Source organism: Tardiphaga sp. (genome assembly GCF_028290495.1).
GTDB lineage: Bacteria > Pseudomonadota > Alphaproteobacteria > Rhizobiales > Xanthobacteraceae > Tardiphaga.
This window is the reverse complement of the sequence record NZ_JAQGJT010000023.1, coordinates 1-56,713: the sequence shown is the minus strand read 5'-3', so window position 1 is coordinate 56,713 and position 56,713 is coordinate 1. Positions and strand designations below refer to the sequence as shown.

Annotated in this window: 54 protein-coding genes, 1 tRNA gene and 2 pseudogenes (1 of these 57 cut by a window edge); 22 read left to right on the top strand and 35 right to left on the bottom strand. The window is 63.1% G+C overall.

All coding sequences use genetic code 11. The annotated features are described in order from the left end of the window. Both JWQ24_RS04010 and JWQ24_RS04005 read left to right on the top strand, forming a co-directional pair. Positions 1-166, top strand: partial view of a chloride channel protein gene (locus JWQ24_RS04010; protein WP_299804655.1) — the final stretch only. Its footprint begins 1,589 nt before the window's first position; only the last 166 of its 1,755 coding nucleotides appear in the window; its start codon lies off the left edge, out of view; it ends in the stop codon at positions 164-166. Between the two features lie 88 nt (positions 167-254). Then, complete coding sequence (locus JWQ24_RS04005; protein WP_299804653.1) at positions 255-1,001, top strand: SDR family oxidoreductase; 747 nt, start codon at positions 255-257, stop codon at positions 999-1,001. Between the two features lie 3 nt (positions 1,002-1,004). Here JWQ24_RS04005 and JWQ24_RS04000 read toward each other — a convergent pair whose 3' ends face one another. Beyond that, positions 1,005-4,463, bottom strand: coding sequence for a YhaN family protein (locus JWQ24_RS04000; protein WP_299804650.1), 3,459 nt, complete (start codon positions 4,461-4,463; stop codon positions 1,005-1,007). Then, positions 4,460-5,695, bottom strand: a complete 1,236-nt coding sequence (locus JWQ24_RS03995; RefSeq protein WP_299804648.1) for a DNA repair exonuclease — start codon at positions 5,693-5,695, stop codon at positions 4,460-4,462. Before JWQ24_RS03995 ends, JWQ24_RS04000 begins: the two co-directional genes overlap by 4 nt. Positions 5,696-5,910: 215 nt before the next feature. On the opposite strand from JWQ24_RS03995, the gene JWQ24_RS03990 reads away from it, so the two are divergent. The 3 genes from JWQ24_RS03990 (at position 5,911) to JWQ24_RS03980 (ending at position 8,372) form a co-directional block, all read left to right on the top strand. Then, a complete protein-coding gene (locus tag JWQ24_RS03990; protein WP_299804645.1) occupies positions 5,911-6,381 on the top strand; it encodes a hypothetical protein in 471 nt (156 codons plus the stop codon). 298 nt (positions 6,382-6,679) lie between these two features. Continuing rightward, positions 6,680-7,210 (top strand): hypothetical protein, encoded by a 531-nt coding sequence (locus tag JWQ24_RS03985; protein ID WP_299804643.1) that lies wholly within the window; start codon positions 6,680-6,682, stop codon positions 7,208-7,210. A gap of 838 nt (positions 7,211-8,048) precedes the next feature. After that, positions 8,049-8,372, top strand: a complete 324-nt coding sequence (locus tag JWQ24_RS03980) for a hypothetical protein (protein ID WP_299804641.1) — start codon at positions 8,049-8,051, stop codon at positions 8,370-8,372. 155 nt (positions 8,373-8,527) lie between these two features. Here JWQ24_RS03980 and rpoH read toward each other — a convergent pair whose 3' ends face one another. Beyond that, positions 8,528-9,427, bottom strand: a complete 900-nt coding sequence (rpoH, locus tag JWQ24_RS03975) for an RNA polymerase sigma factor RpoH (RefSeq protein ID WP_299804638.1) — start codon at positions 9,425-9,427, stop codon at positions 8,528-8,530. Between the two features lie 215 nt (positions 9,428-9,642). Continuing rightward, a complete protein-coding gene (locus tag JWQ24_RS03970; protein ID WP_299804635.1) occupies positions 9,643-10,671 on the bottom strand; it encodes an RluA family pseudouridine synthase in 1,029 nt (342 codons plus the stop codon). Between JWQ24_RS03970 and JWQ24_RS03965 the strand changes: the two genes are divergently transcribed. The 3 genes from JWQ24_RS03965 (at position 10,670) to JWQ24_RS03955 (ending at position 11,577) form a co-directional block, all read left to right on the top strand. Next, on the top strand, positions 10,670-11,005 hold the full coding sequence (locus JWQ24_RS03965) for a hypothetical protein (RefSeq protein ID WP_299804633.1): 336 nt from the start codon (positions 10,670-10,672) through the stop codon (positions 11,003-11,005). The two genes, JWQ24_RS03970 and JWQ24_RS03965, sit on opposite strands and share 2 nt — an antisense overlap. Before the next feature lie 101 nt (positions 11,006-11,106). Next, positions 11,107-11,181 (top strand) — tRNA-Glu (locus tag JWQ24_RS03960). Between the two features lie 93 nt (positions 11,182-11,274). Beyond that, on the top strand, positions 11,275-11,577 hold the full coding sequence (locus tag JWQ24_RS03955; RefSeq protein WP_299804631.1) for a hypothetical protein: 303 nt from the start codon (positions 11,275-11,277) through the stop codon (positions 11,575-11,577). Positions 11,578-11,685: 108 nt separating this feature from the next. On the opposite strand, the pseudogene JWQ24_RS28540 reads toward JWQ24_RS03955, so the two are convergent. The 15 genes and pseudogenes from JWQ24_RS28540 to JWQ24_RS03885 all read right to left on the bottom strand — a co-directional run. Further along, positions 11,686-11,817: pseudogene (locus JWQ24_RS28540) on the bottom strand (recombinase zinc beta ribbon domain-containing protein); the annotation flags it as partial. A gap of 568 nt (positions 11,818-12,385) precedes the next feature. Further along, positions 12,386-13,408, bottom strand: a pseudogene (locus JWQ24_RS28535) (CHC2 zinc finger domain-containing protein); the annotation flags it as partial. Positions 13,409-14,189: 781 nt separating this feature from the next. Then, positions 14,190-15,611 (bottom strand): MFS transporter, encoded by a 1,422-nt coding sequence (locus JWQ24_RS03945; protein ID WP_299804625.1) that lies wholly within the window; start codon positions 15,609-15,611, stop codon positions 14,190-14,192. Positions 15,612-15,713: 102 nt separating this feature from the next. Next, positions 15,714-16,415, bottom strand: a complete 702-nt coding sequence (locus JWQ24_RS03940) for an ABC transporter ATP-binding protein (RefSeq protein ID WP_299804622.1) — start codon at positions 16,413-16,415, stop codon at positions 15,714-15,716. Positions 16,416-16,418: 3 nt separating this feature from the next. Further along, a complete protein-coding gene (locus tag JWQ24_RS03935; protein ID WP_299804620.1) occupies positions 16,419-17,180 on the bottom strand; it encodes an ABC transporter ATP-binding protein in 762 nt (253 codons plus the stop codon). Continuing rightward, entirely contained in the window at positions 17,177-18,163 is a 987-nt protein-coding gene (locus JWQ24_RS03930; RefSeq protein WP_299804669.1) for a branched-chain amino acid ABC transporter permease, read from the bottom strand. Before JWQ24_RS03930 ends, JWQ24_RS03935 begins: the two co-directional genes overlap by 4 nt. 13 nt (positions 18,164-18,176) lie before the next feature. Further along, positions 18,177-19,061 (bottom strand): branched-chain amino acid ABC transporter permease, encoded by an 885-nt coding sequence (locus JWQ24_RS03925; RefSeq protein WP_299804617.1) that lies wholly within the window; start codon positions 19,059-19,061, stop codon positions 18,177-18,179. A gap of 52 nt (positions 19,062-19,113) precedes the next feature. Next, a complete protein-coding gene (locus JWQ24_RS03920) occupies positions 19,114-20,367 on the bottom strand; it encodes an ABC transporter substrate-binding protein (protein WP_299804613.1) in 1,254 nt (417 codons plus the stop codon). 61 nt (positions 20,368-20,428) lie between these two features. Further along, entirely contained in the window at positions 20,429-22,822 is a 2,394-nt protein-coding gene (locus JWQ24_RS03915; RefSeq protein WP_299804610.1) for a xanthine dehydrogenase family protein molybdopterin-binding subunit, read from the bottom strand. Continuing rightward, positions 22,819-23,304 carry a (2Fe-2S)-binding protein gene (locus JWQ24_RS03910; RefSeq protein ID WP_299804607.1) on the bottom strand — a complete coding sequence of 162 codons (486 nt, stop codon included), beginning with the start codon at positions 23,302-23,304 and terminating at the stop codon, positions 22,819-22,821. The genes JWQ24_RS03915 and JWQ24_RS03910 overlap by 4 nt, the downstream gene beginning before the upstream one ends. After that, on the bottom strand, positions 23,301-24,182 hold the full coding sequence (locus JWQ24_RS03905; protein WP_299804605.1) for a xanthine dehydrogenase family protein subunit M: 882 nt from the start codon (positions 24,180-24,182) through the stop codon (positions 23,301-23,303). The genes JWQ24_RS03910 and JWQ24_RS03905 overlap by 4 nt, the downstream gene beginning before the upstream one ends. A gap of 198 nt (positions 24,183-24,380) precedes the next feature. Then, on the bottom strand, positions 24,381-25,073 hold the full coding sequence (locus tag JWQ24_RS03900; protein ID WP_299804602.1) for a TetR/AcrR family transcriptional regulator: 693 nt from the start codon (positions 25,071-25,073) through the stop codon (positions 24,381-24,383). A 14-nt stretch (positions 25,074-25,087) separates the two neighbouring features. After that, positions 25,088-25,624 (bottom strand): flavin reductase family protein, encoded by a 537-nt coding sequence (locus JWQ24_RS03895; protein WP_299804600.1) that lies wholly within the window; start codon positions 25,622-25,624, stop codon positions 25,088-25,090. A 10-nt stretch (positions 25,625-25,634) separates the two neighbouring features. Next, positions 25,635-26,861, bottom strand: coding sequence for an acyl-CoA dehydrogenase family protein (locus tag JWQ24_RS03890; RefSeq protein WP_299804598.1), 1,227 nt, complete (start codon positions 26,859-26,861; stop codon positions 25,635-25,637). Positions 26,862-26,880: 19 nt separating this feature from the next. Further along, complete coding sequence (locus JWQ24_RS03885) at positions 26,881-27,390, bottom strand: VOC family protein (protein ID WP_299804595.1); 510 nt, start codon at positions 27,388-27,390, stop codon at positions 26,881-26,883. A gap of 219 nt (positions 27,391-27,609) precedes the next feature. Between JWQ24_RS03885 and JWQ24_RS03880 the strand changes: the two genes are divergently transcribed. After that, positions 27,610-28,443 (top strand): alpha/beta fold hydrolase, encoded by an 834-nt coding sequence (locus tag JWQ24_RS03880; RefSeq protein WP_299804593.1) that lies wholly within the window; start codon positions 27,610-27,612, stop codon positions 28,441-28,443. A 10-nt stretch (positions 28,444-28,453) separates the two neighbouring features. On the opposite strand, the gene JWQ24_RS03875 is transcribed toward JWQ24_RS03880, so the two are convergent. The 3 genes from JWQ24_RS03875 to JWQ24_RS03865 all read right to left on the bottom strand — a co-directional run bounded on the left by JWQ24_RS03875 (position 28,454) and on the right by JWQ24_RS03865 (position 31,023). Beyond that, the gene (locus JWQ24_RS03875) at positions 28,454-29,227 is read right to left on the bottom strand and encodes an SDR family oxidoreductase (protein ID WP_299804590.1); all 774 of its coding nucleotides are present in this window, start codon (positions 29,225-29,227) and stop codon (positions 28,454-28,456) included. After that, positions 29,224-30,531 carry a histidinol dehydrogenase gene (hisD, locus tag JWQ24_RS03870; protein ID WP_299804588.1) on the bottom strand — a complete coding sequence of 436 codons (1,308 nt, stop codon included), beginning with the start codon at positions 30,529-30,531 and terminating at the stop codon, positions 29,224-29,226. Before hisD ends, JWQ24_RS03875 begins: the two co-directional genes overlap by 4 nt. Before the next feature lie 72 nt (positions 30,532-30,603). Continuing rightward, positions 30,604-31,023, bottom strand: a complete 420-nt coding sequence (locus JWQ24_RS03865; protein ID WP_299804585.1) for a heme-binding protein — start codon at positions 31,021-31,023, stop codon at positions 30,604-30,606. Between the two features lie 158 nt (positions 31,024-31,181). On the opposite strand from JWQ24_RS03865, the gene JWQ24_RS03860 reads away from it, so the two are divergent. After that, complete coding sequence (locus JWQ24_RS03860; RefSeq protein WP_299804582.1) at positions 31,182-32,057, top strand: NAD(P)-dependent oxidoreductase; 876 nt, start codon at positions 31,182-31,184, stop codon at positions 32,055-32,057. 5 nt (positions 32,058-32,062) lie between these two features. Here the strand turns inward: JWQ24_RS03860 and JWQ24_RS03855 are convergent, their stop codons facing one another. Next, entirely contained in the window at positions 32,063-32,998 is a 936-nt protein-coding gene (locus JWQ24_RS03855) for a LysR family transcriptional regulator (RefSeq protein WP_299804580.1), read from the bottom strand. A 91-nt stretch (positions 32,999-33,089) separates the two neighbouring features. Between JWQ24_RS03855 and JWQ24_RS03850 the strand changes: the two genes are divergently transcribed. From JWQ24_RS03850 to JWQ24_RS03800, 11 genes are all read left to right on the top strand, one after another. Beyond that, a complete protein-coding gene (locus tag JWQ24_RS03850; protein WP_299804577.1) occupies positions 33,090-34,196 on the top strand; it encodes an LLM class flavin-dependent oxidoreductase in 1,107 nt (368 codons plus the stop codon). After that, positions 34,196-35,083: a polysaccharide deacetylase family protein gene (locus JWQ24_RS03845; RefSeq protein ID WP_299804575.1), complete on the top strand. Its 888-nt coding sequence runs from the start codon at positions 34,196-34,198 to the stop codon at positions 35,081-35,083. The genes JWQ24_RS03850 and JWQ24_RS03845 overlap by 1 nt, the downstream gene beginning before the upstream one ends. A 346-nt stretch (positions 35,084-35,429) precedes the next feature. After that, complete coding sequence (locus JWQ24_RS03840) at positions 35,430-36,296, top strand: branched-chain amino acid ABC transporter permease (protein WP_299804573.1); 867 nt, start codon at positions 35,430-35,432, stop codon at positions 36,294-36,296. Then, a complete protein-coding gene (locus JWQ24_RS03835) occupies positions 36,293-37,228 on the top strand; it encodes a branched-chain amino acid ABC transporter permease (protein WP_299804571.1) in 936 nt (311 codons plus the stop codon). Before JWQ24_RS03840 ends, JWQ24_RS03835 begins: the two co-directional genes overlap by 4 nt. After that, positions 37,225-37,974: an ABC transporter ATP-binding protein gene (locus tag JWQ24_RS03830; RefSeq protein ID WP_299804569.1), complete on the top strand. Its 750-nt coding sequence runs from the start codon at positions 37,225-37,227 to the stop codon at positions 37,972-37,974. The genes JWQ24_RS03835 and JWQ24_RS03830 overlap by 4 nt, the downstream gene beginning before the upstream one ends. Beyond that, positions 37,964-38,689, top strand: coding sequence for an ABC transporter ATP-binding protein (locus JWQ24_RS03825; protein WP_299804566.1), 726 nt, complete (start codon positions 37,964-37,966; stop codon positions 38,687-38,689). Before JWQ24_RS03830 ends, JWQ24_RS03825 begins: the two co-directional genes overlap by 11 nt. Beyond that, positions 38,643-39,203 carry a (2Fe-2S)-binding protein gene (locus JWQ24_RS03820; RefSeq protein WP_299804564.1) on the top strand — a complete coding sequence of 187 codons (561 nt, stop codon included), beginning with the start codon at positions 38,643-38,645 and terminating at the stop codon, positions 39,201-39,203. Before JWQ24_RS03825 ends, JWQ24_RS03820 begins: the two co-directional genes overlap by 47 nt. Next, positions 39,200-41,299, top strand: a complete 2,100-nt coding sequence (locus JWQ24_RS03815) for a molybdopterin cofactor-binding domain-containing protein (protein ID WP_299804562.1) — start codon at positions 39,200-39,202, stop codon at positions 41,297-41,299. Before JWQ24_RS03820 ends, JWQ24_RS03815 begins: the two co-directional genes overlap by 4 nt. Before the next feature lie 16 nt (positions 41,300-41,315). Continuing rightward, positions 41,316-42,209: an NAD(P)-dependent oxidoreductase gene (locus JWQ24_RS03810; protein ID WP_299804558.1), complete on the top strand. Its 894-nt coding sequence runs from the start codon at positions 41,316-41,318 to the stop codon at positions 42,207-42,209. A 25-nt stretch (positions 42,210-42,234) separates the two neighbouring features. After that, a complete protein-coding gene (locus tag JWQ24_RS03805) occupies positions 42,235-43,227 on the top strand; it encodes a Gfo/Idh/MocA family oxidoreductase (protein ID WP_299804556.1) in 993 nt (330 codons plus the stop codon). A gap of 31 nt (positions 43,228-43,258) precedes the next feature. Further along, positions 43,259-44,326 carry an amidohydrolase family protein gene (locus tag JWQ24_RS03800; RefSeq protein WP_299804550.1) on the top strand — a complete coding sequence of 356 codons (1,068 nt, stop codon included), beginning with the start codon at positions 43,259-43,261 and terminating at the stop codon, positions 44,324-44,326. A gap of 29 nt (positions 44,327-44,355) precedes the next feature. Here JWQ24_RS03800 and JWQ24_RS03795 read toward each other — a convergent pair whose 3' ends face one another. From JWQ24_RS03795 to JWQ24_RS03760, 8 genes are all read right to left on the bottom strand, one after another. Further along, positions 44,356-45,087 (bottom strand): TetR/AcrR family transcriptional regulator, encoded by a 732-nt coding sequence (locus JWQ24_RS03795; protein ID WP_299804547.1) that lies wholly within the window; start codon positions 45,085-45,087, stop codon positions 44,356-44,358. 364 nt (positions 45,088-45,451) lie between these two features. Continuing rightward, positions 45,452-46,408: a cyclase family protein gene (locus JWQ24_RS03790; protein ID WP_299804544.1), complete on the bottom strand. Its 957-nt coding sequence runs from the start codon at positions 46,406-46,408 to the stop codon at positions 45,452-45,454. Positions 46,409-46,439: 31 nt separating this feature from the next. Continuing rightward, positions 46,440-47,174, bottom strand: a complete 735-nt coding sequence (locus JWQ24_RS03785; protein WP_299804541.1) for an ABC transporter ATP-binding protein — start codon at positions 47,172-47,174, stop codon at positions 46,440-46,442. Then, positions 47,164-47,889 (bottom strand): ABC transporter ATP-binding protein, encoded by a 726-nt coding sequence (locus tag JWQ24_RS03780; protein ID WP_299804538.1) that lies wholly within the window; start codon positions 47,887-47,889, stop codon positions 47,164-47,166. Before JWQ24_RS03780 ends, JWQ24_RS03785 begins: the two co-directional genes overlap by 11 nt. Next, positions 47,886-48,878: a branched-chain amino acid ABC transporter permease gene (locus tag JWQ24_RS03775; protein WP_299804535.1), complete on the bottom strand. Its 993-nt coding sequence runs from the start codon at positions 48,876-48,878 to the stop codon at positions 47,886-47,888. The genes JWQ24_RS03780 and JWQ24_RS03775 overlap by 4 nt, the downstream gene beginning before the upstream one ends. Further along, positions 48,875-49,750: a branched-chain amino acid ABC transporter permease gene (locus tag JWQ24_RS03770; RefSeq protein WP_299804532.1), complete on the bottom strand. Its 876-nt coding sequence runs from the start codon at positions 49,748-49,750 to the stop codon at positions 48,875-48,877. The genes JWQ24_RS03775 and JWQ24_RS03770 overlap by 4 nt, the downstream gene beginning before the upstream one ends. 25 nt (positions 49,751-49,775) lie before the next feature. Then, entirely contained in the window at positions 49,776-51,035 is a 1,260-nt protein-coding gene (locus JWQ24_RS03765; protein WP_299804530.1) for an amino acid ABC transporter substrate-binding protein, read from the bottom strand. 130 nt (positions 51,036-51,165) lie between these two features. After that, entirely contained in the window at positions 51,166-52,098 is a 933-nt protein-coding gene (locus tag JWQ24_RS03760; RefSeq protein ID WP_299804528.1) for a 3-keto-5-aminohexanoate cleavage protein, read from the bottom strand. Positions 52,099-52,328: 230 nt separating this feature from the next. Here JWQ24_RS03760 and JWQ24_RS03755 point away from each other — a divergent pair, with 230 nt between their 5' ends. After that, entirely contained in the window at positions 52,329-52,538 is a 210-nt protein-coding gene (locus JWQ24_RS03755) for a hypothetical protein (RefSeq protein ID WP_299804525.1), read from the top strand. Positions 52,539-52,672: 134 nt separating this feature from the next. On the opposite strand, the gene JWQ24_RS03750 is transcribed toward JWQ24_RS03755, so the two are convergent. The 4 genes from JWQ24_RS03750 to JWQ24_RS03735 all read right to left on the bottom strand — a co-directional run. After that, complete coding sequence (locus JWQ24_RS03750; protein WP_299804521.1) at positions 52,673-53,917, bottom strand: ABC transporter substrate-binding protein; 1,245 nt, start codon at positions 53,915-53,917, stop codon at positions 52,673-52,675. 47 nt (positions 53,918-53,964) lie between these two features. Further along, positions 53,965-55,701 (bottom strand): CocE/NonD family hydrolase, encoded by a 1,737-nt coding sequence (locus JWQ24_RS03745; RefSeq protein ID WP_299804519.1) that lies wholly within the window; start codon positions 55,699-55,701, stop codon positions 53,965-53,967. 292 nt (positions 55,702-55,993) lie between these two features. After that, complete coding sequence (locus JWQ24_RS03740) at positions 55,994-56,317, bottom strand: hypothetical protein (protein WP_299804516.1); 324 nt, start codon at positions 56,315-56,317, stop codon at positions 55,994-55,996. A 199-nt stretch (positions 56,318-56,516) separates the two neighbouring features. Further along, positions 56,517-56,713, bottom strand: a 197-nt coding sequence (locus JWQ24_RS03735) for a hypothetical protein (RefSeq protein ID WP_299804513.1), incomplete at its 5' end; no start/stop codon positions are given.

Here is a 56,713-nt window from a genome sequence, read left to right as displayed (position 1 = left end):
GAACGTGCAGGAAGCCGTCGCCGCCTTCGACCGCGCCGAGGCCGAGTCGCTCGCGGTGCTCGACACGCTGGACCGCGGTCGCGTAATCGGCGTGCTCACCGAAGCGCACGTGTTGCGGCGATATGCTGAAGAATTCGAAAAGCGTCGACGCGACTTTATCGGCTGAAATCTGTTGGACGCCGGGGCTGGCGCCCGCGCGCCGGATGATCGAAACTCCGCCGCATTAGTTCAAGCATTCACCGGGAAGAGATACCATGAACCATCACACGAAGAAGATCGCCTGGGTCACCGGCGGCGGCACCGGCATCGGCCGCGCCGGGGCGGAAGCGCTGCTGGCCGACGGCTGGACCGTGATCATCTCCGGCCGCCGCGCCGAGGTGCTGAAGGGCGTCGTGGATGAACTGGGCGCCGGCGGCAGACCGGTCGAAGCGATGGCGCTCGACGTCAGCAACGCCGACGACGTCAACAAGGTGGCGCAGGCGATCCTTGCCAAATACGGCCGCATCGACCTGCTGGTCAACAGCGCCGGCCTCAACCTGCCGAAGCGCAGCTGGGAAGATGTGACGCAGGACGGCTGGGACCAGATCGTCGATATCAACCTCAACGGCGTGATGTACTGCATGCGCGCGGTGCTGCCGGCGATGCGCGCGCAGCAGGACGGCTGCATCATCAATGTCGCGTCCTGGGCCGGACGCATCGTCTCGAAGATGACGGGGCCGGCTTACACCGCGACCAAACATGCGGTGCTGGCGCTGACGCACTCCTTCAATATGGACGAATGCGTCAACGGCTTGCGCGCCTGCTGCCTGTCGCCGGGCGAAGTCGCCACGCCCATCATGAAGAACCGCCCGGTGCCGCCGAGCGACGAAGTGATGGCCCGGATGCTGCAGCCCGACGATCTCGGCCGCACCATTGCCTTCATCGCGAGCATGCCGCCGCATGTCTGCATCAACGAGGTGCTGATCAGCCCGACCTGGAATCGCTCGTTCCTACCGGGCTGAACGTCAAAGCTTCATCACATCCACGTCGTGACCCTCGATGGCCACGGCGAGATCGGCGACGTGCTGGTGATGCGTAAACACGATGACCTGCCGCTGCCGGCCGGCAGCGGCCAGCAGATTCAGCGTCGCCTTCGTGCGTCCCTCATCAAAACTGGTCAGCAGATCGTCGCCGATGAAGGGGAGCGGCTGGTGGATGCGCCGCTCCAGCAGCGCCAGCCGCAGCGCCAGGAACAACTGGTCGCGCGAGCCTTCGCTAAGACCGGCGATGCCGACGCGTTCGCCATCGGCACGCACCGCCACCAGCACCGGGCGGTCGTCATCGCCATAATCGACGCCGAGCCCCTGGAAGGCATCGCCGCTGGCCAGCGCAAACAACCCGCTGGCCTGGTCGATCAGGGGATCCTGCACCATCGTGCGATGCCGTTCGATCGCCAGCGACGCCAGCCGCGCCGCAGCAACGCGCAGCAGCCAGCGTTCGGCGACGGAGACCAGTTCGACGCCCGCCTCGGCGCGCTCGGCGGCGGCGGCTGCCGCATCGCGGCCTTTGACCAGCGTTTCAAAATCGCGCTGCTTCTGATGCAATTCGGCAGAGGTACGCTTGAAATCCTCCAGCAACTCATTCTGCCGGACGGTTTCGCGTTCGATCTCGCCTTGTAGCGCATCGAGGTCGAGGCCCTGCTGTTCGGCGCGCAGCATCTTTTCGTCATGGCCATCGGCAATCTCGGGCAGCTCACGCTGCAGGCCCGAGCGTTCGCCTTCCAGCGCGTGTCGCTGCGCCAACCGCGCAAGGGCTTCAGAGAGCGCCGCCAGATCGGCCGCGCCAAACACCAAACGGGCCTCCTGCAGCGCAATCCCGACCGTCTGACGTCGAAGCGCGGCGCCCTGGCGCTGCTGGGCGCGCCGGGCGATGGCTTCGCGCAGCCGAACGCAGGCATCCGCCGCGCGCCTGGTCTCGGCGAGCCGTTCCGTCAGACGCGCCAGCGACTCCTGCGCGGAATGGCCCCTCACATCCGGCGCCAGCCGCTCCACCACATCCGTGACATCGCGATCGAAAGCGATGAGATCGGCCTCGATGGTTTCGACGCTGCGGCCCTCGCGCTCGAAGCCAAGCTTCGGCACCGCGACCAGTTGCCAGACCGCAAGGGCCGCTTCGGCTTCGGCCGGCGACGCGTCCGCGCGCAGCCCGATCGGTCGAAGCGCCGATGGCCAGAGTTCGGTGAGTTCGGCCAGAACGCGGGCCGCCTGATCGAGCGCGGCCTGCGTCTCGACGAGATCGCGTTCGGCGCGCTGGCGAGCCACGGCGCGAGCGCGCACATCGGTCCAGGCCTTCTGCAATTCACCGTGCCGGCTGCGCGCCTCGCGATAAAGAATGTCTGCCGGCAGCGAACGATCCGGCGTGCGGCCCATCGCCTCGAGCAGCGAGATCACCGCGGTCCTGCCTGCCTCCTGCCCGGCCGCCAGCGCATCGAGTTCGGCCTGCTGCTCGTCGAGCCTGGCGACGCGGCCGATCAACTGATCGACCCGCTCGCGCCAGCGCAACATCTCGGCCGGGCTGCGCGGTGCGATGCCGGAGGATCGCCAGATCGCCTGCCAGGCGGTGTCGGCCTCGGTGCGGCACTCTTGCAGACCCGCGATCGCCGCGGTCACGCGGTCATGTTCGCGGCGGCCGTGGTCGAGCCGTTCCTGGGTCGCCTCGCGGCGCGCGGCGCGTTCGGTGTCGGTGAGCAGGCGATCGGTGATCGCATCGATCGCCTGCGACGCGCGTTCGACATCGCCGAGGCGGTTGCGCCGCGTATCGGCGTCGCCGTCCAGCGCGGCGCGCAGCGACTGCAGTTGAGCGTTGCGCTCGATGCGCACGTCGTTCAGGTCGGCGCGCGTCGAGACCGCGCCATCGCCGGACAACCGCAGCAATTCGGTCTCCGCCGTCTCCATCGCGGCGCTGGCGGCAGCGAGCGCATCATGCAGCTTGCGCGCCTCGGCATCGATGCGCTCCATCGCCTGGCCATGCGCGGCGATGACCGCGGGCTCCGGCAGTGGCAGCGCGGACAGCCCGGCCATGTCGCCGGCTTGCGGATCGAGCGCGGTCGCCAGCGCAGAAAGATTCTTCTTCTCGGACGCCAGCGTCGCCGTCTCGCGACGCAGCCGGTCGGCGTGGGTCGGAAGTTCCGACAGGGCTTCGAGCCGCTGCCGTGCTGCCTCGGGATCGGTCACGGCATGCGGCGCCTCGTCCTCGGCGGCGAGGCTTTCGATGTCGTGCAGCACCCGCGCGCGCTTGGCTGCCGCTTCGGCCTTCGCCTGCTCCGCGCGACGGCTGCGCTCGATCAGATCCTTGACCATCGCCAGCGCCGGATCGCTCGCCAGTTGCTTCAATAGTTCGACATGCGACGGCAGGCCGAGGCGATGCGCGGCGGCATCGAGCTGTTCCTGCGCGGAGCGGCGCGCCTCGCGACGGCGCGGCAGATCCTCCATCGCCTTGCGCACGGCGCCGAGCCGCTCGCGCAGCGCGTCGATCACGGGGGCTGCCGACAGCAGGTCTTCATCGACCGACATCGCCGCCATCGCCCCGGTATCCGCGGCGTCGGCGCGATCCAGCGCATTCCATTCATCGGTGAGGGCGGCGTCGGCGGCCAACGCCTCGCGCCACGGCAGCGTCGCCTGCGCGGAGACCTCCGGCAGATCGGCCAGACCCACCAGTTCCTGCGCGAGGCTATCCAGCCGCGCCAGTTTGGAGCGCACGCGCAAGGTGCGCTGCCAGCGCGCGAGGTTGCTGCCGGCGGCGGCGTGGTCGGCGTTCAGCGCATCCAGCCGCGTGCGCGCTTCCGCCACCGCTTTCTTGACATCCTCCAGCGCTTCGGGCGACACCACCGCCTCGCGCAGCGCGCGTTCGGCGGCGTCGTGGCGATCGGCCGCGATATAAAACGGCTTGCTGGCGGACTTGCGCGAGGTGAACAGATCATCGGCCTCGTTCTTGAGCCGATCGCGAATCCGCGACAGCACCGTCATCCCGGCCGAGCCCGCCGCCAGCGTCTCGGCGAGGCTGCCGCCGGCCTTGAGCAATTCGTTGCCGCCGACGCGCAGCGCCTCTGCGGTCAGGCCGAACTCGCGGTTGAAAATGTCGCGCGTGATGCCCGCGAGATACGGCTCCAGCGCATGGTCCGGCAGCGGCTGGTCGGCGGCATCCACCAGCGTGTTCTTGTTGCCCTTGCGGCGGCGCACCTCGATCTGCCGGCCATCGGCATGGCGCAGCGCGCCGCCGATGCGCAGCGTCTTGCTGTCGTGCCTGAAGTCGTAATCGGTGCGCGCGCCGAAGCCGAACAGCAGGTCGCCGATTGCCGACAGCGCCGAAGTCTTGCCGGCCTCGTTGGCGCCGAGCACGACATGCAGCGACGCGTCCGGACGGAACGACAGCATGCGGTCGGTGAATTTGCCGTAGCGCTCCAGCGAAAGCGTTTCGATTCTCACGACGCCATCTCTCCCGCGAGATAATCGCGTGCATCGTCCGCCAGACGCTTCAGCCTGTCGGGATCATCCGACAATTCCTTGCGCAGATCATGCGGCAGCTTGTCGATGATGCTCTTCATCGTCTCGGCCAGCGCCTCGGCAAAGGCCGGATCGGCGGCCGCGGCAGCCAGCAGATCATCGACGTCGAGGCTGTCGGCCGGCGACAATTCCGCGGCGGCGCGCTGTGGCGCCGAGGTCGTCAGTTTCAGTTGCTCGACCCAGCAATCCTCGGCGATACGAAAGCCGGCCGCGCGCGCCTCGTCCTGCAGAATCTCGCGGCGCGCCACCAGATGGCTGTGCAGCGGTGTCGTGCCAGACAGCGTGACGCGCACCGCCAGCGGGCGGCCGTCGCTGCGGCCGTGCAAGGCTTCCAGCGCGGCGCCGATCCCGGCGATCACATCGGTTTCGTTTTCCGCGCCGGAGACATCCACCGTCTCGTGCGCCCAGCGCGCGCCGTCGAACACCAGCGGCTCCACCGCGATGATGCGGCCATCCTCGACGGTGACGCGCATCGCGCCCTTGGCGCCGGTCTCGCGCACGCTGCGGCCCTGCAGGTTGCCGGGATAGACCACCCAGGGATCCTCGCTGAGGATCTTCGCATCGTGCACGTGGCCGAGCGCCCAGTAGTCGTAGCCGAACAGCCGCAGGTCCGCGAGGCTGCACGGCGCGTAGCTCTGATGGTCCTTTGAACCTTCCAGCGAAGTGTGCAGCACGCCGATGTTGAGCCAGCCGTCGCGGCGCGCAGGATAGCTCTCGACGAAATCGTCCGGCACCAGCCGGTTCGGAAAGCTGCGGCCGTGCAGCGCCACGCGATGGTCAGGGAGATCAAAGGTCTCGGCCTTGCGCGACGAAAAGATCCGCACCGACTCCGGATAGGTCAGCGAGCGCGACATGCCGCTTTCGGAATCGTGGTTGCCCTTGACCATGATGGCGGGAATGCCGGCGCGGTGCAGCGCGCCGATGGCGCGGACGAAAAACAGCCCGGTGGTGACGTCGCGCCAGTCGCCGTCAAAAATGTCGCCGGCGACGATCAGGAACGCAGCCTGGCTACGGATCGTCTCCGCGATCAGCGCCTCGACCGCGCGGCGGCCGGCCTGCGCGAAACGCTCGGCGACCGCTTTGTCCTTGAGGCCGAGGCCGGCCAGCGGACTGTCGATGTGCAGATCGGCGGCGTGAATGAAGCTGAAGCGCATGGGGGCCGGCGTTTCCATCGATGGCGGGGTGCGCGGTCGATAGCCGAATTCGCCGCCGCCGATCAATCGGGAACCGACTCCGCCGGTGATGTCAAGCGAGCCGCGCGGCAACGGCTGATCGTGCAGGACGGGCGCGCCGCCGTGACACCGCTGGCGCCGCCCGGTAAGGTCATGCCAACAGAGCGCGGCGGTCCGCGCTCGCTGCGGAGCGGCCCATGACATCCCTTTTTTCAACGATCAACCGTCTGGCGCTGGTCGCGATGTCGGCAACGATGCTGCTGGGCGCCGGCGAGCTTGTCGCGCGCGACGCGCCGAGCGCGCCGTTCCTGCAGAAGAACGACTTCTATCTGAAATCCGCCGGCTTCAAGATCAAGTTCGCCACTGACGCCGCGGGCCAGATGGCGCTTCGCAAGCTGCCGTCGCATCGCTTCGTGATTCACAAGACGCCGAACGGGCCGCTTTATCTGTATGCCGATCCCGTCACCTGCGTCTGCACCTTCGTCGGCACGCGCGACGCCTTCCTGTCGTATCGCGACATCCTCAACCAGCCGCTGCCGCAGGCCGATGACGTCGCGCCGGACTACAAGACCCAGTCCGCTGCGCTTTTGTCCGATGATCCGCTGGTGTCGGACAGCGTCGACTGGGAGCCCGACAGCCTGTCGGCCGCGTTCCGGGATTATTATTGAGAACTACGTCTCGCGCACGAAGCGCGAGAGCTCGCTTTCTTTTGGAAGCGGGATTCCTGGTGATGCGTCCCGCTTCCCTCGCCCCGCATATCGCTGAGCCCATGCGGTTACTCGCCAGCGTGTAGGGCGCGCCAAGCGGAGCGAGTCCATCTCGCAGCAACTTTAAAGATGAAGTCAGTCGGCGGGCACGGCGCAAGACGCCTTTGCCCAGCCTACGCTTGCTACGCGACGCGGGATTCGTGAAGATGCATCCCACATATCGCTACGCTCATGCGGGCGACTTACTGGAGGTTTTGTTATGCCGGACGCCCCCATTGAAGAGCCGGATATTAGCAAAGAACACTTTGAAGCAGTAGGTCGGGCCACGAACGCATGGGCGACGTTCGAATTCTATATAGACCGCCTGATTTGGTGGGTGGCGAACGTTGCCGAGCCGATCGGGGCCTGCATCACCGCCCAATATATTGGGCCGGCACCAAGATTCAGAGCATTGGCAGCCTTGGTTAAACTCCAAGGGGGGAGTGCCGAACTAGTCACCTCAATAAACAAACTCTCCGCTGCAGCTCAAGGCGTAGCTGCAGAACGAAATAGATGGGCTCATGACCCCATGTTCGTTGATGTGGAAAGCGGGGAAGTCTTTCGCCACCAAGTTACCGCAGATCGCACTTTGATCATTGAACTAAAGCCCGCTGCAGCCAGCGACATTGCAAGCTTGGAAAAGAAGATTTGGACCACAGTCAACGAGTTTAAAACATTAGCCGATAATATCCGGCGTGAGCTTTCGCCATCGCGCAGTAGACCAGTTCAATCACCTCCCACAGGGACATAGAATCAGTCTCAGCGATTTTATCCACCCGATGGCTTGAAATAGTGATTGGGCGCGCCGCCTTCATGCCTAACCGTGTAGGGCGTGCCAAGCGGAGCGAGACCACCTTGCGGCAACTTTAAAGATGTAGTCAGTCGATGGGAACGGCGCAAAGCGCCATCGGCTACCCTACGTTTGCCAAATTGCATCGTCCTTGCGAGGAGCCGTTGCGACGAAGCAATCCAGCCTTTGCTTGTAGCTCTGGATTGCTTCGTTCAGGACAACGTTGGCAAAGCCAACTTTGTCCTGAACTCGCCATGACGGCCGGGAAGTACCAGATCCAACACATAAGAAAATAATCACACCCCACTTGACGTCGTCCGCCTTCACGGACTATATTCCCCCCACCTCATTCCACGGAGGGGCGTTTCCCGGGACGCCTGGAAGTGCGGGGTGAGGCGGTGGCGCCTGCGGGCGTGGGGCAGACGTTGTCCTGCGCGCTCGGGAGGCCCTGGGTACGCCGTCCGGGCTCACTACGGAGCTCTGCCGCTTCGCGGCTGCACGCGGCGCAGGTGAACGGCGGGAAACCGCCGGGATCGGGTGGACCGATGGTCTGCCGCCTGCGCCCGGAAGCACGGCAACCGGGGACATAAATCGCCACGATGGGGCGTCGAAAGGCGTTTCCGCGGCCGCTGCGCTCCGGCGATCCGGAACGCATGTCGCGGCCCTGCTACCAAAGCGCGCCTTTCGGCGCCCCGTCCCCTCTCTTTCCGGGAGGCAACAGCAAAAATAATCAACACCGCACCGCAGCCCATCGCAGGCCACGGATAGCCGTGCCGCGATCCCAGCACAGGAGGCGCACATGACGGCACGACGCAAGAACAGGAACCAGACCCGCCCGCCTTCGCCAGATCCCGACGAAGCGGTGACGTGGCGCCCCGGCAAGAACATCCTGGAAGTTCTGATGCACCGGATGGCGCGGCGCCAAAACCTGTATCGCACCTGCGATCATGCGGTCTGCCAGCGGGCGAAGAACTGCGTGCATCCCGACATCGCCTGCATGGAAAAAGCCCGGCAGCAGCGGCCGCCGATGACGCAGGAGGAGCACGCCCGCAGCGCGGCGAAACTGCGCCGCATGATCGCCGAACGGCTGCAGCAACTCGGCGACGAGGAGCCGGACGAATGAGCGGGCCGCGGCGAAGCCATACGAACCTGTCGCCGCCACGTGATGCGCCGCAGGCGCACGCGGAGCGGGGACGGCTGCGACGTATCCTGATCGGCATCACGCAACAAAAAAGCCGGCGTTGCCGCCGGCTTTCGTGTTCGTATCTGTGGCGCCGCTCAGTAGGCGGCTTCCATCGCGGCCTGCTCCTGGCGGGCGATGGTGCCCTTGACCGCGGTCTGCACCTTTTCGAAGGCACGAACCTCGATCTGGCGGACGCGCTCGCGGGAGACGCCGAACTCGGTGGCGAGGTCTTCCAGCGTCATCGGATCATCCGCGAGGCGACGCGCCTCGAAGATGCGCTTTTCGCGCGGGTTGAGCACGCCGATCGCGCCGGTCAGCGCCTGACGGCGATGATCGAGTTCTTCGTGTTCGGCCAGCACCGCTTCCTGCGTCGGCGCATGGTCGACCAGCCAGTCCTGCCATTCGCCGGCTTCGCCGTCGTCCCGGATCGGCGCGTTGAGCGACGCGTCGCCGCCGAGGCGGCGATTCATGTCGACCACGTCCTGCTCGGTGACGCCGAGGCGCTTGGCGATGATCTTGACCTGATCCGGGCGCATATCGCCCTCGTCCAGCGCCGAGATCTTGCTCTTCGCCTTGCGCAGGTTGAAGAACAGCTTCTTCTGGTTCGCGGTGGTACCCATCTTCACGAGCGACCACGAACGCAGAATGTACTCTTGAATCGACGCCTTGATCCACCACATGGCGTAGGTGGCGAGACGGAAGCCCTTCTCGGGCTCGAACCGCTTCACCGCCTGCATGAGGCCGACGTTGCCTTCCGAGACGACCTCGGAGATCGGCAGGCCGTAGCCGCGATAGCCCATCGCGATCTTGGCGACGAGACGCAGATGGCTTGTCACGAGATGATGCGCCGCTTCGCGGTCGTCATGCTCGCGCCAGGACTTGGCGTACATATATTCTTGCTGGGGTTCCAGCATCGGGAACTTGCGGATTTCCGACAAGTACCGGGACAGACCGGATTCTCCGTTGAGAACCGGCAGCGTAGCTGTACGGGCCATGGTAGCACCCTCCAGTCGTTCAAGCCCCCGATAGCGGCGGGCCAGGCAGCGAGCGCGTAGATAAAGCCGCTCAGGCTGCGATGTTCCGCGTTGGATGTTCAACGCAGGTGCAACATACACCCAACTACAAGCGTATTGAAAGTGAATTCCCTGTCACGTCCGCGTGTGGGAGCTATAAGCAATTGGAATAGCTCAATTTTATATATGCATCTGCGTCATTCCGTCACCGCCAGGGCCGCGCGCAGGCGGGCGAGATCAGGCGGAAGGTCGGAAATCCATTCGAGAATCTCGCCGGTGCGTGGATGTTCGAGGGTCAGCATGTATGCGTGCAGCGCCTGGCGGTCGAGTTCGGCCAGCACTTTCTGGCTGACCGGGCCCAGCGCATTGCTCTTGGTCTTGAAATGCGGGCCATAGACGCTGTCGCCCATCAAGGGGTGCTGGACATGCGCCAGATGCACGCGAATCTGGTGGGTGCGGCCAGTCTCCAGCTGGCAGGCCAGCAAAGAGGCCACCGGCTTGCCGTGGCGATCATTGAAGGTCTGCTGCACCTCCCAATGCGTCACCGCCTCGCGGCCGGTGTCGCGCACCGCCATCTTCTCGCGGGCATGCGGATGCCGGTCGATCGGTGCATCCACCGTGCCGCGCTGGCGGTTCGGCACGCCCCAGGCGAACGCCATGTAGCCGCGGCGCATGTCGTTGGTGCGGCCGTGGTCGGCGAACTGCGCGCTCAGCGACTGGTGGGCGTGGTCGTTCTTGGCGACCACCATCAGCCCGGTGGTGTCCTTGTCGAGCCGGTGCACGATGCCCGGCCGCTTGACGCCGCCAATGCCCGACAAAGTCGCGCCGCAATGGGCGATCAGCGCATTGACCAGCGTGCCGGTCTCATGGCCGGCGGCGGGATGCACGACGAGGCCCTTCGGCTTGTTGATGACGATGATGTCCTCGTCCTCGAACACGATATCGAGCGCGATGTCCTCGCCTTCCGGCTCGGCGGCGATCGCCGGCGGCACGTCGATTGTGATCGTATCGCCCGCGGCGACATGATAAGCGGGGTCGCGAATGGCATTGGCGCCGATCTTGACCTGTCCGGCCAGAATCAGCGCCTTCAGCCGCGACCGCGACAGCGCCGGGCTGCGCACCGCCAGCACGCGGTCGAGCCGCACCGAGCCCTCATCGCCCTGCACCGTGACGTCCAGCGTGACGTCGTTGGTGGCCGATATGCCTTGATCAGAAGAGTTTTGCATGACTGAACCTGTTGCGCCCGATCCGAACCCTGAACAGACCGCAGCCATGGTGGCGAAGGTCCGGCGGATGATGCTGATTGCCGGCCTGACGACCGCTCTGGGCATCGGGGCGCTGCTCGTCGTGATCGGCTACCGCCTTTTCAAGTCCGAGGGAAGCGTTGTCACCACCGCGACCACGACAACGCTGCCGAAAGGCGCCAAAATCATCGGGACCGCGGTTGCCGGCGACCGTCTGGTGCTGACGCTGGAGGTCGCGGGCGCCACCGAGATTCGCACCTATGACGCCAAGACCCTGAAGCCGACCGGCACGCTAAAATTCGCGCAGGAGCCGTAGCGGGCCAGACGCCTCCGTTGGCGTTGCGGAAAACTTCCCCAACAAACCTCGTTTTGGCATCTTGCAGCCGCCGCCAATCGCGGCTATTGGATTGCCTCAATGCTCCCTTCGTCTAGCGGTTAGGACGTTGCCCTCTCACGGCGAAAACAGCGGTTCGATTCCGCTAGGGAGCACCACTTGCGTTCAAAACTGCGAACACCTGCCGCAGTGACGCTTTTCCCCGCGATAACCTGTTCCAGCGTCGCGCTATCCCCGATAATCCGAATATTGTGGTCGTCCACGACGATCCGGTCGATGACCGCGCGAAGGTAAGATTTGCGGAACGGAATCTCGCCATTGGCGATTTTGTCGCGCATAGCTTGGCCAAATTGCGCAATCGTTTCGAGGGAAATTTCGGCTGGAGGAGCTGCTCGAGCCTGAATCCGGTCAAGTGCGGTCTGCGCTCGCTCCCGGTCCAGCTTGAGGCTAGCGATTCGGTCGGTCAAAATATCGTCCAGTTCAGCAATACCCTCCTCGACCATCCGATAGAGCCGCTTCAACTTATCGGCGGCGTCCACAACTTCTCGCTGTAGAGACCCTACCCGACGGTCGATCTCGACAGCTTTTTCAGCTCGACGGGCAAAGGCTGCCGACAGGATGGCGGTCATACGCTCAGTCGTGAACAGACGCTCTGACAGGTGTTCGACGACAAGGTTGTCGAGAGTGTCCATGCGCACAGACCGGCCTTTGCAAGCGGTCTTGCCCTTCCGGAAGCAAGTCGAGCAGGAATAATACTTGTGGACCTTGCCGGAACGAGAGGTTCCGGTGCGCATCGTCATGGCACCACCACACGAAGCGCAGGTGGCAAGTCCAGTCAGCAACACCGGGCCAGTGACGATCCGCGGCGCGGTCACACGCGGATTCTCGGGCCAGGATCATCGCGTGCAACAGCGCCGCGTCCGCCGATCGTTCCTCGGCACCGAACGGCTCCGGCAAGTTGCGCGCTACGTCATCGGACGAGGTGCGCTCCAGCTCTTGGGAAAGGCGACCATAGGTCCGGGTGAGCAGCCCCGATTCCGACCGCGCGCCCAGAGTCGTTTCGTCGGGAACGAGATTCTGCCAGATCGCAGGCCAATCCAGTTTTTGCAGACGCCGGGCAAGGCGGTTCTGGAAAATGATTGAGCCGCCAGCGTCGAGCGCCTCCACCGCGCCGGCCACGCCGACGAACGCGTGGTTGAGGCTGACCGCGGCCAGCGCGTCCAGGGCCGGCACCAGCGCATCGACGATGGTCTGTCGGGCCGTAAGAGGGGCGAGGTCGGCGAGGAGTTCATCGGGATCAATCTTGGTTCGATCGTCCCCCTCCTTTATGTCCACACCAACGACGTCGACCAGGAACGACGCTTCTAGCCCTTTGTGAAGGAGACGGGGAAGAGCGTCGGCCATACCTCGGCGTCCGGCTTTGTCGGCATCGAAAAAGAGGTGGACCCTGAGAGCTCGCCCTGCCGCAAGCGCCAGTTCAGCAAGCTCGCTGATCGCCTCGACCTGCTTGTCGCTGATCGATGCGCCAAACAACGCCACGGCGGGCAGACCAAGACTTTCCAGCCGCAGGGCGTCAAATACGCCCTCGACTAGGAACAGGTCAAACCGGTCGGCGGCACCATCAAGGGCGGCCAGCTCCCTGGCCGCGTCGATACGTCGCCGGACCTCGTCGCCCCGGTAGAGGAGGTCGGACTTCTTAAAGCCCTTAGTGAAGAGATATTTCGGACCGTCGCCAACGACCCGTCGCGCCATATACCCAGCGGTCCTAGCGCGAAGATTTGCGATCGGGATAAGCACCGACTCGCCGCGCACAAACGGGGTCAGGGATACCGAGCGCATGGAAGGCGACAGACCACTGTCCCCGGCATAGCCCAGTCCCGCAGCAACTGCTTCATCCAGCGCCGCCCGGTCCTGGCCGAGGCTGGCGAGGAAGGCCTCCGCGGACCCCATGACGATGCCGGCGGATCTCAACGTTTCCAGCTCGAACTTTCGCGCTTGTGCGAAAAGTTTCATGCCCGCGAGGTCATTAGTCTCGCGCCAAAAGGCTTGAGCCCGTTGGCGGATATCTTGGCGCGGCGCCTTGCTCCGCGATCCGCGCTGGCGAAGGCTTAGGTCATAGACGCTCGCCAGCCAGTCAAGCGCGCCTGCGAAATCGACGTTCTGACGCTGCTTGACGAGTTCGATCGTGTCGCCGTGTTCGTGGCAAGTGAAGCAATGGTAATGAGGGTCTTTTCCTTGATAGAGATGCAGGGAAGGCTGAGTGTCGTTGTGGAACGGACAAATAGCCAGGCGAGGCGAACGCCGCCCCGGCGCGAGCTGCAGTCCCAGTTTCTCCGCAATATCGACGATGTCGAGTTGCGAGATTTCGTCCTTCCAGTCGGCCATGCTTCTTCAGCCTCATCCCCTAGGGAGGCGAAATGCGCCGCTGGGACCTGATACTGTCTAGCCTATGGTGCGTCACGGTGCCAAGGCACAGGTGCGCTCGTGTCGGCGGGAACCGTCAGCAAAGGAGCTATGTCCAGATTCGACCGGTCATTATGGTCCGCGCCTGGTCGATGTTTCGAGACCTATTCTAACCCGTTTATCCCTTCCACCGGCATCGGCCAGCGTTGCTTCAACGACTGTCTGCGCCGCGCATGGGTAGAGGACAAGGGAAGTCATGCGCGCTGTGGCGATCCCGGCGTCGGTTAAGGCGGCGCGAATTGCAGTCAGGACAACCCTACGAGCGAAGAGCAAAGGCCCGTGCCGTTGCTCCAGCTTGCGCCAAGGCCTCTCAAGCTCGACCCTGTACGGCTCTCGCCATTTTCACGACTGATTACGCGGAGATCGTGTGTGCTTCAATGCGGGCGTAAATGATCCCCGGGAAGTTCAAAAACCAGACTTTACAAATTGCTCGGATGGCCTGTCGTTAGGGTGCCGCCACAGGGGGGCGACGCTCTAATTCCCCCTACCCCACCCCGCTGCCTTGGACAGACCGGCGTGGGCGATCGAAGCCACAGCAGGCGGTGTTGCGATTTAAGCGAGACGGTCGGAAGGCGGAGAGGCATTATAGATTTATATAGTTATTTCAATGACGTATGAGTTCGCAGTTTTGTTCTGAATGGCGCACCAATCTTCTCAAAGATTGATGCGTTAACGCTCACCTCACATCAAATTTCCGCCCGGTTTACGCTTTTTGTAGCGGCATGCCTTTGCGCAGCGCCAGCGCGACGCTCGCCAGCGCAGCCATCAGGCAAACCTCGACGCCCAGCGCCGCCAGCGCGGCATAGAGATAGTTGCCCGCCTCCAGATGCAGAACCTGGGTAAGGACGGCGCCGAACACCGCCGGCCCGAGCCCGAAAGACGCCTGCTGCACCGTCGACAGCATCGCGCTTCCCGCGCCCGCCTGCCCCGGAGGAACCTCGGACAGGCTGATGCGAAAGAAGCTCCCGACCATGAAGGCCTGACCGAAGCCGACCAGAAAGGTCGCGGGGATCTGATTCCACACGGTGGGCGCCGGCCAGACCGAGTACAGCGTGAGCATCAGCGCGATCAGCCCGGTCATCTGCACCGCGCAGCCGAACAGCAGAACCGTGGTGCGCTCGAATCGCGCGAAGGCGCGCGCCGTCAGCAGCGAGCCGATGAAGAAGGCGGTGCCGACGGCGATGAACGCATTGCCCGACTGCAACGCGGAAAAACCGGCGCCGATCTGCAGCGTCAGCGCCATCGCAAACATGTAGCCGCTGAAACTGCCGAAGAAGATCGCCATCATACCGAGGCCATAGCGCACGCTGCGCAACCGGAGCAGCGAGGGCGGCAACAGCGGTGCGGCGTGGCGCGCTTCCTGCCAGAGTTCGACGCGCCACAGCAGCCACAGCAACAGCGGCACCATGAGCAGGATCACCGTGCCCTGCCACGGCCAGCGCAGCAGCGGGCCGAGCGACAGCGGCAGCAGCAGGCAGAGCACGACGAGCGCCAGCATCAAGGTCCCCGGCCAGTCGATCCGTGCCGGATTGGGCGACGTTGTCTCGGGCATGAATTTCCGCATGCCCAACAGCACGGCCGCGCAGATCGGCAGATTGACCAGGAACACGTTGCGCCACGCCAGCCCGCCGATATCCGCCGAGACCAGAAATCCGCCGAACACCTGCCCGACCACGAAGGCCAGGCCGTTGACGGAGGCATACAGGCCGATCGCCCGTGAATGCGCGTGACCGCGCAAGGTGACGTGGATCGTCGCCAGGATCTGCGGCACCACCAGCGCCGCACCGACACCCTGCACCGCGCGCGCCACCAGCAGCAGCGGCACCGTGGTCGCCATTCCGCACAGCAAGGAAGCAACGGCGAACAGCGCGACGCCCCAGCCGAACAGCCGGCGCCGGCCATAATTGTCCCCGAGCCTCCCCCCCATCGCCAGGCACAGCGCGAACGCCACCCCATAGACGGCGACGATCAACACCAGTTGCGTCTCGCTGGCGCCGAGCGAATGGGCGATCGAGTCCATCGCCACGTTGACGATCGAGAAATCGACCATCGGCAACAACTGGCCGGCGAGCAGCAAGTAAAGACCACCCCGACTCAAGGGCTTTGCATCGGGGATGGACGTCATTCAGGGTGCCATTCTGGAAAGACAAAACGGCGACTTATGTCGCACGCAACATGCAGTAGATGTTTAGTCTAACACTCGCAGAAGGCCTCGAACAAATGCCGATCACACAGAGCAGTACCGCTCCTTGATCTCATCATCGGCCAGCAGCGCGGTGGCGCTGGCATGGTGCACGACCTCGCCCTGGTCGAGCACATAGGCCCGGTCGGCGATTGCCAGCGCCAGTTCGACGTTCTGCTCGACCAGCAGGATGGTCGTGCCTTCCGACTTCATCTTGCGGAACAGCTCGAACATCTCGTCGACCAGCACCGGCATGATGCCTTCCGAGGGCTCGTCCAGCATGATCAGGTCCGGCTTGGCGATCATAGCGCGCGCGATCGCCAGCATCTGCTGTTCGCCGCCGGACATAGTGACGGCCTCCTGGTCGAGCCGTTCCGCCAGCCGCGGAAAGATTTCCGCGATTTCTTCAATCAGCTGCACCTCTTTGGTCTTGGCCGGCGACGCAACCAGGCCGAGCCGCAAATTCTCGCGCACAGTCAGGCCCTGCACGATGCGGCGCTCTTCCGGCACATAAGCGAGGCCCAGCGCGAAGCGCGTATGCGCGGGTTCGCTCAGGATCTCCCTGCCCTTGAACTCGGTCGAGCCGGAGGTCTTGACCAGCCCCATGATCGACTTCAGCGTCGTTGTCTTGCCGGCGCCATTGCGGCCGATCAGGCAGACGATCTCACCCTTGTTCACCTCGAGCGCGATGTCCTGCAACACGTGGCTGGCGCCGTACCAGGCGTTGAGCTTTGTAACCTTCAGCATCGTCTAGTGCTCCCGCTGGCCAAGATAGACGCGCTTGACCTGATCATTCTGACGGACCTCGGTCGGCGTGCCCTGCGCCAGCAATTCTCCGTGATGCAGCACCAGAATGCGGTCGCTGATCCCCATCACCAGTTTCATCTTGTGCTCGACCAGGATCACCGTGCGCTCGCGCGCCAGCTTGACGATCAGGTCCATCATCACCCGCGTCTCTTCCGGGCTCATGCCGGCGGTCGGCTCATCCAGCAGCAGCAATCGCGGGTTGCTGGCCAGCGCCATGCCGATTTCCAGCGCGCGCTGCTCGCCATGCGCCAATTCCTTGGCGACGCGGTCGCGGCGGTTGCCTAGCCCGACCAGCGCCAGCAACTCGTCGGCTTTTTCCGAAAGCCCCGGCAATGTGGCGCGCGGCTTCCACATGTTGTAGCGCGACACGAAGGCCTGCAGACCGACGCGGACGTTCTCGCGCGTGGTCAGTTGCGGAAACACATTGGTGATCTGGAACGACTTGGCGATGCCCATATGGGCGAATTCGTGCTGCGCGACCTTGCTGACATCGCGCCCCTCGAACTCGACCTTGCCGCTGGTCGGCTGCAACGCGCCGGACAGCAGGTTGAAATAGGTACTCTTGCCGGCGCCGTTCGGACCGATGATCGAGGTGATCGCGCCGGTGGAGAATTCCGCGGTGATGTTGTTCAGCGCCCTGAACTTGCCGAACACCTTGCTGGCGCCTTCGGTGCGCATGATGACCTGGGAGGGAGCAGCGGTCATGGCTTGATCCACTTCAGAATCGTTCCCCAGATGCCCGCCGGGAAGAACAATACGCAGACGACGAACACCGCGCCGACAATCAGCTGCCAGTGCACGGTCCACAGCGAGACGAGGTTTTCCAGCAACAGGAATACCGCGGCGCCGACGAACGGGCCGAAGAAAGTACCCATACCGCCAAGCAGCGACATCATCACCACCATGCCGGAGGTCTCGATGTGCAGGATTTCGATCGGCACGATCGACAGGTGCATCGCCATCAGCGCTCCGGCGAGGCCGCAGAATGCGCCGGACAGAATGAAGGTGACCAGCCGCGTCAGCGTTACGTTATAGCCGGATGCGCGGGCGCGGGCCTCGTTCTCGCGGACCGCCTCGATCACCGCGCCGAACGGCGAGGCCAGTATCCGCGACAGCACATAGAGCGCCGCGATGACGAAGGCGGCGACGACGTAATAGCGCGTCATCGGATTGATGAAATCGAACTTGAAGCCGAAGATGTCGATGACGCGGACATTGATGCCGCGCAGCCCGTTCTCGCCGCCGGTCCAGTGCTCCGCCTGATAGAACAGGTAGAACACGCATTGCGACAGCGCCATCGTCACCATCGCGAAGTAGATGCCGCGGGTGCGGATCGCCAGCGCGCCGATGCCGGCGGCCATCACCGCGCCGCCAAGGATGCCCATGCCGATCGCGGCATACCACGGCATGCCGAGATGCACGATGGCGATGCCGCACAAATAGGCACCGGTGCCGAACAGCGCCGCATGGCCGAACGACAACAGCCCGAGATAGCCGAACAGAAGGTTGAAGCCGAGCGCGTAGAGGCCATAGATCAGAATATTTACCGCGAGCGCGGTGAACGGCATGATCAGCGGGAACACGAGCACGAACAGGCTGGCGAGCAGCGCACGGTGGCGCTTGGCGGTCTCGAACCAGTTGCGCGGTTCGACGCTGGTCTGCGCCAGCGTCTGCGACATTTCATTCATGGACATATCGACCTTAGCTCATGAGTCCGGCACGGCCGAAAAAGCCCTGCGGACGGATCAGCAACACAACGGCCATCAAGGCGAAGATCGAGACCTTCGCCATTTCCGGCGCGAACAACGACGTCATGCTGACGACGACACCAACCAACAGGCCCGCGATCACCGCACCGCCGATCGACCCCATGCCGCCGACTACCGTGACGACAAACGCTTCCGCCAGAATGTTGGCGCCCATTTCCGGAATCACGCCCTGCAACGGGGCGGCCAGCAATCCGGCAAGGCCCGCGATCGCGGTGCCGATGCCGAACACATACAGCCAGACGCGGCCGACATCGACGCCGAGCACGCGGACGATCTGCGGATCTCGCGCGCCGGCACGGATGATGAGGCCGAAGCTGGTCTTTTCCAGAAACAGCCACAGCGCCAGCAGCACCGCGACGGCGGCGCCGATCACGAACAGCCGGTACAGCGGGAAATAGCCGACGCCGATATTGACCGCGCCCTGCAGCAGGTCCGGCGTGTCGAACGGATAGCCGCTCTTGCCGAAGGCGATGCGGATTAGTTCGACCATGATGTAACTGAGGCCAAAGGTCAGCAGCAGCGGGTAATCGATGCCGCGCCCATACAGCGGCCGGATCAGGAAGCGTTCGACGATCATGCCGCTGACGCCGACGATCAGGGGCACCGCCACCAGGCAGAGCCAGAAATTGCCGCCCAGAGACAGCAGGAACAGGCCAACATAGGCGCCGATCATGTAGAACGCGCCATGCGCGAAATTCACCACGGTCAGCATGCCGAAGATCAGCGACAGGCCGATGGCAAACAGCACGTAGATCGCGCCGAGCGCCAGCCCCGTGAAAAGCTGCAACGCGATAAGATCGAAACTCAGGCCGGCCATTCTGTTCCTCCAAAAGCGATGCGCGCCCGCTGCGGGCGCGCATCCGTCTGCATCAAGCCTTGTGACCGAGCGCCGCGCAGCTGCGCAGGTTGGCGTCGTTCGGCGCTTCGGTCTCGACCACGTTGAACACGTCGGCGTCGCCCTTCTGCGGGTTGGCCTTCGACTCGATGATCAGCACCGACTGCACCGACTGGTGATCGCAGCCGCGATAGTATTGCGGCCCCTTGTAGTAGTCGTATTTCAGCGCCTCGATGGCCGCGATCACCTTGTCGGCCTCCAGGCTGCCTGCGGCCTTGGCGCCCATTAGCAGCGTCTTGACGCCGCCATAGCCGAGCGCGCCGTAATCCGATGGCACCTTGCCGGCATGCATCTTGCGGAAGCGATCGTTGAACGCCTTGGCCGAAGCGATTTTGTCCTCGATACCCCAATAATAGGACGTCCCGCCGATCACGCCTTCGAAGGCCTGCGGCCCGGCGGCGATACGGCCGGTGTAGAGCATGATCGGGACGATGATCTTCATCGACTTCTTCATGCCGAAATCAGTCGCCTGCTTCAGCGCGATCTGCTGGTCGCGGCCGAAATTGCTGATGCACAGGATGTCAGGCTTCAGAGCCTGGATGCGCGGCAGCAGCGCCGAGAAGTCGGTTGTGCCAAGCGGATGGCGGATATCGACAAGCGTCTCGACGCCGAATGCCTTGCCGGCCTCCTGGAAGCCGCGAACCATTTCATGGCCGTAGGCATAGTCGGCGGTGAGGAATGCGACCTTCTTGCCGAACTTCGGGAACGCATAGCGGCCGACCGCGCCGGCGGTCATGTGCGGATTCAGCGCCTCGTGGAAGGTGAATTTGCTGAAGTCGGAGACTTCGTTGATGGTATCCGACTGGCTGATCGAGTTGAAGATGATGCCGCGTTCCCTGGTGACGTTGTTCACCGCGAGCTGCACGGCGGCCGACAGGCTGCCGACGATGAAGTTGACCTTCTCCTTCTCGATCAGCTCCAGCGTGCGCGTCGCGGCTTCGCCGGGGTTGAGCTTGTCGTCGCGCACCAGAAGCTCGGCCTTGCGGCCGTTGAGGCCGCCGCCTTCGTTGAATTCAGCGATCGCCACTTCGGCGGCGCGGACCTGGTCCTGCGCTTCGGTGCCATAGGGGCCGGTGAGCGGCACGGGGAAGCCGACCTTGATGGTGGCTTCCTGCGCTTGAAGCAGGTTGATGCGGAACGGCGAGACCGCCAGAACAGCCCCGGCGCCCACGGTCGTCAGCAGGCGGCGGCGCGTAACCAGTCCGGAAGTCGGTGTCTTCTTGGTCATGTGTGTCTCCCTCTGTGTTTTTAAGTGCTGTCGTTTTCGATCAGCTTGGTCGTCGTCTTGGTCAGGCCACTCCCAGCGCCGTGAGAATGAGCCGCGGCGTCAGTGGAATTTCGGTGATGCTTACGTCAAACGGCGAAAGCGCATCGTTCACGGCATTGGCGACGCACGCGGACGCACCGGCCGTACCGGCTTCCCCCGCGCCCTTGGCGCCCAACTCGGTCTCCAGCGTCGGCGACACCACATGACCGATATCGATATCCGGCATCTCGCCGGACATCGGCACCAGATAGTCCGCCATGTTGGCATTGGTGAGCTGGCCGCGCTCGTCATAGATCAAATGTTCGTAGAGTGCGGCGCCCAGCCCCTGCACGACGCCGCCGCGGATTTGCTCGTCGACCAGCTGCGGGTTGATCAGCGTGCCGCAGTCCTCGACCACCCAGTGCCTGAGCAGCGTGATGAAGCCGGTGTTCGGATCGACCTCCAGCCACGATGCCTGCACGCCGTTGGTGAAGGCGAAGGGATAGTCGCGCGGCACAAAGTGACGGGTCGCCATCAGCTCGGCCTGGAAGCCCGGCGGCAGCGTGTCCGGTCGGAAATACACGATCCGCGCCAGCTCATGCAGCTCGATGCGCGGCTGGCCGCCGGCCATATCGACCACTGCATTGTCGACGATGTCGAGATCGCCGGGTTTGGCCTGCAGGATGGCGGCTGCGACATCGAGGATGTTCTTGCGCAACGCCTTGGCGGATTGCAACGCCGCCTCGCCGCCGATGCCGGCGCCGCGCGATGCCCAGGTGCCGCCGCCATAGGGCGTGTTGTCGGTATCGCCGAGAATGACACGGACACGGTTCATCGACACGCCGAGCACGCTGCCGACGATCTGCGCCGTCAGCGATTCCGAACCCTGGCCCTGTTCGGTGAGGCTGGTCTGGCAGATCACCGCGCCGGTGGCGTCGAGCCGCACCGTGACGCCGTCCTGCGACGAGATGCGCGCGCCGCCGACGCCGTAGAACGCCGCGGCCGGATTGGTGACCTCGATGAAGCTGGCGATGCCGATGCCGCGATAGATGCCCTTCTTGCGCAGTTCGGCTTGCTCGGCGCGCAGCGCGTCGTAATCCATCATCGCGAACAATTTGTCGATCGAGGCCTGATGCGACAGCGCCTCGAACTTCATGCCCGACGGCGAGGCACAGGGATAGGCGTCGTCGGCGATCAGGTTCTTGCGGCGGATCGCCACCGGGTCCATGCCGATGCGGCGCGCGGCGAGATCAACCAGCCCCTCGGTGACCGAACAGGCGATCGGATGGCCGACCGCGCGATACTGGCAGGTGACGTTCTTGTTCTGGAACACGACCCGGGCGCGCGCGCGATAGTTCGGCGCGGTGTAAGGGCCGCCGACCAGATTGACGACCTGATTGGCCTCGATCGCGCTGGTGCGCGGATACATCGAATACGGTCCAATGCCGGTAAGATCGTCGATCTCGAAGCCGGTGATGGTACCGTCGTTGTTGACGCCGATACGGCCCTTGCAGATGTGGTCGCGGGCATGGATGTCGGTGTTGAAGCTCTCAACGCGGTCGGCGACGAATTTGACGGGGCGACGCAGCAACTTCGACAGCGCGTAGGTCGCCATCTCGTCGGCGTAAATATGCACCTTGATGCCGAACGAGCCGCCGACATCCTTGCAGACGACGCGCACCTGCGCCTCTTCGAGACCGAGGTGCTTGGCGGCGATATTCTGCACCATGTGCGGCGCCTGGGTGCCCTGATAGATCGTCAGGCGGGCTTCACCGGGATTCCAGTCGGCCAGCACAGCGCGCGGCTCCAGCGTCACGCCTGTGTGGCGGCCGAACACGAATTCGGCCTCGACGACTTCGTCGGACTCGGCAAAGGCCTTATCGATCGCACCGGCATCGAGATTGCGCTCGAAGGCGAGATTGTCGCCGAGCACGGGATGGATAACAGGCGTCTCGGCATCCAACGCGGTGCGCATGCTGGTGACCGGCGTCAGTTCTTCGTAGTCCACCGACATCTGCTCGGCGGCGTCTTCGGCGAGCGCCCGGCTGGTCGCAACGATGGCGGCGACGGCTTCGCCCTGCCAGCACGCGCGATCGACGGCGATGGCGTGTTGCGGTGCCGACTTCAAGCCCTTGAGATGGGTGAGCACGCCGACCCACGGTGTAATCACCTCAGCCAGTTCGGGGCCCGTGACGACAGCAATCACGCCCGGCATCGCCTTGGCCGCGGTCACATCTATGTTGACGATCTTCGCATGCGCATAGGGCGAGCGCAGGAACACGACATGCGCCATCCGCGGCAGAGTCATGTCGCTGACATACTGCCCCCTGCCCTGCATCAGCCGGTCGAGGTTAGGCCGCGGCACGGTCTTGCCGATGTAGGAATTCGGGCGATCCAACACCGACAACCCGCGGTTCTGGTCGAGACCGTCGCTCATGATGCGCCTCCGTTGCGCGCAAGCGCGGTCGCGGCGACCGCATCGACGATGGCGTGATAGCCGGTGCAGCGGCAGTAATTGCCGGACAGATGTTCGCGGATCTGTTCGCGATCGGGCGCTGGCTCGTGCCGCAACAGGTCCTGCGCGGTCATCAGCATGCCCGGCGTACAGTAGCCGCATTGCAGCGCGTTGCGATGACGGAACGCGGCCTGCAGATCGACGACCTCGCCGCTGTCGGACAAACCTTCGATGGTCTCGACCGCCATGCCCTGGGTCTGCACCGCCAGCACCAGGCAGGAACGGACGATCTCGCCATCAACACGTACCGTGCAGGCGCCGCAGACGCCGTGCTCGCAGCCGACATGGGTTCCGGTGAGGCCCAGTTGCTCGCGCAGGAAATCGGCAAGGTTCTGCCGCGGCAAAACCTGCGCCTCGACGCGCTCGCCGTTGACCGTCAGGTCGATCGCTACGGGACCGGTCATGCCGACCTCCTGATCTCAAGGTCGGGCCTGCGCAACAGCGTCGCGACGCATAGCGACAGAAGTTGCCGCGCCATGTGACGACGCATCGCGGCGGAAGCTTGCTGGTCTTCCTCAGGCTCAAGCTCGGCATCCAGCGCAGCCTGCGCTGCCACCAGCATGGAGGACGTCACCGGTCCGCCAACCAACTCACGGGCGCAGGACGCCAGCAGCGGTCTGTCGCCAACGGCGAAGAAACCGAGCCGCAGATCCGCGAAACCATCACCCTCCAGCACGGCCGATGCCGCCAGTCCAACGATCGCGTAGTCGCCTTTGCGGCGGCAGTATTCGTGGAAGAAGTGCGCATTGTTGGATTGCGCCACCGGCAACTCGACAGCGACCAGCATTTCGTCGGCGGCCAGCGCGGTCTCGTAGATGCCGGTGAAGAACTCCGCAGCCGGAATGCGGCGCTGGCGTTGCGCGTCCTGGGCCACGATCACCGCGTCGAGCGCTACCATGCAGGCCGGCATTTCCGATGCTGGATCGGCGTGGGCCAGGTTGCCGCCGATGGTGCCCTTGTTGCGAATGGCGGGGTGCGCGACATGCGCCATCGCCTCGGTGAGCAACGGCGCGTGGACGGCTATCTCCGGCGAGCGCAGAATATCGACATGTCGGGTGAGCGCACCGATCCGAACCACACCGTCGGCGATCGTGATGCCACGCAACTCATCAAGCCCGCCGATATCGATCAGCCATTCCGGAGCCGACAGCCGCAGATTGAGGGCCGGCAACAGGCTTTGACCACCCGACAGCAACTTCGCCGCCTCGCCGTGTTCGGCAAGCAGCACAAGCGCATCCAGGACAGTCGACGGTTTGATGTAGCTGAAAGCCGAAGCTTTCATTAGGTAGCCTCCCGTGGTCCACTTGGCGGGACCTGACGGTATTAAAGAGCGGACCACCTGAAAGGTCAAGTTTATTTATCGATCGATTATTTCGCAATCGAAAGTTGCCTGCGGCGGCGAGGCCTCACGGAAGGCATGCGGCGACATGCCGCGACGCACAAAACGCCAGCTGCGAACGCGGCAAAATGGCGCGCGACGTCAGTCCCGGGCCATGTCGTTATCAGCGCGCTTGTCGGTTTCCTTGGCGGCCGCGAAGATCTTGGCGACGCCCGCCAGATAGACGTCCAGAGCTGAGGAGATCATGTCCTCCTTGCTCTCGAGCACCGGCGATTCGTAGATGTACTTGCGGACGCCGTAATAGAAGATGCCGCCGTGGAATACCCAGGCCATCTCCATCTCGGACGCCGTCGGCTTGGCGCGCGTCGATAGCCCGGCCTCGACGCGGCACTCCCTAATGATGCGGGTCAGGATCTTGTCGCCGACCACGCCGACATAGGAACGGTTGATGTCGAGCCCCTTGAGGCCGGAAAACAGATAGATCCGCAGCCACGTCCGGGTGAAGATGGCATCGGTATAGGTGTTGTAGAAATACTGCAGCCGTTCGCGAACCGGCTTTGATCTGTCGGACAGCCGCTTCTCCCAGTCGGTCTCGAGCGGTTCGAGATAGACGGTACGGTAGACTTCCTTGATCAGGTCGTCCTTACTGGGAAAATAGCGGTACAGTAGCGGCTGGGTAACGCCGAGCCGGCGCGCCAGCTCGCGCGTGCCGCCGTCAAAGCCCTCATCGGCAAAGAATTCGGTGGCCTTTCGGATGAAGTCCTTGCGGCGGTCATCGGGCGACAGCCGCTTTCGCTTTTCCCTCGCGGCAGGCGGGGTGGTCTTCTTGGCCATGCAGCACGCTCGATCTAGCTTTCGGCGACGAATTTTCCGAAGCCGCCCTGCGCGAACAGCAGGGGTTCGCCCCCGTTGTAGCTATAGGCCTCCACCGCACCAAGAAAAATCACATGGTCGCCACCATAATAGCGGTCGGCGCTGCGACATTGGAACGTGGCGACGGTGTCGGCCAAAATCGGCGCATCGCCAAGGCCCGCGGTCCAGGACACCCCGGCGAACTTGTCCTTCGACGGTGTCGCGAATTGCCTGGCAAGCGCGCGCTGCGACGCACCCAACACGTTGACTACGAAGTGGCTCGCATTCTGGAAATTCGCCATGCTGGGAGAATGCGACACCAGGCTCCACAGAATCAGCGGCGGATTGAGCGATACCGACGCGAACGAATTGCAGGTCAGCCCGACCGGACCGCCGTTCTCGCTGGCCACCGTGATCACCGTCACGCCGGTCGCATAGTTCCCCAACGCCTTGCGAAAATCGCGGGGATCAAGCACCGAGTTGTCGCGCGCATATTCATTCTCGGGATTGTTTGGATGTGACGCTGTTGTCATCCCGCATTTCCTACAAGGTCAGGTTTTCCGAGGGCAGATCGAGCGCGACACGGCCGTAATTGGTGCCGGCGGCGTCGAAGCTGAAGGCGATGTGAGCGGCGATCGCGTGCGCATCCCTGAACTGGCGTTGCAACGCGCCTGACGTAAAGAGGCCGCGGGCGCCGCTGGCGGCAAACAGCAGCGACACCGCTTCGGTGCACAGATTGACCGAGTACGCGCCGTCGCGGCGATACCTGGTTTTCTCCGCCATCTCCGGAATGTAGCCGCGCCGCGCGTCCTCCATCGCATCGATGCAGGTCCGGCGCATGATCAGCCGCGCGGCGTCGATCTTGGCCGAGGCCTCCGCAACCTTGATCTGCGTGGTCTGGAGATCGCTCAGCTTGGCGCGGTTGTAGGTCGAAGCACGATGCCGCGCGATGCCTACATAGTCGTCGAGGCAAGCCTGCGCATTGCCGAGCGCGGCCCCCGACAGCACGAAAGCGAACAACGCGAACACCGGCAACGCGTACAGCGCGTTGGGATTGTCGATGCTGCCCGGCGACGGCCCACCCCCGATATCCTGTACGGCCAGCGTCATGTGGTCGGGGACAAAGACATCCTTGACCTCGACATCATTCGATCCCGTGCCCTTGAGGCCGGACGAACTCCAGGTGTCGATGACCGTGTATTCCTCCTGCGGCAGCAGGAACACGCGATACTCCAGGCCGTCAGCCTCATCCTCCGACGAAACGATCCCGGCCAGCATGTTCCACGTGCTGGGATCCACGCCCGACGAAAACGGCCAGCGCCCCGAGAGCCGGTAGCCGCCCGCGACCTTTTTGGCGCGCCCTGCGGGAAACACGAACGATGACGCGATCAGCGCGTCCGGCGCTTTCGTCCACACCGCGTCCTGCGCACGCCGGCTGAACATGCCGAGCATCCAGTGATGACTGGCGAGGTTGACCACGTTCCACGCCACCGACGCGTCGGCCTGCGCGAGAATGTCCGCAAAGTCGACCAGTGCGACGTAGTCAAGTTCCGACCCGCCGACACGCTTCGGCTGCAGAATACGAAACAGGCCGGCGTCGTGCAGGTCCTGTTCGGTTTCCGGCGGCAAGCGACGCATCTCCTCGGTGGTCGCAGCCCGCTCCCGCAATTTCGGCAGCAGATCGCAGGCACGGCGCACCATCTCAGCATAGGCATCGCCGTGGCCGGCCGAACGGCTCCGGGAATCAAGCTTGTGAACGCGGCTCGTCATGGTGACCTCCTGCGCGGGATTAATGCGACGCGATCTTGCTGGCGATGTCCGGCTTCATGTATGGGCGGTCGAGATATAACGACGCCTTCAGGCCTTCGGTATCCTGCGTCGCGAATTCCGACAGCAGCTTCATTTCCGGAATGCGCGAACGATCGAGGGTGGTGACGTCCGGCCAGTCGATCTCGACCAGATTGCCGGAGGGATCGCGCAGATACATCTGCACGCAGCCGTCCGGCAGTTCATTCACCGAGTTGCGGAACGTTGACGAGTCCAGCGCGCCAATCTTCTTGGCGGCCTCGTAAGCCGCCTGGAAATCATCCACGTCGAGCGCGAAGTGCTGATAGGTCGGAATGCTGTCTTCGAGTTCGAACAGATGCAGCTGCAGATCGCCGCAGCGCAGATAACGCGTCTTGAAGCCGAAATTGTAGGTCGGGATGACCTCCATCCCCAGCACCTCGACATAAAACCGCGTCGATTCATCGAGATCGCGCGAGCCGATCGACAAATGATTGAAGCCTGTGACTTTCATTTTTCGCCTCCCATGAATTTATCGATCGATAAATAAATTATGTTGCGGGCGAGCGCAAGTTATTTTCGCGGAAAAATCGCGACAGCGCTTGTCCTTGCTATCTTGCATTGCAATATGATGGGCCCGTCATGGCATTTCGCAACTGGCGCGCGCGTTGCCTTGCTTAGTCGATCGTGCGATCAGGCCTCTAGGTCACCCGTATCGCACCGGAGACATTTCGTGCATCTGGAACTCATATCCATCACCACCGACGCCGAACCGCTCGACGGCATTTTCTACACACCGACATCCTGCGAAACCAAAGCCGCCGCTTTGCTGTTTCACGGCAACTGCCACAATTTCTACACCGGACCGTCGCGGTTCCTGCCGCAGGTGCTGGCGGCGCAGGGCATCGCCTGCCTCGCCTTCAACCGCCGCGGCCACGACATGGTGACCTCGCTGCATGGTCGCACGATCGGCGGCGGCTCGTTCCAGCTCGCGCGCGAGGCAATCGCCGACAACCGCGCGGCGTCGGACTGGCTGACGGCGCACGGCCATCTCAACCCTATCGTGATCGGCCACAGCAACGGCGGCATGCTCGCCGCGCAGCATTGCGCCGACGACTACGGCCAGCCGCGCGCGCTGGTACTGATGTCGGCGCATGTCGGCGGCACCGAGAACGTGCCGCAGATGAGCAAGGCCGGCATGTTCGCGAGGGATAGCCTGACGGAGCTGATGGCGCAGGCCGAAGTGATGGTCGCGCGCGGCGCCGGGCGCGAGTTGATGTTGCTGCCGGACTGGTGGTGGGTGATCAGCGCCGAAAGCTTTCTCGACCGCGCGCGCCATACGCCGAGCACCGTCGGCAATGCCCCGAAAGTGAAATGCCCGTCGCTGTATCTGCGCGGCGACCAGGAGGCCCCGGAGTCCTATCCCGTCGAAGCCTTCGCTAGAGCGGCCGGCGCGCCGTGCGAAGCCCGGATCATTCCGAACTGCGATCATTTTTACACCGGCCACGAGGACGACGTCGCGCAGCAGATCATGAGCTGGATCGTGCAGACCTGCAAGCTCGGCTGACCGGCCGGACTTAGTCGGCGGTCCAGCCGCCGTCGATCACCAGCGACGATCCCGTCATCAGCGATGAGGCGTCGCTGGCGAGGAATACCAGCGCGCCCATCAGGTCCTCCACCTGGCCGAGCCGACCAAGCTTGATCTTCGACAACACGCTGTCGCGGAACGTAGCGTTTTCGAAGAACGGCTTGGTCATCGGCGTCTCGATGAAGGTCGGGCACAGCGTGTTGCTGCGAATGCCGTACGGCGCGAGGTCGATGGCCATCGACTTGGAAAAACCCTCCATCGCCCATTTCGACGCGCAATAGAGCGAACGGTCGGCGCCGCCGACCTGCCCCATCTGCGACGACATATGGATGATCGAGCCGGCGGTGCCGGCCGCACGCATCTTCCGCGCCACCGCCTGCGCTGCGAAGTAGGCGGCGCGAACGTTCAAATTCATCACGAGGTCGAAGTCCACGACCGGAACGTCAACGAAGTTGTTCGGCCGATTGGTCCCGGCATTGTTGACCAGAATGCTGTACGGCTCCGCGGCATCGATCGCTGCGGCAAACGCCGTGAGATCCGTAACGTCGAGCGCGAGGCTTTGCGCCTGGTAGCCACGCTCACGTAATGCAGCGGCGGCATCGTCTACCTCCGCGGACGTCCGTGCGCACAGCGTGACATCAGCGCCGTGCTCAGCCAGAGCGGCGGCGGCGGCCAGACCGATGCCGCGCCCGGCGCCGGTCACCAGCGCCCGTCGACCATCGAGCCGGAACGACGGCGTGGATGGCAGCGTGACCTGGCTCATTCCGCAGCGCCGCCATAGGGAATGTTGCGGCCGCCGTAGCGGCGAACGCGGACATTGGCCTGTTCGGCGTGGCCGACAAAGCCTTCCAGCAGGCAGAGCCGCGAACAATAGGCGCCGATCATCGCCGACGCCTCATCGGTCAGTACCTTCTGGTAAGTAACGGTCTTCATGAATTTTCCGACCCAGAGGCCGCCGGTGTAGCGCGCCGCCTTGGCGGTCGGCAGCGTGTGGTTGGTGCCGATCACCTTGTCGCCGAAGGCGACGTTGGTGCGCGGCCCGAGGAACAGCGCGCCGTAGTTTGTCATGTTCTTCAAGAAGTAGTCGGGATCGCGTGTCATCACCTGCACGTGCTCGGAGGCGATGCCGTCGGCAACCTCTACCATTTCCTCTTCGGAAGCGCAGACGATCACTTCGCCGTAATCCTCCCACGCCTTGCGGGCGACGGCGGCGGTCGGCAGGATCTGCAGCAGACGCTCGATCTCAGCCATCGTGTCCCTGGCCAGCTTTGTCGAATTTGTCAGCAGGATCGCCGGCGAGTTTGGACCATGCTCGGCCTGCCCCAGCAGATCGGTCGCGCAGATCTCGCCATCGACGGTGTCGTCGGCAATTACCAGCGTTTCGGTCGGGCCGGCGAACAGGTCGATGCCGACGCGACCGAACAACTGGCGCTTGGCTTCGGCGACATACGCGTTGCCGGGACCGACCAGCATATCGACCGCGGCCATCGACTGCGTCCCGATCGCCATCGCGCCGACGGCCTGAATGCCGCCGAGACAGTAGATCTCGTCGGCGCCGGCCAGATGCTGGGCAGCGACGATCGCAGGCGCGGGCTTGCCCTGGTAGGGCGGCGCGCAGGTGACGATGCGGTCAACGCCGGCGACCTTGGCGGTGATCACCGACATATGCGCCGAGGCCAGCAGCGGATACTTGCCGCCGGGGACGTAGCAGCCGACCGAATTGACCGGAATGTGTTTGTGACCGAGCACGATGCCTGGCAGTGTTTCGACCTCGACATCCTTCATCGAGTTGCGCTGGTGCTCGGCGAAATTCCGCACCTGCGTCTGCGCGAACTTGATGTCATCGAGATTGCGCTGCGACAATTGCGACAGGCAATCCCTGATCTCGGCATCGGTCAGCCGGTAGTCGGCGCGATCCCACTTGTCGAACTTCACCGAGAGTTCGCGAACCGCGACGTCTCCGCGCCGTTCGATATCCGCCAGCATCGCCTCGACGGCGACGCGGACATCATGATCATCTTCGGCGCGCAGCGTCGCATCGCGACCGCGCTTGAGGTACTGCGCCATAGGTGGCCTCCCTGAAATTTTTAATTATCGCGCGATAATTACCATGCGAATGGACCGTCGACAAGAGTCCCCTCAGCTGGCTTGCGCCGCGCTGATGCCGGCGAATGCGCAGACTTCATCATTGTCCGACGTATCGCCGGAAATGCCGACCGCGCCGATCACATGATTGTCCGCGTTGCGAATGAGCACGCCGCCGGCGACCGGAACCATGCGCCCGCCGCTGGCCGCAGCCAGCGCACCGAAGAACACCGGCATTTTCTGCGAACGCTCGCCGAGCTCGCGAGAGTCAAAGCCCATGCCGAGCGCGCCGTAGGCCTTGCCGCTGGCGATTTCGACGCGGAAGATTCCGGAATGATCCTCGCGCTTCAGCGCAACGAGATGGCCACCGGCATCGAGCACCGCAACGGTGAGCGGAGCGAGTTTCAGCTCCCTGCCCTTTTTCAGCGCGGCGTCGATCAGGGTTTCCGCATAGTAGAGCGTCAGGAAGGTCATGTAATATCCTTGGCTGAAGGCTTCGAGATCAACGGCGGCGCGCGTGCAGCGCGGTAAACGAGACCATTGCGGCAACCGGAGAAATCTGTTTATCGAATGATTATTAAGTTTTCAAGCGCACGCGATACGCGTCGTCCTCTGGCGGGAGCTGAATCAAAATGAGCAAGATCGTCGGTATGATCGGCTTGGGTATCATGGGTGGCGCGATTGCCCCGAACCTGATCGAACGCGGCTGGACCGTGGTCGGATATGACGTCGATGCCGCGCGCACCAGTGCGCTCGCCGCTTTGGGCGTCATCATCGCGGGCAGCATCACGGAGGTCGTCAAGGCCGCCGAGCTGGTGATGACCAGCCTGCCCAGCCCGGCCGCCGCCTTTGCCGTCGCTGAGGAAATCAGCCGCTCCGGCCAGAGCCCGCGCATTGTCGTGGAGTTGAGCACGCTGACGATCGCCGACAAGCTGCGTTTCCGCGACATCCTCGCCGGCGCGCAACATATCGCATTGGATTGCCCGCTGAGCGGCACCGGCGCGCAGGCCGCGGTGCGCGATCTCATCGTTTATGCCAGCGGCGACAGCGCCGCGATTGCGAAGTGCACCGCGCTGTTTGCGGATTTCAGCAAGCAGAACGCCGATCTCGGCGTCTACGGCAACGGCAGCCGCATGAAGTTCGTCGCCAACCACCTCGTCGCCATTCACAATGTCGCGACCGCCGAGGCGATGGTGCTGGCGCAGCGCGCCGGGCTGGATCTGCAGCAGGTCGTCGATCTGGTCGGCCCGGGCGCCGGCGGCTCGCGCATGTTCCAGATGCGCGCGCCGATGATGGTATCGGGCGTCTACGAGCCGGCGACGATGCGGATCTCGACCTGGAAGAAGGACATGTCGATCATCGGCGCCTTTGCCGAAGAGCTGAACTGCCCGACGCCGATGTTCACGCTGACCCAGCCGGTCTACACCGAAGCGATGCAGATGGGGCTCGGCGACAAGGACACGGCAGCGGTGTTCGAGGTGCTCGACAAGCACGCGCCGGCGAAATAGCCCGCTCAGGCATCGCCCTGCGGCAAGACGCGCTCGCGAAACAGTTCGGTCGAACGCTCGGCCTCCGCCTTCAGCACGCCGGCGAAAAGGGCCGCCGCCGGTGTCATCAGCTTGCGCGACGGCTCGATCAGGATGAAATCCGAATATAGCGGCGGATCGGCCAGCGGACGGATATCGAAGCGGTCGCGGTCGATGTCAGAGGCCATCATCACGAAGGGCAGCACGGCCACCCAGTCCGTCGCCGCGACAAATTCCAGCGTGCCCATCATCGCGTCCATCTCCAGCCGACGGGCGACATCGACGCCGTTGGCGGTGAAATAGGTTTCGATGTTGCGACGCCGGGTATTCTGTTTGCCGGGCAGCACCACCTTCAACGGCCCGAGGCTGGACAGGCGCACGGGCTTCAGATGCTGGCCGGTGTTGCGCCGGGCGGTGACCAACATTTCGCGGTCGCGCAGCAGAAGCTGGCTGGACAGCCCGACCGCGCCCTCGAAGGCCGGCACCACCGCCAGATCGAGTTCGCCCTTCAGCAGCAGGTCCGTCAGCACGCCGGAATAGGCCTCGATAATGCTGATCTCAGACCCCGGCGTGGTCTGCAGGAATTTTTCCAGCGTCGGCGCCAGAATCGAACGCGCGATCAGCGGCATCAGCCCGATCCGCGCGACGCCGCCATTTTGCCGCGCAGCGACTTCCTGGTGCGCTGCATCAAGGCGTTTCAAGATGTCGACGCAGTCACGATAGTACTGCTTGCCGGCGAGCGTGGCCTCGATCGCCCGGCCATTGCGACCGAACAGCGCAGTGCCGAGTTCATCTTCCAGCGTTTTAACGTGCTGCGAGATGCCGGACTGCGTGGCCCCTTCGCGCTCGCCCGCAGCGGTGAAGGAACCTTCCTCGAACACCGCGACGAATGACTTCAACTGCCGGAGCGACACCATAACCATCAACTACCTTGATGCGAGACAGTAGAAATAATCATTTTTTATACTGCAAGACAATCTCTAGGCTGCGCCCAACACAATTGGGAGGCATTTCATGCAGCTTGGCTTCTTCACGATGCCGATTCATCCGCTCGACAAGGATTGGCGCCAGACGCTCGCGGAGGACCGCGAGGCGTTCCTGCTCGCCGACGAGCTCGGCTTCAACGAGGCCTATGTGGGCGAACACGTTACCGACCGCGCCGAGAACATCACCTCGTGCGTGGCATTCATCGCCTGGATCGCAGCGGCGACCAAGCAGATCAAGCTCGGCACCGGCACCGTCAACATGCCGAACACCCACCCGGCTTCAGTCGCAGCGACACTGGCAATGTTGGACCATATGCTCGACGGCCGTTTCATCTTCGGCATAAGCCCCGGCGGGCTGTTGTCCGATGCCGAAGTGTTCGGAAATCTCGACGCCAACCGCAACGAGATGTTCCTCGAGGCGATCAACCAGATCCTTGAAATCTGGACCACCGAGCCGCCCTATAATCTGAAAGGCAAGTACTGGAATGTCTCGACCGAGCGGACGCTGGTCAAAGAGATCGGCCAGGGCTACATCCCGCGCCCGCTGCAGCGCCCGCATCCGCAAATCGTCGTCACTGCCGTCGCGCCGTTCTCCAAAGGCGTCACGGAAGCTGCGATCCGCGGCTGGGATCCGATCTCGGCAAACTTCCTGATGCCGGCCTGGGTGAAGAGCCACTGGCCGAAATACGCCGAAGGTTGCGAACTCGGCGGGCGCGCCGCCGATCCCGCCAACTGGCGTGTCGCCAAGAGCGTGTTCGTCGCCGACGACGCGGCCAAGGCAAAGGCTTATGCCACCGATCCCGATGGCCCCTATGCGTATTACTATCGTTCGCTGTTCACCAAGCTGAAGAAGAACGGCCGTATCGAACTGTTCAAGACGCACCGCGACCAGCCCGATGACGAAGTGACGCTCGACATGGTGATCGACAAGCTGGTGATCCACGGCACGCCGGACAGCGTCGCCGACCAGATTCTCGGGTTCCAGGAAGAAGTCGGAGAGTTCGGCACGCTGCTGTATGCCGGTAAGGACTGGAAGGACCGCGACCTCGGACGGCGTTCGATGATCCTGATGGCGGAGAAGGTTATGCCGCTGGTCAACGCCGCCGCGCCGGCACGCATCAAGGCCGCAGAATGATGGATAAACCGATGACGCTTTCCGATCGTATTCCCTATCAGGCGCTGATCGACCGCCCGAAGCTTCGGTTGCCGGGCGGCAAGAAGCTTGCAGTCTGGGTGATCCTCAACGTCGAAGACTGGCGTATCGAGAATTCGATGCCGCGCACGGTACTGTCGCCACCGATGGGACAGCCGATGCTGCCCGACGTGCCGAACTGGTCGTGGCACGAATACGGCATGCGCGCCGGCTTCTGGCGGCAGATGAAGGCACTGACCGATCGCAGCATTCCCACCACGCTCGCGATCAACGGCAACGTCTGCAATTCCTATCCACGAGTGGCGGAGGCCGCGCGCGACGCCGGTTTCGAGTTCATGGGCCACGGCTTCGTACAGGGGCCGATGCACAAGGTCGAAAACCAAAACGACGCGATCAAGCGAACCGTGGACACCATCGGCGCTTTCACCGGCAAGGCGCCGAGGTCGTGGGAGAGTCCGGGCCTCACCGAGAACAACGACACGCTCGACCTGCTGCGTGCCAACGGCATCGAATATGTCGCGGACTGGGTGATCGACGATTTGCCGCAGGACATTCAGACGCCGCACGGCATCATTACGACGGTCCCCTACACCGTCGAGACCAACGACATCGTGATCCACGCGCTGCAGCACCTGCCTTCCGACGTATTCGTGCAGCGCTGCAAGGACCAGTTCGATCGGCTGTACATGGAAGGTGCCGACAACGCCCGCGTGATGGCGCTGTCGATCCACCCCTACATCACCGGCGTCCCGCACCGCATTCGTTACCTCGAGGAGGTTCTCGATTACATCATCAGCCATGACGGCGTAGCGCTGATGACGGCCAGCGAGATCGGCGACTGGTATCGAAACGAAATGCGCGCGACATAAGGCCCCGCGGTGATTGTGCATTGCGAACAACGGTTGCTAATTTTTCATTTGATAAATTAGCTGGATTGAACAACACTGACCTCGTTGCAGGACGCGCGGCTAACTTTCGTCCTGCAACGGGATGCTGCCCCTGAGAAGCGGATCAGCGCGCCACCCACATTCGAACGATGCATTCAACTGCGCCCTACTCTTTGCACCGCCCCGGCGGCAAATGACGAAGGGATGGCGCCGTTGATCCCAGGGAGGGACACATGGCCAACTTGGCTCAGAAATCCGTCAACGCGGCCCGCGAAAACCCGTTGCCGCGACGCGCATACACCATGCTGCATCCGCACACGGCCTGACCATGCAGTTCTGGATCATTCAATCGCTGAACAGCCTGTCGCTCGGCGCGTTGCTATTTCTGCTCGCCTCCGGCTTCTCGCTGATCTTCGGCCTGATGCGGCTGGCCAATCTGACGCACGGCGCGTTTTTCATGCTCGGTGCCTATTTCGGCGCGGTGGCGCTCCGCACCTTCGAGGGCGCCAATTTCTGGATCGTGGCGATCGGCAGCGGATTGCTGGTCGCGGCGTTCGGCGGACTGTTCGAGCGGCTGGTGCTGCGACGGTTGAGCACCAACCCGCTCGGGCAAGTGCTGGTAACGCTCGGCATGTCGCTCATTATCGCCGACGCCTGCCTGATCCTGTGGGGCGGCGATCCGATCCCGGTGCCCACGCCGGCCTATTTCCAGGCTCCCACACGGCTGTTCGGCTTCGTGTTTCCGACCTACCGTCTGGTGATTGTGGGCTGCGCGCTGGCGGTATCGTTCGCGCTCTATCTGCTGCTGGAACGAACCCGGATCGGCGCGATGATCCGCGCCGGCGTCGATGACCGGCAGATGGCGCGCGCGGTCGGCATTCCCGTCTCGAAACTGTTCACTGCGGTGTTCTGCCTCGGTGCCGGCATTGCCGGCGCTGGTGGTGTGCTCGGCGGCCCCGTGCTGTCGGCCTATCCCGGGCTAGATGCGGACATGCTGCCGCTCGCGCTGATCGTCGTCATCCTCGGCGGCGTCGGCAGCCTGCTCGGGGCCTTCGTCGGCAGCTTCATCATCGGCTTCATCTACACCTTCGGAGCGGCGCTGGTTCCTGACCTCGCCTACATCATCCTGTTCCTTCCAATGATTGCAGTGATCGCATTCCGCCCGCGTGGTCTGTTCGGACGGCTCTCGACATGAAAAAACTGGCAATTATCGTATCCGCGGTTCTTCTGGTCGCGCTTCCGCTGTTTTCGGGAGAATTCTATATCAACCTGAGCACCCAGGTGCTGATCGCCGTGATCTTCGCGATGAGCCTCAATCTGCTCGTCGGCTATGGCGGCATGACCTCGCTCGGCCACGCCTCCTATATGGGACTTTCCGGCTATATCGTCGCTATCCTGTGCACGCAGCACGGCTTCGGCAACGGCTCGGCGGCGCTGATCTCGATCATCGGCACCACCGTCTGCGCCGCATTGTTCGGCCTGCTGGCCCTGCGCGCGACAGGATTGAGCTTCCTGATGATCACACTGGCGCTGTCGCAGGTGTTGTGGGGCTTGGCCTACCGCATGACTTCGGTGACCAACGGCGATAACGGCATCACCGGAATCACGCGCCCGCTGCCGTTCGGCGTCTCCTTGGAAAGCCCGGAACACTTTTACTGGTTTACACTGCTGGTCAGTGCGCTCGGATTTGGCGCGATGGCGATCTTCGTCCGGTCGTCGTTCGGATCCTCGCTCAAGGGCGTGCGCGATCAGCCGCGCCGGATGGCGGCGCTGGGCTTCAATCCCTGGATGATCCGCTGGCTTACGTTCATCTATTCAGGGTTCTGGGCGGGCATCGCCGGGCTGCTCTACGTCTACTATCACAAGTACATTCATCCGACCTCGCTCTCGATCACCAATTCCGCCGAAGGCCTGCTCGGCGTGATCGCGGGCGGCTCGGGCACGCTGGGCGGTCCGGTGGTCGGCGCGGCCCTCGTCAGCCTGCTGAAGAACTACGCCTCCGCCTATATCGAACGCTGGAACATGCTGCTTGGCCTCATCTTCCTGCTGATCGTGCTGTTCATGCCGACCGGCATCGTCCCCGGTGCAAGGAAGCTGTTGAATCGGGTGTGGAGGACGCAGCCATGACGACGACGGAATACGCACTCGAGATCACCGACCTCTGCAAGGCGTTCGGCGGACTGGCGGTGACCAAGAACGTGTCGCTGAAGGTCCGGCCGGGCGAGCGTCGCCTGATGATCGGCCCCAATGGCGCCGGCAAGACGACGTTGTTCAACCAGATCACCGGCGACCTGCTGCCGAACTCCGGGCAAGTGAAACTGTTCGGCCGCGACATCACGAGACTGCGGCCCGACCAGCGCGCGCATTGCGGGCTGTCCCGGACCTACCAGATCATTACGCTGTTCACGGATGATACGCTCGAGCACAACGTGACGCTGGGCTTGATGGGCCTGCGTCCCGCGCGCTGGCACACGATCCGGCCCTTGTCGTCCTACACCGATCTGGCGCACGAATCCCGCCGCATCCTCGCAATGGTCGGCCTTGAGGATCGCGCCTCGCACCCGGTGTCCGACATCGCCTATGGCGAGAAGCGCCGCGTCGAACTCGCAATGGCGCTTGCGCAGAAGCCGCGCGTGCTGCTGCTCGACGAACCACTGGCCGGTCTTTCGGCTTCGGAACGCACCACCGTCAAGGCCCTGATCGCGGAGATTCCACGGGAGACCGCGGTGATCATGATCGAGCACGACATGGATACGGCGCTCGATCTCGCAGAGACCGTGACGCTGCTGAACTATGGCAGCGTGATCGTCGATGGCGAACGCGATGCAGTGATCGCCGACGAGAAAACGCGTGAGGTATACCTTGGCAACTGAAGCACTGTCTCTCACCAACGTCGATGCATTCTACGGCGACAGCCACGTGCTGCACGGCGTGAGCTTCTCGCTGCAGGCCGGCCAGGTACTGGCCCTGCTGGGACGTAACGGCGCCGGCAAGACCACCTGCATCTCCACGATCATCGGCTTCCTCAAACCGCCGCGGGGCGACATCCGCCTGTTCGGAACGTCGATCGCCGGGTTCACCCCGGAAAGGATTTCCCGGCTCGGCATCGGCCTGGTGCCGCAGGGTCGCCGGATATTTCCGTCGCTGTCAGTCCGCGAAAACCTCGTGGTTGCACGACAACGGTTGAACGAGACCGACCGGCCGTGGACGCTGGAGCGCATCTTCGAGATGTTCCCGCGGCTGCAGGAGCGCCAGGCGCAATATGCCGGCACCTTGTCCGGCGGCGAGCAGCAGATGCTGGCGATCGGGCGCGCGTTGATGGGCAATCCTTCGGTGCTGCTGCTGGACGAACCCTCCGAAGGCCTGGCGCCGCTGATCGTCGCGGAGGTCGGCCAGACCATCAAGAAATTGAAGTCGGAAGGGCAGTCCATCATCCTGGTCGAACAGAACCGCAAGCTGGCGCTAGATGTCTCCGATCAGGCTGTGATCCTCAACACTGGACGATGCGCGTTTGTGGGATCTGCCGATCAGGTCCGCGCGGATGAAGACCTTGTCGCCAAGCACCTCGGCGTTTACCACGCCCATTGATCAATCTGGAGCAATGGATTTGGCAGACGCTGTTGAGAAAACGTGGTCCCTGAAGGTGAACGGTGCTGCCGTAAACGTTACGGCGGCAGAGGACACGTCGCTGTTGATGGCATTGCGCCAGGACCTCAACCTCAAGGGAACCCGCATCGGCTGCGCGCAGGGCAATTGCGGCGCCTGCACGGTGCTGCTCGACGGCCGGCCGATCCAATCCTGCACGACGCCGCTCTACATGGTTGCCGACCGCAACGTGGTCACCGTCGAAGGTCTGACCAGCGACGGCGCACCCGGGCGGCTGCAGCTAATATTTCTTGACGAGCAGGCCGCGCAATGCGGCTATTGTATCAACGGCATCATCATGACCGTCACGGGGTTACTGAGCCAAACCCCACCGGCGGACCGCCACGAGATCGTGGAAACGCTGGATGAGCGGCATCTGTGCCGCTGCGGCGCGCAGGGCCGCATTCTGCGGGCGATCGACCGGGCGATGGCTGATCAAGCGGGAAGCCAGTCATGACGCAGCTCCCCGTCAACCTCGCACTCAATCCGCGGCTCAATCGATGGGTCTCGATCGACAGTCCGGATTTCATCACCATCCGGACCGGCAAGGTCGAGCTCGGCCAGGGCGCCGTCACCGCGATCGCGGCGATCGCCGCCAAGGAACTCGGCGTCGAGCTTGAGCGCATCCTGATGCAGCCCGCCGACACCGACGTCTCGCCGGATGAAGGCTACACCGCCGGCAGCTTCTCGGTCGAACATGGCGGCTCGGCTATGCGCTGGGCCTGCGCACAGGTGCGCGCTCTGTTCGAGGAACGCGCGCAGACGGTCCTCGGCGCCGGCGAGATCGTGGTGCAGGCCGGCATCTTCACGCAAGCAACGCGCAATGAAGGCGTCAGCTACTGGGACATGGCCGCCGATGTCGATCTGGACCGCTCCAGCGCCGATCTGCCGCCGCCTCACATGCAAGGCGGCACGATCGATATGGGCGCGCTGCAGCGGCTGGATCTTGGCCACAAGCTCACGGGTGCTGCCTTCATCCACGACATGGCGCTGCCTGATATGCATTACGGGCGCGTGCTGCGGCCGGCGCATCCGAACGACCAGCTGACATCGTTCGACCGCGACAAGGTTGCAGGACTGCCGGGCGTGGTGGCCGTCGTCGTCGATGGCAGCTTCATGGGCGTGGTTGCCCGCCGCGACGAGCAGGCGCTGCACGCCATCGCCGTCGCCGCCCGCACGGCGCAGCGGCAGCGTACCGCCGAACTTCCCGAGACATCCGATACGCATGCGTGGATCGCGACGCTGACGCCGCGCAGCACGACGTTCCTGTCGGACGATGGCCCGGAGCCGGTGGCGCACCAGCGCCATCACGCCGCCTACTCGCGCCCGTTCATCGCGCATGCGTCGATCGGTCCATCCTGCGCGGTAGCGACCTGGAAGGACGGCCACGTTACGGTCTGGTCGCACTCGCAGGGCATCCACCCGCTGCGCGGAGCGCTGGCGCGCGCGCTGCGCATCGAGCGCGATCAGGTCCGCGTAATCCACGCGCAGGGTTCCGGCTGCTACGGACACAACGGCGCCGACGACGTGGCGCTCGATGCCGCGTTGCTGGCGCGTGCGGCACAGTTGCCCGTGATGTGCCTGTGGACACGCGCTGATGAATTGAGCTGGTCGCCGTTCGGCGCGGCCATGCGAGTGGAGCTCGACGGCGCGCTCGACGCCGACGGCAATGTGGTGGAATGGAAACACGCGGTGTGGAGCCCGCCGCATCTGGCGCGGCCCGGCTTCGGCGACGGCGTCAACCTGCTTGCCGCACAACAACTCGACCCGCCGCACCCGCCCGGCCCGCCCAATGAGGCACCGCGCCCCTACGGCGGCGGCGACCGCAATGCCGTGCCGCTGTATCGGCTGGGCAAGCGCAGCATCACCCATCACCTGCTGCCGCAGGGCCCGCTGCGCAGCTCGGCGCTGCGTTCGCTTGGCGCGCATTGCAATGTGTTCGCGATCGAAAGCTTCATGGATGAACTGGCGGCGCTGGCCGGGATCGATCCCGTCGAATTCCGACTCCGCCATCTCGATGAGCCCCGCGCCGCGGCGGTCATCCGCGCCGCCGCCAAGCTGTCCAACTGGGATCCTACCGATCAGGGCGGCGAAGGCGTCGGCCGCGGCATTGGCTTCAGCCGCTACAAGAACCACGGCGCCTATTACGCCGCGGTCGCGACCGTCGAGGTCACCGACGTGGTGACGATCAAGGACGTCTACGGGGCGCTCGATGCCGGCGAGATCATCCATCGCGACGGTACGCTCAACCAGGTCGAAGGTGGCGTCATTCAAGCGGCCAGCTGGACGCTGAAAGAACAGGTGTCATGGACCCGGGACGGCTTTGCGGTGCGCGCATGGGACGACTACCCGATCCTGAAATTCTCCGAGATCCCGCACATCCACACCGAGATCATCGAACGGCCCGGCGAGACCGCGCTCGGCGCCGGCGAATGTGCCGCGGGCCCCGTCGCAGCTGCGATCGGAAACGCGATAGCGCACGCGCTCGGCGTCCGCGCCCGCGACATGCCACTGACTTTCGACCGGCTCGAAGCCGCCATCAACTCGCTGTAACCTCGAAGGAGTTGCCATGAAGATCGGGATCTGCGGAACGGGACGAATGGGCGCGGCGATCGCCCAGCGCGTGATCGCGCAGGGACATGATCTCACGGTCTGGAACCGCGACGCCGGCAAGACCAAGCCACTGGTCGATGCCGGCGCCAGCCTCGCCGCCTCGCCCGCGGCGCTGGTCGCGGCCTGCGACATCACCATCGTCATGCTGCTGAACGACGCCGCGATGCAGGCGGTCTACACGGCCGACCAGGGGCTGCTGAAGGCCGACCTCGCCGGCAAGCTCATCATCGACATGAGCACCGTGTTGCCGGAGACCATGATCGAGCTCGGCTCCGCCGTGACCAAGGCCGGCGGCGGCTTTGTCGAATGTCCAGTCGGCGGCACCGTCGGCCCCGCTCGTGACGGCAAGCTGCTCGGCCTCGCCGGCGGCACCGATGAAGATTTTGCGCGCGCGCTGCCGCTGCTGGAACAGCTTTGCCGGCGCACCGAACACGTCGGCAGATTGGGATCCGGCGCGGCGATCAAGCTCGCCGTCAACCTGCCGCTGCTCGTTTATCTCCAGGCGCTGGCCGAATCGCTTACCCTCTGCCAGCCGCTCGGCCTGCCGCCGGAACGCCTGATCGACATTCTCTCCGACACGCCCGGCGCACCGCCCGCGATGAAGATGCGCGCGGCCGATATCATCAAGCTGCTCGCCAGTGGCGAGCGTGTCGCGACACAGTTCTCCGTCAGTGGCGGCAGGAAGGATCTGCAGACCGCGGTGAACTACGCCGCGAAGCTCGGCAAGACGCTGCCACTTGCCGCCAGCGCCGCCGCTGTATTCGCCGAGGCCGAAGCCACAGGGCTCGGCGACAACGACGTCATCAGCAGCATCCCCGCTTACTGGTTGTCACGCAAGGCGAGCATCTGACCGCTTTCGTACCTGGAGTTCGTGCATGATCAACGCAGCTGTTATTGGTTTGGGCTGGTGGGGGCAGACGATTGCCCGCGCGCTGGCGAAGAGCGACGTCATCAAGCCGTTGCTCGGCGCCGATCCGCTGGAGGGCGCGCGCAACAAGCTCGCTGCCGAAACGGGCATCGCGACTTGCGCGAGCTTCGAGGAAGCGCTGGCGCGCTCTGACATCCAGGCTGTGATCCTGTGTTCGCCGCAGACCGAGCACGCCGCGCAGATCGAGGCCGCCGCGCGCGCCGGCAAGCACGTGTTCTGCGAGAAGCCGCTATGCACGACGGGGGCGGACGCCGAACGCGCCATCGCGGCTGTACGGCAGGCCGGCGTGACGCTCGGCATCGGCCATGAGCGCCGCTTCGAGCCCGCGGTGATCGACATGAAGCAGCGCTTCGCCGACGGCGAGTTTGGCCAGGCTTTGGTGTTCGAAGCCAACTTCAGCCAGGACAAGTTCCTGTCGCTGCCGGCCAACAACTGGCGGCTGTCACCGACGGAAAATCCGGTAGGCCCACTGTCGGCGACCGGAATTCATCTCGTCGATCTCTCGATCTCCTTCCTCGGCCAGCCCAAACAGGTCTGGGCGCATCTGGCGACCCGCGGCAGCCACTTCGCCAATGGCGACATGCTGTCGATCATGCTGACGTTCGAATCCGGCGCCAGCGCCACGCTCACCGCCGTGCTGGCGACACCCTTCATGGGACGATTGGCGCTGCTCGGCTCAAAGGGTTGGATGGAAATCCGCGACCGTACCCATCCGGAACATCCAACCGGCTGGGACGTCACGCGCGTGCTGCGGGATGCTGCGCCGATCGTCACGGAATATCCGGCGCATCCCGCCGTGCGCGACAATCTCGAAGCATTCGGCCGCGCCGCGCTCGGCATGGGCGTCTATCCCGTTCCCCACCACGAAATGCTCGCGAACGTCCGCACGTTCGAAGCCATCCAACGTTCCGCGGCAAGCGGCCGTATCGAGTCCATCTGACTTCCCCACCTCCGCAACATGAGTGCAGACCATGATCGACAAAAAAAACCGCTACGGCCGAACCGCCGCCCGCATCCATGACGCCGACGGCCGCGCGCGTCGCCCTTCGACGCTAACCGTCGATATCCACGCCCACATCGTGGTGCCGCAGGCATCCGCACATGCGCAGAAGCATGTCGATATGAGCCGCATTCCGCTGGCGCACTTCTCGGACGAAGCGACCAAGGAAATCAACGCGCTGCAGGACAAGGACATCGCCGGGATCATGACGACGATCGATCGTCGGCTGTTCGATCTCGATGCGATGGGCATCGACATCCAGGTCGTCGCTCCGGCGCCTGGGCAGTGCTACTACTCGATCGATGCTAAAATCGCGGAAGCCGCGCACCGCATGGCGAATGACGGCGTCGCCGAATATTGCGCGCGCCGCCCGGATCGCTTCGTCGGCCTCGGCGTGGTGACGCTGCAGGAGCCGGAGATCGCGGTGCGCGAGCTCGACTACATCATGAACACCCTGAAGCTGAAGGGCGTCGAAATCCTGACCAACGTCGATGGCCAGGAACTGTCCGATCCCAAGTTCAGGCCGTTCTTCGCCAAGGCGGAAGAACTAGGCGCCTTCATCATGATGCATCCCAACGGTTTCACCCATGGCGACCGCCTGACGCATTTCTACTTCAACAACGTCCTCGGCAACCCCCTCGAAACGACGCTGGCTCTGCACAACCTGATCTTCTCAGGCACGCTGGCGCGCTTTCCGGAACTGAAGCTGATGGCGGTCCACGGCGGCGGTTACCTGCCGGGCTATTCAGGCCGGATCGATCATGCCTGGGGCGCACGACAGGACTCGCACGGCAACCTGCCGCTGCCACCGACGACCTACCTGCGTCAGGTCTATCTCGACACCGTCGTGTTCACCTATCACCAGCTCGCTTACATGCTCGATCTGTTCGGCCCCGATCGCATCGTGATGGGCACCGACTACCCATTCGACATGGCAGAGTACAATCCGATCGGTCACATCGCCGGCGTCAACGGCATGGACGAAACCACGCTGGCGCAGATCGCCGGCGGCAATGCCAAGCGCATTCTGGGACTGTAAGTCATTGGGCGTCCCTGACGGCTATGCCGTCAGGGACGGACCATTTTTTTGCGGGCCTTTGACACTGCGGGCGATACAAGCGGCTTGTCGGACGCTGCGCCACCGGTCTCCGTTCCGAACAGCCGTCCGATCCCTATCAGAAACACGCTCAGCGTCACGGAAATCACGCGGTTCTTGTCTTCCAGAACGGGCGCCTCGTAGATCAGCTTGCGCATGCCGTAATAAAAGATGCCGCTGTGAAACGCCCAGGCCAGTTCGAGTTCGATGGCAGACGCCTTCTTCTGCGGCGGCAGACCGGCTTCGTGGCGATACTCCTGAATGATGCGGGTCAGGATCTTCTTTTGCACGACGTCAAGATACCAGCGGTTGATATCAAGGCCCTTCAACCCCGAGAAAAGATAGATTCGCATCCACTCGCGGGTGAAGATCACATCGGTGTAGGCTTGGTAGAATTCCTCGAAACGCTTGCTGATCGGCTGCGTCCGGTCCGTCAACAGCCTGTCCCATGCGGGATCCCACCGCTCCAGATAGACCGTGCGGTACACCTCCTTGATGAGGTGCTCCTTGCTGGGAAAGTAACGATACAGCAACGGCTGCGTAACGCCAATCTTCTGTGCCAGTTCGCGCGTGCCGCCGTTGAATCCTTCTTCGGAGAAGAAGATCGTCGCGGCGTGGAGGATTTCCCTGCGCCGGTCCTCCGGTGAAAGCCGCCTGCGCCTCGGCGCCGCCGCGGCTTTTCCAATCAGGGCTTTCTTAGTCATCGTGATCCGTAGGTCGGGGTGGCCAATTTCCTGTCGCAACGGCGATCGGACAATCAGCTGGAGGTACGTCGAGATGCGAGCGTGCCGCGCAACTCAAGAGCAGGATTCCCGACCGACCCGACAAATGCAACCGATTTGATCGGGTGACTGGAAAACACCCGCACAACGGGGCCACCGACGCCGCGGCTGGCGTCCCATCCCACCGGCCATTCATTCTGAATGCACGATGGGCGAATCACGCCTGTCACTGCTTGTTGCAAAATCGCAGGTCGCCGGTCGCCGACCGGATGGCATTTGGTGCAAATGCCAACTGCCCCCGATTTGCATCGGGGGCAGTCTCGGGCCATCGGATTTGCGGATCGAACTACTTGATCGCCAGCGGGTTGATCGGCGAACCTGTTCCCCCCGTGATCACCAGCGGCGGTCCAGCGAACATGAATTCGTAGACGCCATCCGCAGCGCAATCATCGGCGAGATCCTTGACGTGGAAGATTTCACCCATGGTCAGGCCCATCGCCGGAATCACGACCCAGTGCCAAGGCTGCGAGACTTCCGACGTTTCATTGGGACGGACCTCGACGCCCCAGGTATCCGAGCAGATCGCGGCGATTTTCTTCTCGAAGCTCCAGTAGCAATTTTCGAACTTCACGCCTGGCGCATCGCCTCCAGCGTAACCGCCCCAGGCATTGTTCTTCAAACAGCGTTCCATATGGCCGGTCCGGATGATGACAAAGTCGGCTTCCTGGATCGTCACGCCCTGCTTCTTGGCAACGGCATCGAGTTCGTCGTTCGAAATCGCGTAGCCGTCATCGAGTGAATCGACGCCCTTGTAGCGCGCGACGTCGAGCAGCACGCCGCGGCCGACCATCCGGTCCCTGGTGTGTTCGATGCCGAGCTTGTGAACGCCGCGGCTGTCAACGTTCCTGGCGTCGTGGCCATTATACATCTTGTCGTGGTTGAAGACGTGACCGAGCGAATCCCAATGCGTCGCCGATTGCACGGGCATGTTGATGGCGTCGTCGGCGTAACGCATCTTGTTGATCTCGTCCTGCCGGCCCGCGATCGCATCGGTGCCGGTGGCGAGCATGGTATGGATCGGATTCCAGCGGCCACCGAACAACCCGCTCTGCGGACCCTGCTGGTTCAACGGAATTCCCATGCCGAATACCTTGCCCTGCTTCACCAGCTTGGCGGCCTCGGTGACGTGCTTCGGCGTCACGTAATTGAGCGTGCCGATCTGATCATCCGCGCCCCAGCGTCCCCAGTTGGACAGCTTCTTGGTGGCTTCAGCGATCGCTTCCTTGCTGACTTTGATATTCATGGTCTTTCCTGTTCTTGTTGTAGGGTCGGGTCTAGTCGGAACCGAGATACAGACGACGCACGATGTCGCTGTCCCTCAGTTCGGTGACACTGTTGGCAGACAGCACCACCTGTCCGTGAACGAGCACGTAACCGCGCTGCGCGATGCGCGCGGCCTGCTCGAAATTCTGTTCGGCCATCAACACCGTGAGGCCGAGCGCGACGGAAAGTTCGGAGATCTTGTCGATCATGCGCGCAACGAGGATCGGCGCGAGCCCGACAGAGGGCTCATCGACCAGCAGGATGCGCGGCCGCGCCATCAGCGCGCGTGCCAGCGCCAGCATCTGCTGCTCGCCGCCGCTCATCGAGCCCGCCAGCTGCGTACGCCGCTCCCGCAGCCGCGGGAACGTCTCGTAGCAATACTCCATCGTCTCCTTGATCCTGGCGCGCGCGAGCTTGCGGTAGGCGCCGAGTTCAAGATTCTCTTCAACCGTGAGCTTCGGAAACAGCCGCCGGCCTTCCGGCACCAGCGATATACCCAGGTCGACGATCTCCTCGGTAGAGAGACCGACCAGATCATGGTGCTTGCCGTCGATCTCCGCGGTGATGGTGCCGCGGCTCGGTTTGATTTGCCCGGTGATGCACCGCATCAGCGTGGTCTTGCCGTTGCCGTTAGTGCCGAGCAGCGCCACGGTTTCGCCGTCACCGACGCGAATGCTGACATCGGCCAGTACCGTGACGGCGCCGTACCCGGCATTGATGCCCTGGATGGTCAGATTATTGGCCAAGGTAGGCCCTCACCACTTCCGGATGTTGCATGACCTCGCGCGGATCGCCGTCGGCTATCTTGGCGCCGGCGACAAACACCACGATCCTTTGCGAGAAGCGGATTACCGCACGCATGATGTGCTCGATCAGGATGATGCCGATGCCGCTCTTGTTGAGCTCGATCAGCAGATCGAGAATTTCATCGACTTCCGAATCCGACAGACCCGCCATCGCCTCGTCGGCGATCAGTACCCGCGGCTGCGCGGCCAGCGCGCGGCCAAGCTCGAGCTTTCGCAGATCGACCTGACTCAGGCTCTTCGGACTGAACCCGGCCTTGTCCCGAAGACCGACCTTGCCAAGGATATCATCCGATCGGGCGTCGAGTTCGGTCTGATCGGTCAGCCCCCGGATGAAGGCCAGCGGCACGCCGATGTTCTGGCGCACCGTCAGCCCACGGAACGGGCGCGGGATCTGGAAACTGCGCGCGAGGCCGGCATGCGCCCGCTTCCATGCCGCCATGCCGGTGATGTCCGCGCCGGAGAAAGCCACACTGCCCTCCTCCGGCCGCAAGGCGCCTGTCAGGCAGTTCACGAAGGTGCTCTTGCCGGACCCGTTCGGCCCGATCAGACCGACGCGCTCGCCGGCCCCGAGATCGAAATCGATGCCGTTGAGCGCAGTGAAGCCGCCGAACCGCTTCACCAGTCCACGCGAGGAGAGGATAGGAATCTCGCTCATTTGCGTTTCCTCTCCCAGATATTTTTGACGAAGCCGACGATGCCGTTCGGCGCGACCGACACGAAGATGACCAGCAGCACGCCGACGATCAGCAGGTTTAGCGCCGAGGAGATGGTGACGGTCGCGACCTGCTGCAGCGTGCCCAGCAGCAGCGCGCCGATCACCGGCCCGATCCACGTCGCGGTGCCGCCGATCAGCGGCATCGCAATGGCATTGACGGCAACCGACAGGCTGAAGGCCGATGCGGGATCGATATAGGTGACGAAATACGGAAATGGCGCGCCGACGATGCCGAGCAGAGCGCCGCTTACCGTAGTGGCGATCAGCTTCATTTTCATGGAAGGCACGCCGGCGCATTCCGCCGCCAGTTCATCGTCCTTCAGCGCCGCCAGGCCGTTGCCGATCCAGGAGCGCTCGATGTAACGGGCGACCAGCACCGACCCGATCGCGATCAGCAGCATCACGATCAGCAGATAACGCGCGTAGGACCCGAAATACGGCATCGTTGCGGGGTGGATGATGTAGACCCCGCGCGAACCGCCGACGAACGACCAGTTGACGATCAGGGTGTTGAGCACCACCGAGAGCGCCAGCGTCGCGATCGAGAAGAATACGCCGCGCAGCCGCAGCGTGAGATAGCCCATTCCGAGGCCGAGCAGTCCGGCGACCAGCGCAGCCAGCGGAATGGTGAACAGCAGCGGCCACTGCAGCGTCTTGTAGACGACGACGCTGGTATAGACGCCGACCGCATAAAAGGCGGCGACGCCGAAATTAACGTAGCCGGCGTATCCTCCAAGGATATTCCAGGCCGTCGCCAGCGCGACGAACTGCAGGATCGTATAGGCGGCGAGGAACGCGTAATCGGTCCCCGCGAAATCCAGCGCCATCACCAAAGCGACGCCGATCGCGACACAGACGGCGGCGGTGATGAGTCCGCTTCGCGCCGTCGCGCGCCAGTTTACAGATGGGGTCGATGCTACGTTTTTCATCGTCCCAAAATCCCGGCCGGTTTGACCGCGAGCGTCACCAGCAACAGGCCGAAGGCAACCGCAGGCGACCAGGATGGTCCGAAGAAGGTGGTGGTGATGCTCTCGGCGATGCCGAGGATCATCGAGGCGAGGATCGTTCCCGGCAGGCTGGTCATGCCGCCGAGCACGGCGATGGCAAAGACGCGGCCGATGAAGTCGCGCCCCAGCGACGGCTCGATCGGCTGGATGATGATCAACAGCGCGCCGGATAACACGGCGGTTGCGATCGACAGTCCGAACGCGATCTCCTTCACCTTGACCGGATTGCCGCCGACCAGCCGCAAGGCCAGAGGATCCTGCGATACTGCGATGATCGCCTTGCCGATATAGGTGCGGTGCATGAACACCATGATGGCGCCGATGGTAGTCAGACCCACGATCAACGGCACCAGCAACCGCCAGGGCACCGAGACGAAGCCATAGGAGATGGTCGGTCCGATGTAGATCGCCTCGACGAAGCGGTAATCCACCCCGAACGTCAGCAGCAGAACCACTTCGATGATGAACAAAAGACCGAAAAAGAACGCCAGACCCTGCAGCGAGTCTTCGCCCCTGCGCTCGAACACGTAGTAATAATATTTATAGACCAGCATGCCCACGATGAATCCGGGGATCATCGTGAGAATGCCGACCAGAAGCGGGTCAACGCCAAACACCGTATTGAAATAATAGGCGATGAAGCCGCCGGTCATGATGAAGGCCGGATGCGCAATGTTGACGACATCCAGCATGCCGAAGGCGATGGTGATGCCGACGGCTACGGCGCAATAGAAGCCTCCGAGCATGATGCCGGCGACGATCGCGTTGGTCAGGAGATCCATACTGAATGTCATGCTGGGTTCCGGCCTTCACGCATCGTCAGCGCTTGATCGGTTCGAACGGCGTGACAAGCTCGCCGGACTTGAAGGCCACCGGATCGAGAATGACCTGCTTGCCGGGCAGCTTGAACTGCTCGACGTCGTTTCCGGTGATGCCGCGATACTGCACCAGCAGAACACGCGGCTTTTCCCATTCACCACGATCGCCGAACTTTATGTCGCCCATGATCGTCGAGAACTTGGTAACCCGCATGTAGTCGGCGAGCTTCTTGTCATCGAGCGACTTGGTCGCGGTGATCGCCTGTTCGAGAATCTGCATCTCGGCATAGGCGAATGGCGGGATGTAGATGCCGAGGGGATCGACGCCGGCCTTGGCGGCAAGCTCGCGGTATTTCACCAGGAACGGCGCCACGCCCGGGAAATCCATCGTTGGCTCCGGCACGTAGAGATCATAGGCCACGATGTTGTTGAGCATCGGACCGAGCTGCTGCTTCAGGGCCGCGAACTGCAAGCCGATCATGCCGCCGCCGACCATCCGCGCGCTGAAGCCGACTTCGTGGATCGCCCGGATCATGCCCGCGGAATCCGGCGGATAGGAACCGATGAACAGCAGATCCGGACTGGTCGCCTTGATGGCGCGAACGATCGAGCCGAAATCTTGCGTGTTCGGCGGATAGCTGCGGTCGTAGACGACCTTGATGCCGGACTTCTTGGCGTTCTCACGGGCGCCTTCGATGGCCACCACACCGAACTCGGCGTCGGCCCCGACCAGCGCCACCGTCTGCGGCTTCGGTGACAGCTTCGAGGCCAGCTCGAAGAAGCCGCGCGAAAATTCGACCTTCGCGTTGGGGCCGTTGGGCTGCAGCTGGAAGTAGCGGTCGTATTTGAACTCGTCGTTGGCCGCCAAGGCGAACAGCGACATGAACAGCTTGCCCTTCTGCATCACCACCGGCATCGCCGCTGCGGTCGGAACCGTTGCGTAGCCGGAGATAACGATGTCAACCTTGTCAACATCAAGCAGCTTGGAATAGATGCCGGGCACCGTCGCAGGATTAGACTGGTCGTCATAGTTGACGAGTTCGACCTTGCGGCCGAGCAATCCGCCGCGGGCGTTCACTTCTTCTGCCCAGATCTGGTAGGCGAGCAGTGCGGCCTTGCCGCCGCTGGCGAGCCCGCCCGTCAGCGCCATGCCGAAACCGATCTTGATCGGTCCTGTTTGTTGTGATCGGGCTGGCAGCCCCGTGGCGAGCAGTGCAGCACCAGCAAGCGATAGCGTTTGGCGACGCGTAACGTCTGTCATAGTCCCCTCCCCTGAAGCCGGAGCTTTTTGCCCCATTGGTCGTCTGGCAGTTTCATCGCCCACCGTATCGGCAGGCGACCGTCGCACCATCTCTCACCCCGCAACACGGTCGCGGGGTGAGAGATGGCGATCAGAAGTTGACCTGATCGGCACCCTTGAGAGTGAGAATTTCGCGCGCCTCGTCGGGCGTCGCGACCTCAAGCCCCATGCCCTCGATGATCTTGCGGACCAGGCGCACCTGGTCGGCGCTCGACGTCGCGAGCTTGCCGGGGCCAGCCCAGAGCGAATCTTCCAGACCGACGCGAACGTTGCCGCCCATCGAGGCCGACATCGCGGCGATCCGCATCTGCGATGCGCCAGCGCCGAGCACCGACCAGCGGTACTGGTCACCGAACAGTCGATCTGCCGTGCGCTTCATGTGCACGACATCCTCGACATGCGTCCCGATGCCGCCGAGGATTCCGAACACCGACTGCACGAACAGCGGCGGCTTCACCAGCCCGCGCTCCAGGAAGTGGTTCAGGTTATAGAGATGCGCGATGTCGTAGCACTCGAACTCGAACCGGGTGTTGTTCTCGTAACATGTCTTGAGAATGAACTCGATGTCCTTAAAGGAATTGCGGAACACGAGATCACGCGTCGATTCCAGGAATTCCGGCTCCCACGCGTGCTTGAAGTCCTTGTATTTGTCGAGCAGGTGAAACAGGCCGAAATTGATCGAGCCCATGTTGAGCGATGCGACTTCGGGGCTGAAATGCTGCGCCGGCTTGACGCGCTCATCCACCTTCATGAACGGACTGCCGCCCGTGGTGATATTGATCGCGGCATTGGTCTGCTGCTTGATCCGGGACAGGAAGCGGCCGAATGCTTCAACGGTCTGGTCCGGGCGGCCGTTTTCCGGGTTGCGCGCGTGCAGATGAAGAATGGCTGCACCGGCCTCGGCGGCGCCGAGTGCATCGGCGATGATTTCGTCGGGCGTGATCGGAATGTGAGGGGACATCGACGGCGTATGGATCGCGCCGGTCACAGCGCATGTAATGACGACTTTGCGCTTAACAGCCATGTAGTTTCTCCCAAATATGTCGCGCCGAGGTATTCCCCGTTATTAATCAGCTGATCATTAGCATGGAGCGTTGTCAATATCCGTCTTTGCGACATTTACGACGTCACCGCAGCGCACAAGGCAGTGCGAACGTTATCGAGTCATATGCGCTTGCGGCACGATGTAACCGAACTGCAGTTACGTCCTGTCGCTCCGATAGCTGGAAACATACCGACCGGAGTTACCTCGTCTTGCAGACCGGACGCAGCACGACAAACGGATTCAACAACGATAGCCCCCCGGAAGGCCAGGGAATGGAGAGGCACAAGCGAGGCGAATTGGTCTTTGCAGGTCTGATGAAACGGTTGATGCAGGCGGGCCAGACGCATTCCGCCTATGTTGCCGTCTCCGAAGACTACGACGCGTTCTTTCCCGCGAACGACGATACCGATCGCCGGTAGCTACGCGGTCCAGCCGATTAGCTTACGGCGCGACCGATCCATTGATGTGCGAAGACATTCAGATACTCCACTAACGCGCCGCCGCCCCCGGATCACGGGAGCGACGGTCACTCGTCAGAAGGCCTCCGGTCAGATTATTTTTCTAGATTCTTGGCCGGCGGATAATCCCGCGAATAGACGGGGTTGGCGAGAAACGCTTCCTTGCCGTAGGTCCAGAACTGGCTGACATCCGGATAGGTCTTGAACACCGAATTGACCAGCCGGCCGTCCTTGCGCGTGACTTTGCGCAGGTAGACGTTACCGACCACGTTGCCAGTGTCATCGAACTTGACCGGGCCGCGCGCGGTATCGACGTTGACCTTGCGAAGCGCCGCCATGAACGCCTTCTTGTCCTCGACTTTGCCATCGACCGCCTTGATCGCGGCTTCCAGCACGGCGCCGTTCACATAGGTGCTGGCCGCATAGAAGCCTGGATCGTATTTGAATTCCTTGCGGAAGGCTGGCGCAAAGGTCAGGTTCGGCTTGGCTTCCAGTTCGGCCGAATACCAGCAGGTGGTGACGATGTTGAGTGCCTCGTCACCCATGTTGCGCAGCACCGCTTCGTCGAGCGCGGTCATGCCGCCGATCACCGTCATCTTGTCCTTCATGCCGTAGTCGACGAACTGGCGCAAAAAACGAAAACCGTTCGATCCGGCGAAGCCGAGGAAGATGGCATCGGCTTCCTTCAATTGACCGACATAGGTGCCGTAATCGGGCACAGCGAGCGGCGAGAACAGCTTCTGCACAATCTTGCCGCCGTTGTCCTCGAACACCCGCTGGAAGCCCGCGCACATCTCGTGGCCATAGGCGATGTCGTCGCCGATGGTGATCATCTTCTTGTATTTCAGCTCCTTCGCGGCGTATTCGCCGAGCGGATGCGCGCACTGGGACGAGGTGGACGTTGCACGCACGAACCACGGGTTGGCGCTGCGCTGGGTCATATCCTCCGCGGCGGCCACCGACAGCGTCGGGATCTGCGCCTGGCGGATGTAATCGTCGATCGCCAGCGCTTCGAACGCGGCGAGCGGCCCGATCAGGCAGTGCACCTTGTTCTTCTCGACAAGTTCCTGGGTCTTGGTGCGCGCCGTGGCGGGAACGCCGGCGGTATCAGCCGAAATCAACTCGACTGCGCGGCCTGCCAGTTTGTTGTCGCGCTCCTTCAGATACATGATGAGCGCGCGCTCCATGTCGATACCGCCGGACGCCAGCGGTCCGGTCTTGATCGTCAGCAGGCCGATGCGGATCGACTCGTCCGCGGCATGGACCGGGCGCGATGCCAGCGCTGTGCTCAGTCCAAGCCCGGCCGCACCCGCAACAAAATTGCGACGTGAAATTCTCATCGTCTCTCTCCCTTGTTTACGTTTTTGTCGGCCGTTGCGGCCGTTGGTTATTTGGCAGGCACGATCGGTACCAGCACGTGGCTGGAGCCGTCTTCATCGATATGCAGCGTGGTTGTTCCGCCGAACAGCTTCTCCGGCCGGTCTCGCGGATCATTGTGAAGGAACGGACCGCAACCGAGCAATTCGTTCTTGAAATTCGACAGCTTGGCGCCGGTGGTCTTCTGCCAGATGTAATCTTTGCCGCGCACGCTCAGAGCGAAGCGATGACCCTTCGGCACCACGATCGACGTCGGCCAGATCTCGACCGCGAGATCGACGGGAACACTTGGCTGCAACGGCTGTACCTCATCGTGGGTGTGATAAGGCCGGTACGGCGTCGATATCTTCTCGTTGAGCTTGCGGTGCGAGGCACGCAACCAGCCTTGCGCCACCGGCGTATGCGGATCGATCGCGCCGACAAAGGTCTGCTCGCGCAGATCGGCGCTAAAAATCCGGAACACCAGGAAGATGTCGGCGTCCTCGGTGCTCGAAGAGATTCGCAGGCCGGCAGCAAGCGGGCCGGTGATCTCGGTGTCTTCCGTCATCGGCTTCGACATGAAGGTAAGCCCGTCGCCCAGCGCATCGAATTCGATCCTGGCCGACTTCGACGGCTTCTCCAGGGACAGCGTCTGATCCCTGGGATCGAGATAGAACTTGGTCCACGCTGTCTGCGGCAGCGGCCAGTCCGCTTCGTGACGCTCGACAAAGCGATCGGTATGGCGAACCTGCAACTGCACCTTGGGCTGCTGGTCCCAGCCGTTGGCTTCACCCTTCAGGTAGAAGTCGAAGAACCGCTTCTGCAGCGCGCGGCCGTAATCCGTATAGAAATGCGTCCAGTGCTCGAGGCCGTGGCACTCCAGCCATTTATCCTTCGACGCCGCGCGCATGTAGCCTTCGAAATTGCCGCGCGGATGCAGGCCCTGCCCGCCCCAGTTGGCCGCCGACAGGAACGGAACCGTGACTTTGTCCCAGTTCGGCGAGCGTGCCTTGTGGTAGTCGTCGTCGAGCGGATGGGCGAGGATGTCGTCGCCGAAGCTGCAGCGATTTCCCGCCAGCTCAAGGTCGGACATCGTTTCGTCGCCACACACCAGCGCGCCGGTGACCTTGCTGCGCGGGCCGCGCTCGCCGAGGCCGAACTGCACGGTCTTCACCTGCATGTCGTACCAGTTGGCCCAGAACGTCGAGAGAATGCCGCCATGATGCGTCATGTCGCGGTACCAGTCGGCAGAGCCTTCCCAGATGCACATCGCCGCGAGGTGCGGCGGCTGCAACGACGCTACCTGCCACTGGTTGATGCCGTAATAGGAAATGCCGTTCAGCCCGACCTTGCCGTTCGACCAGCCCTGCACGCCGGCCCATTCGATGCATTCGTAGAAGTCGCGGCTTTCACGCGGCGAGAAATGATCGACGAATCCCGGCGAGCGCCCTGTGCCGCGCGAGTCCACGCGCACGCAGACATAGCCGTGGCACACCCACTTTTCGGGATCGACCACCTCCCAGTTCTGATATTTGTTGGTCGAGCCATAGGCGACATCGGGATGACCCGCGACCATGCTCTGCCACGCGCTGGGATACCCCTCCTGAAACGAAAGGCCCTTGGCGTAGGGACCATAAGTCAGCAACACCGGATACTGGCCGCCTCCGATCGGGCGGAATATATCGGCCCGCAAGATGACGCCGTCATCCATGCGAATCTCGACATCCCAATCAATCAGCATGCCGTCTTGTTCGGTCGACTGGACCATTTCTTCCCTCACAGTTTATTTATTGGGAAGATTGTCGAACAAGATTTCTTATTTATCAAGTGAAAAATACGGCGGCGTGGCGTCGCACGCTGCACCGCAACGAGCCGCGAAATCCGCACGCACGATGGTTGGATGTTGCCGCGGATATCGGAAAATTCGGAGGGCGAAGATCAGGCGCTGTGGTGCATGGGTTTTTCGCCGCGCCATGAGAATGTATCGCCGAAAGCGAAATATACTTCCGGCTTCGCTTCGCGAGAGACCGCGCAAGGCGATCCACCCTGCCCCCTCGCCGCTACCCCTCGATGCGGACGAGCACGACTTCAAGCGGGACACCTGGAAATTGACGCACGGTGCCGGTGCAGATCGCAGTGGTTTGGCCCGACTTGCCTTCGAATTCGAGATCGAGATCGTCGATTCCAAACAGCGATTGCTGGCCGATCGAATGCCGCCGCGTCGAGATCGTCGCCTTGAACGTGCCGCCGTCCTGCGTGAAACTTCCGCTGTATTCGATCACGGTGTCGCGCCCGGACATCTTCTGGTTGGCGAGCTCGATCACGCCTACGCCATCGGCGGACGCCGTCTTGAACCAGGCTGAGTATAGACCATCGTGCAACATCTTCGCACCCTCTTCGGTTGCAGTTCATACAATACCCGTCTGGCCATTTGGTAAATCGAATGCAGCGCATTCTAACGACGCGCACGATGCGTTGATGGCCCGCTCATTTTTCCAGTCGATCTGATGAGCATCGAGGCAACGACGCGTCAGTTGCAACCGACAACAAATTGTCGCGCGGAACGCCGGCTAAATGACAACATCATGAACTCTTCGCTAAAGGCGGCATCACATAAATGTCAGGCGACGCCATCGGCTTTTCATCCCCACGGCTCCAATCGGCCTGATTGCTTGGGCATGATCGGGACAACAGCGATGGAGACGGCACATGACGATCGATTTGCAGCCCCAACTCGATTCCCGCGCGGTCGCCGCCTTGCGTGAAGTGCTGGAGATCGC

What these genes read in the sequence shown, in the direction of transcription:
- JWQ24_RS03990 (WP_299804645.1), top strand. Translation starts at nt 5,911, where the DNA reads ATGACATCCCTTTTTTCAACGATCAACCGTCTGGCGCTGGTCGCGATG.
- JWQ24_RS03775 (WP_299804535.1), bottom strand. Translation starts at nt 48,878, where the DNA reads ATGAAAAACGTAGCATCGACCCCATCTGTAAACTGGCGCGCGACGGCG.
- JWQ24_RS03890 (WP_299804598.1), bottom strand. Translation starts at nt 26,861, where the DNA reads ATGACGAGCCGCGTTCACAAGCTTGATTCCCGGAGCCGTTCGGCCGGC.
- JWQ24_RS03810 (WP_299804558.1), top strand. Translation starts at nt 41,316, where the DNA reads ATGAAGATCGGGATCTGCGGAACGGGACGAATGGGCGCGGCGATCGCC.
- rpoH (WP_299804638.1), bottom strand. Translation starts at nt 9,427, where the DNA reads ATGGCCCGTACAGCTACGCTGCCGGTTCTCAACGGAGAATCCGGTCTG.
- JWQ24_RS03740 (WP_299804516.1), bottom strand. Translation starts at nt 56,317, where the DNA reads ATGTTGCACGATGGTCTATACTCAGCCTGGTTCAAGACGGCGTCCGCC.
- JWQ24_RS03895 (WP_299804600.1), bottom strand. Translation starts at nt 25,624, where the DNA reads ATGACAACAGCGTCACATCCAAACAATCCCGAGAATGAATATGCGCGC.
- JWQ24_RS03745 (WP_299804519.1), bottom strand. Translation starts at nt 55,701, where the DNA reads ATGGTCCAGTCGACCGAACAAGACGGCATGCTGATTGATTGGGATGTC.
- JWQ24_RS03970 (WP_299804635.1), bottom strand. Translation starts at nt 10,671, where the DNA reads ATGCAAAACTCTTCTGATCAAGGCATATCGGCCACCAACGACGTCACG.
- JWQ24_RS03995 (WP_299804648.1), bottom strand. Translation starts at nt 5,695, where the DNA reads ATGCGCTTCAGCTTCATTCACGCCGCCGATCTGCACATCGACAGTCCG.
- JWQ24_RS03910 (WP_299804607.1), bottom strand. Translation starts at nt 23,304, where the DNA reads ATGACCGGTCCCGTAGCGATCGACCTGACGGTCAACGGCGAGCGCGTC.
- JWQ24_RS04005 (WP_299804653.1), top strand. Translation starts at nt 255, where the DNA reads ATGAACCATCACACGAAGAAGATCGCCTGGGTCACCGGCGGCGGCACC.
- JWQ24_RS03805 (WP_299804556.1), top strand. Translation starts at nt 42,235, where the DNA reads ATGATCAACGCAGCTGTTATTGGTTTGGGCTGGTGGGGGCAGACGATT.
- JWQ24_RS03850 (WP_299804577.1), top strand. Translation starts at nt 33,090, where the DNA reads ATGCAGCTTGGCTTCTTCACGATGCCGATTCATCCGCTCGACAAGGAT.
- JWQ24_RS03905 (WP_299804605.1), bottom strand. Translation starts at nt 24,182, where the DNA reads ATGAAAGCTTCGGCTTTCAGCTACATCAAACCGTCGACTGTCCTGGAT.
- JWQ24_RS03820 (WP_299804564.1), top strand. Translation starts at nt 38,643, where the DNA reads ATGAAGACCTTGTCGCCAAGCACCTCGGCGTTTACCACGCCCATTGAT.
- JWQ24_RS03845 (WP_299804575.1), top strand. Translation starts at nt 34,196, where the DNA reads ATGGATAAACCGATGACGCTTTCCGATCGTATTCCCTATCAGGCGCTG.
- JWQ24_RS03770 (WP_299804532.1), bottom strand. Translation starts at nt 49,750, where the DNA reads ATGACATTCAGTATGGATCTCCTGACCAACGCGATCGTCGCCGGCATC.
- JWQ24_RS03765 (WP_299804530.1), bottom strand. Translation starts at nt 51,035, where the DNA reads ATGACAGACGTTACGCGTCGCCAAACGCTATCGCTTGCTGGTGCTGCA.
- JWQ24_RS03855 (WP_299804580.1), bottom strand. Translation starts at nt 32,998, where the DNA reads ATGGTTATGGTGTCGCTCCGGCAGTTGAAGTCATTCGTCGCGGTGTTC.
- JWQ24_RS03935 (WP_299804620.1), bottom strand. Translation starts at nt 17,180, where the DNA reads ATGACCGCTGCTCCCTCCCAGGTCATCATGCGCACCGAAGGCGCCAGC.
- JWQ24_RS03865 (WP_299804585.1), bottom strand. Translation starts at nt 31,023, where the DNA reads ATGACCTTCCTGACGCTCTACTATGCGGAAACCCTGATCGACGCCGCG.
- JWQ24_RS03915 (WP_299804610.1), bottom strand. Translation starts at nt 22,822, where the DNA reads ATGAGCGACGGTCTCGACCAGAACCGCGGGTTGTCGGTGTTGGATCGC.
- JWQ24_RS03900 (WP_299804602.1), bottom strand. Translation starts at nt 25,073, where the DNA reads ATGGCCAAGAAGACCACCCCGCCTGCCGCGAGGGAAAAGCGAAAGCGG.
- JWQ24_RS03985 (WP_299804643.1), top strand. Translation starts at nt 6,680, where the DNA reads ATGCCGGACGCCCCCATTGAAGAGCCGGATATTAGCAAAGAACACTTT.
- JWQ24_RS03835 (WP_299804571.1), top strand. Translation starts at nt 36,293, where the DNA reads ATGAAAAAACTGGCAATTATCGTATCCGCGGTTCTTCTGGTCGCGCTT.
- JWQ24_RS03980 (WP_299804641.1), top strand. Translation starts at nt 8,049, where the DNA reads ATGACGGCACGACGCAAGAACAGGAACCAGACCCGCCCGCCTTCGCCA.
- JWQ24_RS03925 (WP_299804617.1), bottom strand. Translation starts at nt 19,061, where the DNA reads ATGGCCGGCCTGAGTTTCGATCTTATCGCGTTGCAGCTTTTCACGGGG.
- JWQ24_RS03875 (WP_299804590.1), bottom strand. Translation starts at nt 29,227, where the DNA reads ATGAGCCAGGTCACGCTGCCATCCACGCCGTCGTTCCGGCTCGATGGT.
- JWQ24_RS03830 (WP_299804569.1), top strand. Translation starts at nt 37,225, where the DNA reads ATGACGACGACGGAATACGCACTCGAGATCACCGACCTCTGCAAGGCG.
- JWQ24_RS03780 (WP_299804538.1), bottom strand. Translation starts at nt 47,889, where the DNA reads ATGAGCGAGATTCCTATCCTCTCCTCGCGTGGACTGGTGAAGCGGTTC.
- JWQ24_RS03800 (WP_299804550.1), top strand. Translation starts at nt 43,259, where the DNA reads ATGATCGACAAAAAAAACCGCTACGGCCGAACCGCCGCCCGCATCCAT.
- JWQ24_RS03945 (WP_299804625.1), bottom strand. Translation starts at nt 15,611, where the DNA reads ATGACGTCCATCCCCGATGCAAAGCCCTTGAGTCGGGGTGGTCTTTAC.
- JWQ24_RS03930 (WP_299804669.1), bottom strand. Translation starts at nt 18,163, where the DNA reads ATGAATGAAATGTCGCAGACGCTGGCGCAGACCAGCGTCGAACCGCGC.
- JWQ24_RS03860 (WP_299804582.1), top strand. Translation starts at nt 31,182, where the DNA reads ATGAGCAAGATCGTCGGTATGATCGGCTTGGGTATCATGGGTGGCGCG.
- JWQ24_RS03920 (WP_299804613.1), bottom strand. Translation starts at nt 20,367, where the DNA reads ATGACCAAGAAGACACCGACTTCCGGACTGGTTACGCGCCGCCGCCTG.
- JWQ24_RS03795 (WP_299804547.1), bottom strand. Translation starts at nt 45,087, where the DNA reads ATGACTAAGAAAGCCCTGATTGGAAAAGCCGCGGCGGCGCCGAGGCGC.
- JWQ24_RS03940 (WP_299804622.1), bottom strand. Translation starts at nt 16,415, where the DNA reads ATGCTGAAGGTTACAAAGCTCAACGCCTGGTACGGCGCCAGCCACGTG.
- JWQ24_RS03750 (WP_299804521.1), bottom strand. Translation starts at nt 53,917, where the DNA reads ATGAGAATTTCACGTCGCAATTTTGTTGCGGGTGCGGCCGGGCTTGGA.
- JWQ24_RS03790 (WP_299804544.1), bottom strand. Translation starts at nt 46,408, where the DNA reads ATGAATATCAAAGTCAGCAAGGAAGCGATCGCTGAAGCCACCAAGAAG.
- JWQ24_RS03885 (WP_299804595.1), bottom strand. Translation starts at nt 27,390, where the DNA reads ATGAAAGTCACAGGCTTCAATCATTTGTCGATCGGCTCGCGCGATCTC.
- JWQ24_RS03815 (WP_299804562.1), top strand. Translation starts at nt 39,200, where the DNA reads ATGACGCAGCTCCCCGTCAACCTCGCACTCAATCCGCGGCTCAATCGA.
- hisD (WP_299804588.1), bottom strand. Translation starts at nt 30,531, where the DNA reads ATGGCGCAGTACCTCAAGCGCGGTCGCGATGCGACGCTGCGCGCCGAA.
- JWQ24_RS03760 (WP_299804528.1), bottom strand. Translation starts at nt 52,098, where the DNA reads ATGGCTGTTAAGCGCAAAGTCGTCATTACATGCGCTGTGACCGGCGCG.
- JWQ24_RS03965 (WP_299804633.1), top strand. Translation starts at nt 10,670, where the DNA reads ATGACTGAACCTGTTGCGCCCGATCCGAACCCTGAACAGACCGCAGCC.
- JWQ24_RS03840 (WP_299804573.1), top strand. Translation starts at nt 35,430, where the DNA reads ATGCAGTTCTGGATCATTCAATCGCTGAACAGCCTGTCGCTCGGCGCG.